The following is a 57,671-nucleotide window of genomic DNA, read 5'->3' on the forward strand; positions in this document are numbered from 1 at the left end:
CGACGAAACCCAGCCTCTTTCGACGCTGGGTTTCTGAATCAATGCCTGACGATGATTGCGCCGGGCTCCCGGGACTCTCCATGGGAAGCCCCTAGAACGACGAAACCCAGCCTCTTTCGAAGCTGGGTTTCTGAATAAGTGCCTGACGATGACCTACTCTCGCATGGGGAAGCCCCACACTACCATCGGCGCTGAGCGGTTTCACTGCTGAGTTCGGCAAGGGATCAGGTGGTTCCCACTCGCTATGGTCGTCAGGCGAAAACGGTTGGAATCATGCCGACGCTACGTCTCGTCGTATCCGTCAATGTCGCGCGCAATGCGCAGACCCCTTGGGGTTATATGGTCAAGCCTCACGGGCCATTAGTACCGGTTAGCTCAACGCCTTGCAGCGCTTCCACACCCGGCCTATCAACCAGCTGGTCTCGCTGGGCCCTTCAGGAGGCTCGAGGCCTCGGGGATGTCTCATCTTGAAGGGGGCTTCCCGCTTAGATGCTTTCAGCGGTTATCCCGTCCGCACATAGCTACCCGGCAATGCCACTGGCGTGACAACCGGAACACCAGAGGTGCGTCCACTCCGGTCCTCTCGTACTAGGAGCAGCTCTTCTCAAACATCCAACGCCCACGGCAGATAGGGACCGAACTGTCTCACGACGTTCTAAACCCAGCTCGCGTACCACTTTAAATGGCGAACAGCCATACCCTTGGGACCGACTTCAGCCCCAGGATGTGATGAGCCGACATCGAGGTGCCAAACACCGCCGTCGATGTGAACTCTTGGGCGGTATCAGCCTGTTATCCCCGGAGTACCTTTTATCCGTTGAGCGATGGCCCTTCCATACAGAACCACCGGATCACTAGAACCTACTTTCGTACCTGCTCGACGTGTCTGTCTCGCAGTTAAGCACCCTTATGCTCTTGCACTCATTGCACGATTTCCGACCGTGCTGAGGGTACCTTCGTGCTCCTCCGTTACGCTTTGGGAGGAGACCGCCCCAGTCAAACTACCCACCACACACTGTCCTCGATCCGGATCACGGACCTGAGTTAGAACGCCAATGATGCCAGGCTGGTATTTCAAGGTCGGCTCCACCCGAACTGGCGTCCGGGTTTCCAAGCCTCCCAGCTATCCTACACAGGCAACATCAGCGTCCAGTGTGAAGCTATAGTAAAGGTTCACGGGGTCTTTCCGTCTAGCCGCGGGTACACAGCATCTTCACTGCGATTTCAATTTCACTGAGTCTCGGGTGGAGACAGCGTGGCCATCATTACGCCATTCGTGCAGGTCGGAACTTACCCGACAAGGAATTTCGCTACCTTAGGACCGTTATAGTTACGGCCGCCGTTTACCGGGGCTTCGATCAGGAGCTTCGCCCGAGGGCTAACACCATCAATTAACCTTCCGGCACCGGGCAGGCGTCACACCCTATACGTCCGCTTACGCGTTTGCAGAGTGCTGTGTTTTTAATAAACAGTTGCAGCCACCTGGTATCTTCGACCGCCTTCCGCTCCGGCCGCGAGGGCCTTCACGTAGTGGCGGCGTGCCTTCTCCCGAAGTTACGGCACCATTTTGCCTAGTTCCTTCACCCGAGTTCTCTCAAGCGCCTGGGTATTCTCTACCTGACCACCTGTGTCGGTTTGGGGTACGGTCCCACTGTATCTGAAGCTTAGAGGCTTTTCCTGGAAGCGTGGCATCGATGACTTCCACCCGTGGGGTGTTCGTCTCGCTTCTCGGCCTTAGGGATCCGGATTTGCCTGAACCCCCAGCCTACAAGCTTTCACCAGGACAACCAACGCCTGGCTCACCTAGCCTTCTTCGTCCCCCATCGCAATACAGTGAGGTACGGGAATATTGACCCGTTTCCCATCGACTACGCCTTTCGGCCTCGCCTTAGGGGCCGACTCACTCTGCTCCGATTAGCGTCGAACAGAAACCCTTGGTCTTCCGGCGGGGGAGTTTTTCACTCCCCTTGTCGTTACTCATGTCAGCATTCGCACTCGTGATACCTCCAGCAAGCCTCTCGACTCACCTTCGTCGGCGTACACGACGCTCCTCTACCGCTTGCCATTCGGCAAGCCCGTAGCTTCGGTACCTGGTCTAGCCCCGTTACATCTTCCGCGCAGGCCGACTCGACTAGTGAGCTATTACGCTTTCTTTAAAGGATGGCTGCTTCTAAGCCAACCTCCTAGCTGTCTGAGCCTTCCCACATCGTTTCCCACTTAACCAGGATTTGGGGACCTTAGCTGACGGTCTGGGTTGTTTCCCTTTTCACAACGGACGTTAGCACCCGCTGTGTGTCTCCCACGCTGGCACTCACCGGTATTCGGAGTTTGCCTCGGGTTGGTAAGTCGGGATGACCCCCTAGCCGAAACAGTGCTCTACCCCCGGTGGTGATACGTGAGGCGCTACCTAAATAGCTTTCGAGGAGAACCAGCTATCTCCGGGCTTGATTAGCCTTTCACTCCGATCCACAAGTCATCCAAATCTTTTTCAACAGATCCTGGTTCGGTCCTCCAGTTGATGTTACTCAACCTTCAACCTGCTCATGGATAGATCGCCCGGTTTCGGGTCTATATCCAGCGACTGGTCGCCCAGTTAAGACTCGGTTTCCCTACGCCTCCCCTAATCGGTTAAGCTCGCCACTGAATATAAGTCGCTGACCCATTATACAAAAGGTACGCGGTCACACGACGAGCGTGCTCCCACTGCTTGTACGCATACGGTTTCAGGATCTATTTCACTCCCCTCGCCGGGGTTCTTTTCGCCTTTCCCTCACGGTACTGGTTCACTATCGGTCAGCCAGGAGTATTTAGCCTTGGAGGATGGTCCCCCCGTCTTCAGTCAAGGTTTCACGTGCCCCGACCTACTCGATTTCACTGGATCAGGCTTTCGGCTACGGGACTATCACCCGCTATGGTCGCGCTTCCCAGCGCGTTCGCCTAACCATTCACCAGCTTAAGGGCTGGTCCCCGTTCGCTCGCCGCTACTGGGGAATCTCGGTTGATTTCTTTTCCTCGGGGTACTTAGATGTTTCAGTTCCCCCGGTTCGCCTCCCAACACCTATGGATTCAGTGTGGGATACCCTGCTGATGCAGGGTGGGTTTCCCCATTCAGAGATGCCCGGGTCACAGGTTGTTTGCCACCTCGCCGAGCCTTATCGCAGGCTTCCACGTCTTTCATCGCCTCTGGCTGCCTAGGCATCCACCGTATGCGCTTAATCGCTTGACCATATAACCCGAAAGGGTCTGGTCGGCGATTACGTACGACAATTGCCGGATACGCTTGAGACGTATCTCATGTCCTTTCTTCTCAGAAAGGAACTTGTCAGCATGATTCACATTGTTAAAGAGCATTTAGAGCGGTAAGCCCTAAGCTGTAAGCTTTAAGTCAACACCTTGCAGTGTCGTCAAAGCTTATAGCTTAGCGCTAACGTTAGACTGTTTTGATGGGGTTTTCTTACAGCTTCAAGCTTACGGCTTAAGGCTGAGAAGATGGTGGAGCCAAGCGGGATCGAACCGCTGACCTCCTGCGTGCAAGGCAGGCGCTCTCCCAGCTGAGCTATGGCCCCGAAGGAAATTTGTGTGAGACAAGGCGCTTCGATGCGACGCATAGCCTGCTATGCGAGTATCGAAGCAACGCAGTATCACGCAAATTTGGTGGGTCTGGGCAGACTTGAACTGCCGACCTCACCCTTATCAGGGGTGCGCTCTAACCAACTGAGCTACAGACCCAAACAGTCTTTGCTCTGGCCGATCAGGTAATTCATTGTGAGCACTTGCCGCGAGGCGGCGATATGTCGTTTAAGGAGGTGATCCAGCCGCAGGTTCCCCTACGGCTACCTTGTTACGACTTCACCCCAGTCATGAACCACACCGTGGTGATCGCCCTCCGAAGTTAGGCTAACCACTTCTGGTGCAGTCCACTCCCATGGTGTGACGGGCGGTGTGTACAAGGCCCGGGAACGTATTCACCGTGACATTCTGATTCACGATTACTAGCGATTCCGACTTCACGGAGTCGAGTTGCAGACTCCGATCCGGACTGAGATCGGCTTTATGGGATTAGCGCACTCTCGCGAGTTGGCAACCCTTTGTACCGACCATTGTAGCACGTGTGTAGCCCTACCCGTAAGGGCCATGATGACTTGACGTCGTCCCCACCTTCCTCCGGTTTGTCACCGGCAGTCTCCCTAGAGTTCCCGACCGAATCGCTGGCAAATAGGGACAAGGGTTGCGCTCGTTACGGGACTTAACCCAACATTTCACAACACGAGCTGACGACAGCCATGCAGCACCTGTCTGAGAGTTCCCGAAGGCACGAATCCATCTCTGGAAACTTCTCTCGATGTCAAGGGTAGGTAAGGTTCTTCGCGTTGCATCGAATTAAACCACATGCTCCACCGCTTGTGCGGGCCCCCGTCAATTCATTTGAGTTTTAACCTTGCGGCCGTACTCCCCAGGCGGTCGACTTATCGCGTTAACTGCGCCACAAAGTCCGCGAAGGACCCAACGGCTAGTCGACATCGTTTACGGCGTGGACTACCAGGGTATCTAATCCTGTTTGCTACCCACGCTTTCGCACCTCAGTGTCAGTGTCAGTCCAGAAGGCCGCCTTCGCCACTGGTATTCCTCCCGATCTCTACGCATTTCACCGCTACACCGGGAATTCTACCTTCCTCTCCTGCACTCTAGCCTGACAGTTCCGGATGCCGTTCCCAGGTTGAGCCCGGGGCTTTCACAACCGGCTTATCAAGCCACCTACGCGCGCTTTACGCCCAGTAATTCCGATTAACGCTCGCACCCTCCGTATTACCGCGGCTGCTGGCACGGAGTTAGCCGGTGCTTCTTCTGTGGGTGATGTCCTTCTTCCGGGGTATTAACCCGAAAGCCTTCTTCCCCACTGAAAGTGCTTTACAACCCGAAAGCCTTCTTCACACACGCGGCATGGCTGGATCAGGGTTGCCCCCATTGTCCAATATTCCCCACTGCTGCCTCCCGTAGGAGTTCGGGCCGTGTCTCAGTCCCGATGTGGCTGATCATCCTCTCAGACCAGCTACGGATCGTCGCCTTGGTGAGCCATTACCTCACCAACTAGCTAATCCGACATAGGCTCATCCGATAGCGCAAGGTCCGAAGAGCCCCTGCTTTCTCCCGTAGGACGTATGCGGTATTAGCCTGAGTTTCCCCAGGTTATCCCCCACTACCGGGCAGATTCCTATGCATTACTCACCCGTCCGCCGCTCGACGCCCGGGAGCAAGCTCCCGTCGTTTCCGCTCGACTTGCATGTGTTAGGCCTGCCGCCAGCGTTCAATCTGAGCCATGATCAAACTCTTCAGTTTAAGATCATATAGTTCTTGCCCTCCCGAAGGAGGAAGCGAACCAAACTTGGCTCAAGGTTCAAACGTTCTCAAAAAGACCCGAAAGTCTTTGACGAGTCGCTTGCCTTGATAATGGTGTGACTTCTCACCACCTCATCGACAAGCGCCCACATGAATTACCTGATCGATTGTTAAAGAGCGGCTCCGAGCTCTCTAAGGAGCGGAGCGTCTCGCTTGCCGCCGTGACCGGTGCTTCCGGCCTCGCCAGCGCCCTGCGAGGAAGGCGTATTCTACTGAACCGGCCGAGTTTGTCAACTCTCTTCGCCGCCTCACTGCCGTGAGCGTGGCGCCGAAGCCCAGCGTTGCTGGTGGCCGCCCAGAGCCCCTGACGGGCCTCTGTATCGAGTGGAGCGCATTCTACCGAATCCGCCGCGGGCGTCAAGTCGGAATTTTGCGAAGCGATTCGAAAAACCCAAAGCGAGACAACCACTTACCACTCTTGTCACCGCCTGCAACGTTGCCCGTTGCCGGCAGCGGATGCGTACTTTACGGCTTTCCCGGACAACTGCAAGGGGCAGCCGTAAAAATATTTCAGGCGCATGGCCACGCCATGACGAGACGATGGCGCCGGGGATATCCACAGGCGCTCGCCGGCGACCCCCTGTGGATGCTTTTGCGCCCCGGGCAGAGACGACAGCGCCCGCACGAGGCGGGCGCTGTCGAAACTCCTGCCTTCACCCGCTCGCTGGGGGCTGCTTGAGCTTGCGCATCACGGCAAGCGTTGGCCCGGAAGCGACATAGGCACCGAACAGCAGCAGCAGCATCACCGAGGGCTGCATGGAGATCACCACGAAGCCCAGCACGATGGCCAGCAGCACCACGAAGGGCACCGGCCCTTTGAAGTCGATATCCTTGAAGCTGTAATAGCGGATATTGCTGACCATCAGCACGCCGGACACGGCCACCACCAGCAGCATCAGCAGCTTGAAGCCCATCGCATCGGCATCGAAGCTATGGAAGGTCCAGACGCTGGCCGCCACGAAGGCCGCCGCCGAAGGGCTCGGCAGCCCGATGAACCACTTCTTGTCGACGCTGCCGATCTGGACATTGAAGCGTGCCAGCCGCAGCGCGGCACAGGCCACGTACAGGAAGGCCACCACCCAGCCGGTCTTGCCGATGTCCTGAAGAATCCAGGTGAAGGCCACCAGCGCCGGCGCCACGCCGAAGGAGAGCATATCGGAGAGGCTGTCGTACTCGGCACCGAAGGCACTCTGGGTATTGGTCAGTCGGGCCACGCGGCCATCCAGGCCGTCGAGCACCATGGCAATGAAGATCGCCACCGCGGCCGCGGAAAAGTCACCGTTGATCCCCGCGACCACCGCAAAGAAGCCGGCAAACAGCGCCGAGGTGGTAAAGAGGTTGGGGAGCAGATAGATACCCTTGCGCCGCACCTTCTTGCCGCCCTCGATCGACTCCTCGATGACTTCCGTTTCCCGCACGAAAGCGGCAGCCAGGTCTTCATCGGTAGCCGATCGGGCGCCCGGCTCGACGCCTTCGGGCTCACCATCGCGACGCGCCGGTTCATGCTCGGTCTTGTGGGGGTCCTGACTCATGCGTCTCGTCCATTGCCATAATGAAGCCGCCCGCAGGCGTACCATCATTCTACACGGTGTCGCCAGGTCGAGACGAGCAGCCACCCACCCACAATGCGAGAAGGGCGCGGAAAACCGCGCCCTTCTCGACATGCGACCGATCGCAAGCCTTAGTTCTTGGACTTGTCGACCAGCTGGTTGGCAGCGATCCACGGCATCATGCCGCGCAGCTTGGCACCCACAGTCTCGATCTCATGCTCGGCGTTCAGGCGGCGACGCGCGGTCATCGACGGGTAGTTGGAGTTACCCTCGTTGATGAACATCTTGGCGTACTCGCCGGTCTGGATGCGCTTGAGAGCATTGCGCATGGCGGCGCGGGACTCGTCGTTGATCACCTCGGGACCGGTCACATACTCGCCATACTCCGCGTTGTTGGAGATGGAGTAGTTCATGTTGGCGATGCCGCCCTCGTACATCAGGTCGACGATCAGCTTGAGCTCGTGCAGACACTCGAAGTAGGCCATCTCCGGCGCGTAGCCCGCCTCGGTCAGCGTTTCGAAGCCGGCCTTGACCAGCTCGACCGCGCCGCCGCACAGCACGGCCTGCTCACCGAACAGGTCGGTCTCGGTCTCGTCCTTGAAGGTGGTCTCGATGATGCCGCTGCGCCCCCGCCGACGCCGGCCGCATAGGAGAGCGCCAGCTCCTTGGCCTTGCCCGAAGCATCCTGGTGGATGGCGATCAGGTCGGGGATGCCGCCGCCCTTGACGAACTCGGAGCGCACGGTGTGACCCGGCGCCTTGGGGGCGATCATGATCACGTCCAGATCCTTGCGCGGCTCGATCTGGTTGTAGTGAATGTTGAAGCCATGCGCGAAGGCCAGGGTGGCGCCCTGCTTCAGATTCGGCTCGACCTCATTCTCGTAGATCGCCTTCTGGTTCTCATCCGGCGCCAGGATCATCACCACGTCGGCGCTCTGGCACGCCTCAGGCACGGAAGCGACCTTGAGGCCGGCGGCCTCGGCCTTGGCGGCGGAGGAGGAGCCTTGGCGCAGGGCCACGGTGACATCGACACCGGACTCCTTGAGGTTGTTGGCATGGGCATGCCCCTGGGAGCCATAGCCCACAATGGTGACCTTCTTGCCCTGAATGAGGGAGAGATCGCAGTCCTTGTCGTAATACACGCGCATGATGTGCTCCTGAACGGAAGAGGTTGAAAGCGATGTCAGCGTTGATGGCCACCCGCGCCGTCTGTCGCGGCGCTGGGATCTCGTCGTCCGATGGCTCCACCTTACGCCAGGACACACATTGCGTAAAACGCTATATTTGCAATACAACATCCCAGAAGATGCAATATACCCCATGGATATTCGCCCGCTGCAGCAGTTCCTGGCCCTGGCCGACACCCTGCACTTCGGTCGCGCCAGCGAGCTCTGCCATGTCAGCCCCTCCACGCTCAGCCGCACCATTCGCCAGCTCGAGAACACCCTTGAGGTGACGCTGTTCGAACGCGACAACCGCCACGTAGCCTTGACCCACCATGGGCTCACGTTCCTGACCTTTGCCCGGGAAACCGTGGCTCAGTGGGAGCTGCTGCGGCAAACGTTGAGCGCGGACAACGACGGGCTCAGCGGGGAGATCAGCATCTACTGCTCGGTCACTGCCAGCTACAGCTTTCTCTACGACCTGCTCAGCGACTTTCGGCTGCGCCATCCCCGTATCGAGCTCAAGCTGCATACCGGGGACCCCGCCGAGGCCATGACGCGCGTCGTAGGCGGTGACGAGGACATGGCGATCACACCGCGCCCCCGCCGCCCACCGGGGTCGCTGGCCTTCAAGTCGCTGACCCGTTCGCCGCTGGTCTTCATCGCCCCCCAGGCCGCCGCCGGCTGGCTGCCCTCCACCCCCGAGGTTCCCGAGGCCGATGCCTGGGCCGCGGTGCCGATGATCCTCTCCGAGGCCGGCCTGTCGCGGGAATATGCCGATACCTGGTTCAAGGCGCTAGGCATCACCCCACGCATCTATGCCCAGGTTGCCGGCCATGAGGCGATCGTCAGCATGGTCAGCCTGGGCTTCGGGGTGGGGGTGGTGCCCAAGATCGTGCTCGACAACAGCCCGCTGGCCGAACGGGTGCGGGTCTTGCCGGTGAAACCCGAGCTGCCCCACTACGACGTCGGCCTGTGCGTGCTCAATCGGCGACTCAAGAGCCCGCTGATCCAGGCGCTGTGGGAGACCGTGGCCGAGCGGTAGGACCTCGCGGCGCGACTCCAGTGGCGAGACGACATTCGCAAACGTAGAGGCCGCCCCAAGGGGCGGCCTCTGCGTTCTGCGTCGTCGAGTGGCTACAGCGACAGCACCTTGTCCCCGCGGGCAATCCCCGACACCCCGGTGCGCGCCACCTCCAGGATGCCCACCGGCCCCATGGCCTGCAGGAAGGCGTCGAGCTTCGGCGCGTCGCCGGTGATCTGCACGGTGTAGAGGCTTGGCGTCACGTCGACGATCTGCGCACGGAAGATGTCCACCGTGCGCTTGACCTCGTCGCGGGCGGCGCCCAGCGCCTTGACCTTGACCAGCATGAGCTCCCGCTCGATGTGGTTGCCCTCGGTCAGGTCGACCAGCTTGACCACGTCGATCAGCTTGTTGAGGTGCTTGGTGATCTGCTCGATCACCCGGTCGTCACCCACCGTGGTCACGGTCAACCGCGAGAGGGTTTCGTCTTCGGTAGGCGCCACGTTCAGCGTTTCGATGTTGAAGTTGCGCTGCGAAAACAGCCCCACCACACGTGACAGGGCGCCCGGTTCGTTTTCCATCAGAATCGAGATGATATGGCGCATCAGGTCCGCTCCGTCTTGGAAAGCAGCATGTCACGCATGGAGCCCAGGGGCACCTGCATCGGATAGACGTGTTCCCGCGGATCGACGATGACGTCGAGGAACACCAGCTCGTGCTTGTCGGCGAAGGTCCGTTCCAGCGCCGGCGCGAGCTCCTCCATGGTTTCCACCCGCAGTGCGGTAAAGCCATAGGCCTCGATCAGCTTGGCGAAATCGGGCAGCGACTCCATGTAGGAGTGTGCATGGCGCGACTTGTAGTTCAGGTCCTGCCACTGGCGCACCATGCCCAGCGAGGCATTGTTCAGGTTGACGATCTTTACCCCGCCGCCAAACTGCTTACAGGTGGAGAGCTCCTGCATCATCATCTGGAAGCTGCCCTCGCCGGTCACGCAGACCACCTGCTCGTCGGGGAAGTTCTGCTTGATGCCCATGGCCGCCGGGAAGCCGAAGCCCATGGTGCCGAGCCCGCCCGAGGTGATGAAACGGTTGGGCTTGTCGAACTTGTAGTACTGGGCGGCAAACATCTGGTGCTGACCCACGTCGGTGGTGACGTAGGCCTCGCCGCGGGTCGCCTCGCACAGCGCCTCGATCACCTCCTGAGGCTTGAGCATCTCGCCCGCCTGGGAGGGCTCATAGAGCTTGCCATGACGCTCCTCACGCCAGCCCTCGATCTTGCCCCACCACTCGGCCAGCGCCTCCGGGTGGGCGACCTCCTTGCCCTGCACCAGGCTGATCATTTCGTTGATCACGCTGCCCGCCGGACCGACGATGGGCACATCGGCGCGCACCGTCTTGGAGACCGAGCTGGGGTCGATGTCCACGTGGATGATCTTGGCCGTGGGGCAGAACTTGGAGGTGTTATTGGTCACCCGGTCATCGAAGCGCGCGCCGATGGCGACGATCAGGTCGGCATGGTGCATGGCCATGTTGGACTCATAGGAGCCATGCATGCCCAGCCAGCCCAGGCACTGACGGTCGCTCTGGGGGTAGGCACCGATACCCATCAGGGTGGTGGTGATGGGGTAGCCCAGCCGCTTGACCAGGTCGGTCAGCCCCTCGCAGGCCCGCCCGGTGACCACGCCGCCACCGGTGTAGAACACCGGCCGCTTGGCCTTGAGCATCATCTCCACGGCCTTCTTGATCTGGCCGGTGTGGCCGCGAGCCACCGGATTGTACGAGCGCATCTTGACCTTTTTCGGATAGACGTACTCGTAGCGCTCGGTGGGGGCCGTCATGTCCTTGGGAATGTCCACTACCACGGGGCCGGGACGGCCGGTGGAGGCCAGGTAGTAAGCCTTCTTTAGGACTTCCGGAATCTCGGTGGGATGCTTGATCGAGAAGCTGTGCTTCACGATCGGGCGGGTCACCCCGATGATGTCGGTCTCCTGGAAGGCGTCATCGCCGATCAGGTGGCTCATCACCTGGCCGCACAGCACCACCATCGGAATCGAGTCCATGTAGGCGGTGGCGATGCCGGTGACCGCGTTGGTCGCGCCGGGACCGGAGGTGACCAGCACCGTGCCGGGCTTGCCCGAGGCCCGCGCGTAGCCGTCGGCGGCATGGGTGGCCGCCTGCTCGTGGCGTACCAGGATGTGCTTGACCTTGTCCTGGCGGAACAGGGCGTCGTAGATATGCAGCGCCGCGCCACCGGGATAGCCGTAAATGTATTCGACGCCCTCATCCTGCAGGAATCGGGCGATCATGTCCGCGCCGGAAAGCAGTTCCACTTGATGTATCTCCCCTGGAGGTCTCGAGTGCGATCCGTGCCTTTCAGCCAGGCACGGGGTCGAGTGCGGCGGTATGCCGCTGCCGGCCATGCCGGCACCTGATGCCAAACCCTGGCAATTGGCCCTGTTGGGGCCTGCACTCTCATCGGGAACGCCGATTTATCGCGATATAAACCAGCCGTTCCCTCTCGCGGCGGTTTACCGCGTCGGGGCGTTGGCCAGGACGGACGGTTGGTCCGCTCCCGGTAGTCCTTCGGCGGGTAGAGGCGACTCGGCCTACCCTTCGCGCGGGAAAGGGGGTTGCCCGCTGAGGTCCGCGCCCGCAAATCAGGAACGCTCAAGATTCCATTAGCGCTGCAACGGTGTCAACCGCCAGTCGGCGTTTCCCCTCGCCGGGCTGATTCCAGCCAGCCGAAGGCGACAGGCGCCGGACGAAAAAAAACCCGCCGACTTTGCAGCAGGCGGGCCAAGGGGGTTACAGGACGCAACCTGATTTTCAGTGTAGCCGCTCGCTCACCCTGTGCTCAGGCCGCTCGGTAACAGCTTGTGACCGAGCGGCCTGGCGTGGCGGGTTAGCGGCCGAATACCAACCGACCCTCTTCGGCATCCACCCGGATGACATCTCCCGGGGCGAACCGGCCGGCCAGCAGGTCCTGTGCCAGCGGGTTCTCGATGCGACTCTGGATGGCGCGCTTGAGCGGTCGCGCGCCGAACACCGGATCGAAGCCCACCTCGGCCAGCTGGGCCATGGCGGCCTCACTGACCTCGAGGGAGAGGTCGTGCTCGGCCAGGCGGCCGCGCAGGCGGTCGAGCTGGATGCTGGCGATGGCCTGAATCTGCGCCTGAACCAGCGCATGGAAGACCACCACCTCGTCGATACGGTTGATCAGCTCGGGGCGGAAGTGCATGCCCACCACCTCCATCACCGCGCTCTTCATCTGGGCATAGTCCGCCTCGTCGCCGCCCAGGCGCTGGATAATGTCCGAGCCCATATCAGAGGTCATCACGATCACTGTATTGCGGAAATCCACCGTGCGGCCTTGACCATCGGTCAGGCGGCCGTCCTCCAGCACCTGCAGCAGGATATTGAAGACATCCGCATGGGCCTTCTCCACCTCGTCAAGCAGCAGCACCGAGTAGGGTTTGCGGCGCACCGCCTCGGTCAGGTAGCCGCCCTCCTCGTAGCCCACGTAGCCGGGAGGCGCACCAATCAGCCGCGCCACGGAGTGCTTCTCCATGAACTCCGACATGTCGATGCGCACCATGGCCTCTTCGGTATCGAAGAGGAAATTGGCCAGCGCCTTGCACAGCTCGGTCTTGCCCACCCCGGTGGGGCCGAGGAACAGGAAGGAGCCATTGGGCCGGTTGGGATCGGCGAGACCGGCACGGGAGCGGCGCACGGCGTTGGCCACGGCGGTGACCGCCTCCTCCTGGCCGATCACGCGCTTGTGCAGCGCCTCCTCCATGCGCAGCAGCTTGTCGCGCTCGCCCTCGAGCATCTTGGCCACCGGGATACCGGTCCAGCGCGACACCACCTCGGCGATCTCCTCCTCGGTGACGTTGGAGCGCAATAGCGTGTGCTTGGCCGTGTCGGCCTCGGCCTCGCCGCTCTCGGCGATCTTCTTCTCCAGCTCGGGGATCACCCCGTACTGGATCTCGGACATCCGCGCCAGGTCCCCCTGGCGGCGGGCCTGCTCCAGGTCGACGCGGGCCCGGTCGAGCTCGTCCTTGAACTGGGCGGCGCCCTGGATGCTGGCCTTCTCGGCCTTCCAGATCTCGTCGAGATCGGCGTACTCGCGTTCCAGCTCGTCGATCTGCTCCTGCAGGTTCTCCAGGCGCTTCTTCGAGGCCTCGTCGGTCTCCTTCTTGAGATGCTCGCGCTCCATCTTCAGCTGGATCAGGCGCCGGTCGAGGCGGTCCATCTCCTCGGGCTTGGAGTCGAGCTCCATACGGATCCGTGAGGAGGCCTCGTCGATCAGGTCGATGGCCTTGTCGGGCAGCTGGCGGTCGGTGATATAGCGGGTCGACAGCTTGGCCGCGGCGATGATCGCCCCGTCGGTGATGTCGACGCCGTGGTGCACCTCGTAGCGCTCCTTGAGGCCGCGCAGGATGGCCACGGTGTCCTCTTCGCTGGGTTCATCGACCAGCACCTTCTGGAAGCGCCGCTCCAGGGCGGCATCCTTCTCGATGTACTTGCGATACTCGTCCAGGGTGGTGGCGCCCACGCAGTGCAGCTCGCCGCGAGCCAGCGCCGGCTTGAGCATGTTGCCGGCGTCCATGGCGCCCTCGGCCTTGCCGGCGCCGACCATGGTGTGCAGCTCGTCGATGAACAGGATCACCCGACCCTCCTCCTGGGCGAGCTCCTTGAGCACCGACTTCAGGCGCTCCTCGAACTCGCCGCGGAACTTGGCCCCGGCCAGCAGCGCGCCCATGTCCAGCGAGAGCACGCGCTTCTCCTTGAGCCCCTCCGGCACCTCGCCGTCGACGATGCGCTGAGCCAGCCCCTCGACGATGGCGGTCTTGCCCACCCCAGGCTCGCCGATCAGCACCGGGTTGTTCTTGGTGCGCCGCTGCAGTACCTGGATGGTGCGGCGGATCTCGTCGTCGCGGCCGATCACCGGGTCGAGCTTGCCGCTGGCCGCCCGCTCGTTGAGGTCCAGGGTGTACTTCTCCAGCGCCTCGCGCTGATCCTCGGCGTTGGGGTCGTCGACCGCCTCGCCGCCGCGCACGCTGCTGATGGCGGACTCCAGGGCCTTGCGGGTCACCCCGGCCTGGGCCAGCAGCTTGCTCACCACATGCCCCATCTCCAGGATCGCCAGCAGCACCAGCTCGCTGGCGATGTACTGATCGCCGCGCTTCTGGGCCTCACGATCGGTGAGGTTGAACAGCTTGATCAGGTCGCGGGAGGGCTGCACCTCGCCGTCGAACTGAGCGACCTTGGGCAGGTCGTCCAGATGGCCTACCAGGCCGTCCCGCAGCCGGGCGGCGTCACCGCCGGCCTTCTGCACCAGCGCCTTGACACCGGTATCCCGGGCCTCCAGCAGCGCCATCAGCAGGTGGCCCGGTTCCAGTTGATTGTGGCCGCGGCCCACGGCCAGCGACTGGGCATCGGCCACGGCGTTCTGCAGCTTGGCGGTGAACTTGTCGAATCGCATGAATCTTCCTCCATCGGGGTGGCGGCGCGTTCGGACGCACCGCTAAGCCCTGTCAAATCGTCTTGACACATTCAATGGAGTCAGATTGGCCGGCTTTCAAGTCAGGCGCCACAGGAAAGCCATGGCGAGTTGATGCGAGTCAAGGCCGTAAGCCGTAAGCCAGCTTGCCGGCACCGGTCTTGCGAAAAGGGGTTTCATACAGCTTGAAGCTTATAGCTTACAGCTCCCCGAAGGGGTCAGCGCAGCCAGATCACGCTGGCCATGCGGCCGGTATGGCCGTCGTCGCGACGATGGGAGTAGAAGCGCGGCTCGCAGGCGGTGCAGAAGTGGCCGCCGCTGATATGCGATACCCCCAGACGCTCCAACCGCAGCCGGGCGAGCTTGTAGAGATCGGCCATGTAGTGGCCCAGTCGATACGGGCTGGGGTCGAAGGCGCTCTCGGCCTCGGGGTGCACGCCGACGAAGGCCTGGTGCACCTCCGGCCCCACCTCGAACTGAGCGTTGGAGATGGCGGGCCCCAGCCAGGCCATGAGCTCCTCCGGCGGCACGCCGAGTGCCGCCACCGAGGCTTCCAGCACGCCCCCGCCAGGCCACGCCAGCCGGCATGTGCCACGCCCACTCGACTGCCCCGGCAGTCGCAGAAGAATACCGGCAGGCAGTCGGCGGTGAGCACCACGCAGGCGTGGCCGCGGTCGAAGGCCGCCGCGGCATCGGCCTCGGGCGGCGCCGCGGCATAGTGCTGCTGCACCCGTGCGCCGTGCACCTGATCCAGCCACAACAGCGGCCGCTCGTCGCCGATTTCCTTGCCCAGCAGGCGACGGCACAGCGCCACATGGTCGGGATTGTCGCCGACGTGCTCCGCCGGGTTGAAGGCGGCGAAGTCGTTCAGGCTGGGCCCGGTCTCGCGGGTGGTCACGAAGGCCCCCACGCGCTGCGGGGCCGGCCAGTCCGGCTCGATCAGGGTCGGGCGCAGGTCAGGGGCGTCGCTCATGGTGGGGTTCCTCAGCGCATGGTCGCGTGATCATCGCGCAGGTAGTCGATCAGCATCAGCATGTCATCGGGCAGGGCGGCACGGAATTCGACCCGCTCACCGCTGCCCGGGTGATCGAAGGCCAGCTTGCGGGCGTGCAGGGCCTGGCGGGGAAACTCGCGGAGAATCTCCTTGAGCGGCTCGACGGCCCCGGCCGGCAGCTTCAGCCGCCCACCATAGACCGGATCGCCCACCAGCGGAAAGCGCCGATGGGCCAGGTGCACACGGATCTGGTGAGTCCGTCCGGTCTCGAGCCGACAGCGCACATGAGTGTGACCGCGGTAGCGCTCCACTACCCGGTAGTGGGTCACCGCCGGCTTGCCATTGACGGTCACCGCCTGGCGCTTGCGATCCTTGGGATGGCGGCCAATCGGCGCATCCACGCTGCCGCCGGCGGTCATCACGCCGGTGACCACGGCATCGTATTCGCGCGACACCGTGCGCGCCTGGAGCTGCTCCACCAGGGCGGTCTGGGCCGCCAGCGTCCTGGCCACCACCATCAGCCCACTGGTGTCCTTATCCAGCCGATGCACGATCCCGGCCCGCGGCACCGCCACCAGCTCGGGCCAGTGGTGCAGCAGCGCATTGAGCAGGGTACCGTCCAGGATTGCCAGCCGCCGGGTGAACCACCAGCCCGGCCGGCTTGTCAATGACCAGCACCTGGTCGTCTTCGTGCACGACCGTCAAGGGAATCGCCTGAGGCGTGAAGCGGTCATCGTCCTCGAGCTCGGCCACCAGCCGCAATCGCTCACCGCCGGCCAGCCGGTCCTTGGGCTTGCCGGGGCGGCCGTCCACGGTCAGGGCCCCCTGCTTGATCCAGCCCTTGAGGCGCTCGCGGGAGTGGTCGGCGAAGAGTTCGGCGGCGGCCTGGTCGAGGCGAACGCCGGCCAAGGCATCAGGCACACGGTGCTGGGCTTCCAGAGTCTGGGGCATATCGAAGCTGTCGTTTGGGCGGCACCGGAGGACTGCGTTTTCACGCCAGGTGCTTTATAGTGAACGGGTTGTGGCCGATTCTACCATGGCCGACACGGGTTGTTGTTTGATACGAGGATCAGGATGCGCGTTTCCCCCACCGCTAAACGCCTTGTCGCCCTGCTGCTGGCCGCCGCTCTGGTCACCGGCTGCGCCGGCAGGTCTGGCACGGACCCGCAGGACGAATTCGCCGGCGTTGCCGAGCGCGAGCTCTACGAGGAGGCCCGCGACGCCCTCGAGGCCGGTCGCTACACCTCCGCTATCGAGCGCCTGGAGGCCATCGACACCCGCTTCCCCTTCGGCCAGCACGCCGAACAGGCCCAGCTCGAGCTGATCTACGCCTACTACGAGAGCCGCGACTGGGAGGCCACCCGGGCGGCGGCGAGTCGCTTCATCCGGCTGCACCCCACCCACCCGCGGGCCGACTATGCGCTCTACATGCGCGGCCTGGCCGCCTGGCAAGCGGGGCGCTTCAGCCTCGAGCGCCTGCGGCTGATCGACATCTCCAAGCGCGATCTGGGTGCCAGCCGCGACGCCTACACCGACTTCCGCGAACTGGTTAGCCGCTACCCGGACAGCGAGTACGCCCCGGACGCCGAGCAGCGCATCGTCTACCTGCGCAACCTGCTGGCCCGCCAGGAGCTCCACGTGGCCGATTTCTACCTGCGTAAGGGTGCCTATCTGGCCGCCGTGGAGCGCGGCCGCTGGGTGGTCGAGAACTACCCGCAGTCCGAGGCGACCCGCGACGCCCTGGCGATGATGGTGGAAGGCTACCTGGGCCTGGACATGCGCGACCGCGCCCGCGAGGTGCTGGCCGTGCTGATCGAGAACGACCCGGACCACGCCCAGCTGCGCGGGCGCACCTTCCGACCCAGGCACGTCAGCGCCGACTCGCTCTCGGCGTAAAGCGCCGAGCGCCGCAGACTGATGACTGATATCGGCTGACGTCAACCAAGAGCCCCCGCCAGCACAGACTGACGGGGGCTCTCAACATTCTGCCTCGGCACCTGACGCCCGTCACCAAGTCGCTGACCGAACGACGGGAGCCGCGCGGCTCGCACTCCCACTGAAAGGAAATTGAAAGCCGGCGCTGCCATTCATGACAGCGCTGGTTTTTCTTCAAGCTTACAGCTTCAGGCTTCCCGCGCTCATTCCCCGGCTGCCAGCCGTTGACGATGGGGTAGCGGCGGTCGCGGCCGAAGCCGCGGGGCGTCACCCTCACCCCGACCGGGGCCTGGCGTCGCTTGTACTCGCAGCGGTCGACCAGCTTGACCACCTTGTAGACGTCGTCGCGGTCGAAGCCGGCGGCGATAATCGCCTCGGCGCTCATATCGCCCTCGATATAGCGCACCAGGATGGCGTCGAGCACGTCGTAGTCGGGCAGCGAGTCACTGTCCTGCTGGTCCGGCGCCAGCTCGGCAGTGGGCGGACGCTCGATGACCCGCTCGGGGATCGCCGGCGACTGGGCGTTGCGCCAGCGCGCCAGGCGATAGACCCAGGTCTTGTAGACGTCCTTGATGGCGTTGTAGCCCCCACCATGTCGCCATAGAGCGTGGCGTAGCCCACCGCCATCTCGCTCTTGTTGCCGGTGGTCAGCACCATCAGTCCCTTCTTGTTGGAGATCGCCATCAGCAGCACGCCGCGGCAGCGCGACTGCAGGTTCTCCTCGGTGGTGTCGCGGGCGGTGCCGGCGAAGGTATCGGCCAGCGTCTCCATGAAGGCGTCGACCATCGGCTCGATGGGCAGCACCCGATAGCCGACGCCCAGCAGGCGGGCCTGCTCGGCGGCATCCTGCTTGGAGATGTCGGCGGTATAGCGGTAGGGCATCATCACCGCCTGCACCCGCTGCGGGCCCAGGGCATCCACGGCGATGGCCAGCGACAGCGCCGAGTCGATGCCGCCGGAAAGGCCCAGCACCACGCCCTCGAAGCCGCTCTTGTTGACGTAATCGCGCAGCCCGGTGACCAGCGCGCAGTAGAGGCTCTCCTCGGGCTCCGGCTGGGGTTCGATCTCCCCCTCCCGGGGCACCCAGCGGCCGCCCTCCTGCACGAACTGTACCGGCATCAGCCCGGCCGCCCAGTAGGGCGCCAGCACCCGCAGCTCACCCTGCGCATCCACACAGGCCGAGCCGCCGTCGAAGACCAGCTCGTCCTGACCGCCGATGGTATTCACGTAGACCACCGGCAGCGACACGTCGGCGGCCCGCTGTTCGAGCAGCCGCAGCCGCTCGGCGGGCTTGTCCTGATGGTAGGGCGAGGCGTTGAGGGCGATCAGGATCTCGGCACCGGCATCACGCGCCGCCTGCACCGGGCCTCCGTCCCAGAGATCCTCACAGATCAGCAGGCCGAGCTTGACCCCCTTGTGATCGAGCACCAGGCTGCGCTCGCCGGTGCTGAAGTAGCGCCGCTCATCGAACACCTGGTAGTTGGGCAGCGCCTGCTTGGCGTACTCATCGAGCCATTCACCGTTGTAGAGCAGGCCCGCCAGGTTGTAGCCCTTGGCCTCGCGACGACCAGGATAGCCGATGATCACCAGCACGTCGCGGGCCACCTTGGCGGCCATGCGCGCACGCGCCTCGCGCAGCCGCGTTTCCATCGAGGGGCGCAGCAGCAGATCCTCCGGGGGATAGCCGCTCAGAAACAGCTCCGGAAACACCACGATATCGGCGCCATGCTCGATGCGCGCCTCGCGCACGGCTTCGATAGCACGATCGGCATTGCCGGGAATGTCCCCGACCAGCGGGTCCAGCTGCGCCATCACCAGCGTCAAGTCTTGCATGGGCGTAGAAATCTCTCGAGAATCCAGGGTACCCACATTGTCCCGCAAGGGCGCCCGGCTGGCAAAACCGCTCGCCCACACCAGGGAGCCGATACCAGAATGAACCTGTTGCTGATACGTCTGATCATCTTCGCCGTGCTGTTCTTCGCCGGCCTGAAACTCTACCGCATGTACCGCGAGTGGAAGCTGGACCGCGAGGAGCTGCTCGAGGAACAGCCGGGCAGGAGGGCAGCTCCATGGTCCGCTGCAGCTGGTGCCAGGTCCACCTGCCGGAGTCCGATGCCCTGCGCGAACGGGGCGAGTGGTTCTGCTGCAGCGCCCACCGCGATCGCTACCTGGAAGAGAAGCAGTCCGAAGAGTAGGGGCGCCAGCGGCCGGATGACGCTTCCCACAGGGGCTGGCGCACGCTCCCTATCAGCGATGGCTTACAGAACGCTCACCGTGCCGACCTAGAGTGAAGAGACCCTCAGTGACAAGGGACTTCACTCCGGGAGAGCGCCATGCGAGCCGAAGATTCCAGCGGGCCCCTTCCCCGCCGACACCCCCTGTGGACCGCCAGCGGCCAGCGCGGCCTGACGCTGATCGAACTGCTGACCGCCATTGCCCTGATGGCGATCCTGCTGGGCTGGGCCGTTCCCGGCTTCCAGACCCTCAATGCCCGTCAGCAGGTGGCCACCGAGGTGATGCGCCTCAAGACGGCGCTGGCACTGGCGCGCAACACCGCCATCACCCGACGCGCGCCGGTGATGGTCTGCCCCGCCGCCGGCGACGCGAACCAGTGCAACGGCGACCTGAGCGACTGGACGCTACCGCTGCTAGTCGTGCTGAGCCCCAACACGCCAGAGGCCCAGGTGCTACGCCGGCTGCCGGCCAGCCGAGTGCCCTCGCTGAGCTATCGACAGGACCGGGCGGTTCGCTACACGGCCCTGGGGCGCGCCTCCGGCCATAACGGCACCTTTCGCATCTGCGGCCGGCACGACACCGGCTCACAGGTCATCGTCAGCAACTTCGGGCGTGTGCGCGTCAACGCCCAGCGGGACTGTTGAGCTCCCTCACTCTGCCTACTACCCCTTGGGCCCCAGCAGCAGCCAGACAATCAGGCCCACCAGCGGGAAGAACAGCAGGATCAGGATCCACAGCAGCTTGGCCACCGGCCCCGCCGGGCTCTTGGCCACCTTGACGATGGCCCAGATCACGATGATCAGCCAGATCAGGCCCAACAGGCCACTCACTTCGATACCCATGGCGCAGACTCCTTTGCTCGGTAATCCCGGGAAGGCGAGGCCACCATCGCCATGGACGTGACGGCCACTGGACTATACTGAGGGCAAATTCCACCGACCCCACATACCTAGCGGCGGCCGCCATTCACGTCTCATGCGCCTCGGCCTCAGGGGCCTTGTCTCACCACGCCGCCGCCGAGTCAAGATGGCGGGCACCCCATGGCGTCGCACACCTCCTCCTGCCGGCAAGCCCTCATGGCCCTCTGTACCCTGGCCATGACAATCGCCATCGGCGTTCCGCCAACGCCGGCAGACGACCGTGTCCTGCTCGACTGGGCGCTGGGCGTGGAAGAACTCAGGGTCATGGACCTGGAGGGTCATGACATGACCGAGCAGGTGCAGCCGCGTCAGGAGCAGGGGCGCATCAGCCTGGCCGTGCCCCCATCCCGCCCCCTCGTCCTCAAGCGCCAGGCGATCGACACCCTGCGCGTCTCCACGGATGAACGGATCACCTTGCCGGATGGCCTGCTCATCCCCTCACCCCTCCCCGACCCGGAAGACACGGAGCGCGCGCCCTCCCCGCCGCCCACCAGCTGGCTGCGCCTGACGCTGGCGGCAAGCCCGGTGCCGGTCACCTGGAACCCTCTGAGCGGCGCCTACCATACCGAGCTCAGCTTCGGGCTGCAGCCGTCGGATGAGCGTCTCAGCGCGGGGTTCGACCTGGAGCACCCGGTCGAGGTCCGCATCAGACTCAGGGGACTGACCCTGCAGGCCCCCCTGCCGCCCCTGCGCATCGACGCCCCGGGCCTGGCCAACGAGCAGACCCTGGGCTTGAGTTTCATGCCTTCCACGCCCAACCCCACGCTCGAGATCCGATCCACCATCTCCGATGTCGACCTGGAACTCGAGGTGCTCCCCCGCCTCGAGCTGCACCCGACTTCGCGCAGCGTGCTGGGGCTGGGCCTGGAGCGCGTGGCGGTTACTCTGGTGCGGGTGGCGCCTCACGGCATGCCGCTGCCCGCAGACCAGCTCACCGATATCGCCCTGACCCTCGACGGCGGCGGCCGTATCGAGTCCGGGCCCCTGCATTTCGAGCCGGGACAGGCCTCCACCTCCTTCAGCCTACGCTCATCAGGCCTCGCCCCGATCACCCTCAGCGCCTTTACCGGCAGCCTGAGCAGCGAAATCGAGATCCGCCAGCGCTTCCCCTGGGGGCCGCTGCTGGCCGCCCTGGTCGGCGGTGCCCTGGGCGGGTTCGGCCGACGCTTCATCAAGGGGGCACGCCGGGCACAGACCTCGCGGCGCCTCGTCGAAGGCCTGGTGGTCGCCAGCATCGCCTATGTTGCCGGCGTGCTCGGCGTCGGCTACCTCAGGCCTGCCGGGCGCCGTGGTAGCCACCGAGGCGGGGGCTTTTCTGACCGGCGCCCTGACGGGCTTCATCGGCGTCAACGTGCTCGAGACGCTCTCCGCCGCTGGCCGTCGCCACTGACGCCGACACCACGCCACGTTTCGGAAAGCGCCTATCCTGGCCCGCTTCTTGCTTGGCATAAAGCAAGTGCCCTCGGGTAGAATGCTCTCTCCCCCGCCAACTTGGAGGTGCCTTCATTGGCCAGCGGACTGCTGCTCAACGCGCTGATCTTTCTCGCCGCCGCGGTGCTCATCGTGCCGCTATTCAAGCGCCTGGGCCTCGGCGAGGTGCTGGGCTATCTGGCCGCCGGCGTGGTGATCGGTCCCTCAGTGCTGGCCCTGGTGCCGGATGCCGAGGGCGTGCTGCAGTTCGCCCAGGTGGGCATCGTCTTTTTGCTGTTCGTGATCGGCCTGGAGCTCAAGCCCTCGCGGCTGAAGGTGATGCGCAAGGCGGTCTTCGGCTTCGGCAGCCTGCAGGTCGCCGTCACCAGCAGCGTACTGGCCGTGGCCGCCTGGTGGCTGGGCCTGCCGCCGGCCGCGGCCCTGGTGGTGGGCTTCAGCCTGGGGCTCTGCTCCACGCCGCTGGTGCTGCACCTGCTCGGCGAGCGCAAGGAGCTGCAGACTCGCCACGGCCGTCACGCCTTCGCCCTGCTGCTGTTCCAGGACCTGGCGGCGATCCCGGTGCTGGCGATCATTCCGCTGCTCGCCGCCGACAGCCTGCTGGCCAACGGGGCGGCCCCGCTGCTGCGGGAGGTGGCCTTCGCCGCCGGCGCCTTCGCCGGGCTGATTATCGGCGGGCGCTACCTGCTGCGGCCGCTTTTCCACTACGCCGCCGCAACCGGTAGCCGCGAGGTGTTCGCCGGCACCGCCCTGATGGTGGTGATCGGCGCCGCCCTGCTGATGGAGCTGGCCGGGCTTTCCATGGCGCTGGGCGCCTTCATCGCCGGGGTGCTGCTCGCCGACTCCGAGTATCGCCACAGCATCGAGGCGGACATCGAGCCGTTTCGCGGCCTGCTGCTGGGGCTGTTCTTCATGGCCGTGGGGATGATGGCCGAGATCGGCCTGCTGGCGGAGATACCGCTGACCGTGATCGGCTTGACCCTGGGCCTGGTGCTGCTCAAGGGGCTCTCGGTGGCACTGGCCGCCCGCCTCTACCGCAGCGGCTGGAAGGAGACGGCCAACCTCGGGGTACTGCTCTCCCAGGGCGGCGAGTTCGGCTTCGTGCTGCTCTCCGCCGCCGCAGCCGCGGCACTGCTCGACCAGGACCTGGTCAGCCTGCTGATCCTGGTCATCTCGCTCTCCATGGCGACCACGCCGCTGCTCTTCCAGCTGCACGTGCACGGCCTGCGCCGGTTGTTCGTCACGGCGCGTCCGAAGCGTGCCTACGACCGCCCCGTTGACGAAGCGCCGCAGATCATCATCGCCGGCTTCGGGCGCTTCGGACAGATCATGGGGCGCGCCCTGCAGGGCTTGCAGATCCCCTACACCATTCTCGACATCAACGCCGATCAGGTGGAGTTCGTGCGCCGCTACGGCAACAAGGTCTATTTCGGTGACGCCTCACGCATCGACCTGCTCACCGCCGCCGGGGCCGACAAGGCCCGCGTCCTGGTGGTGGCGGTGGGCGACCCCGAGGCCTCGATGCGCATCGTCGAGCAGGTCAAGCGACGCTTCCCCCACCTCAAGCTCTACGCCCGGGCGCGCAACCGCTACCACGCCCACCTGCTGATGCGGGCCGGGGTCACGGAGATCGTCCGCGAGCTGCTGCCCGCCAGCCTGGAGCTGACCCGCGAGGCGCTCAGCGGCCTGGGCATTCCCCGCGAACAGGCCCAGCACACCGTCGACACCTTCCGTGATCACGATGAGCAGGCGCTGCTGCGCCAGCTCGCGGTGTTCGGCAACGAGAAGAAGCTGATTCAGACCATTCAGGAGGCCGCCCGGGAGCTGGAGGCGCTCTACGAGGCGGACGAAGATATCGCCACGCGGGTGGACGAGGTGCCGGAACGTCGACGCTGAGGTCGCTTCAGGGAATGCGCCACCAGTCGGGCAGCCCCGCCTGTACCTCGCGGCGGGCGAAACGGTCGTCCAGCAGCTGCACTACCCCCTATCCTCGGGCCCGCGAATCACCCGGCCGGCGGCCTGCACCACCTTGATCAGCCCGGGCACCCGGTAGGCGTAGTCGTCGCCGCGACCGAAGCGGGCCTCGAGCCGCGCCTTGAGCGCCTCGTTGAAGGGGTCGAAGGGCGGCAGCCCCAGGGTAGCCACGAAGGCGCCGATCAGCCGCTCGCCGGGCAGGTCGACGCCCTCGGCGAAGGCCCCGCCCAGCACCGCGAAGCCGATACCCACCCCGCCCGGGGCGAAGCGCGCCAGGAAGGCCTCGCGTTCGGGCTCGCTCATGCCGCGCCGCTGCGCCCAGACCGGAATGTCCGGCTGGGCCTCGCGGAAGCGGGCGAGCACGGCCTCCAGATAGGCGAAGCTGCTGAAGAAGGCCAGGTAGTGCCCCGGCCGACGACGATACTGCTCGGCCATGGCGGCGACGATAGGCGCCCTTGAGGCCTCGCGGTCGCGCAGCCGGGTGGAGATGTCGCCGCGCACCCGCACCTCGAGCTGCTCGGCGGCGAAGGGCGAGGCGACCTGCTGCCGGGCGGTCCCCGCGGGAAGGCCCAGCAGGTCCCGGTGGTACTCCCCGGGGTCAGGGTCGCCGAGAACAGGACCGCGCAGTGGGCCGCCGCGAAGCGCGGCGTCAGAAAGTCCGCCGGCACCAGGTTGCGCAGCCCCAGCACCGCCCGGCCGCGCCCATGACGACGGAGATCGCACAGCGAGTGGTCACCGAAGGACTCCGCCAGCCGGGTAAAGGCCAGCGCCTCGAACAGCCACTCCTGCAGCGTCGCATCCACCCCGCCGGGCGGCTCGGCCAGATAGTCGAGGACGGCGCGGCTGGCCTGCTGCAGCGCCGCAAGGAGCCCGTCGGGCAGCCCCTCGAGCAGCCGATAGTCGGCGTCCGGCGCCGACTCGAAGGTTTCCCGCACCAGCGCCTGCCAGTGGCGCGCCACGCGTCCCAGGGGCCGGGAGAGCGCTGGCGGCGCCCTGCGCCGCAGGCGATTGAGACGCTGCTGGTCGAGCTCGGCGCTGTACATGCCCCGCGCCCGAGCCACCAGGTTGTGGGCCTCGTCCACCAGCAGCCCACAGCGCCAGCCGTCGGCCTGGGCCAGGCCGTGGAGCAGCGCCGTGGCATCGAACCAGTGGTTGACGTCGCCCACGCTCAGGTCGCACCAGCGCGCCAGCTCCTGGCCCAGGTAGTAGGGGCAGACCGCGTGGGCCAGAGCCACCTCGCGCAGCGCGGCGCGGTCGAGCCAGCCCCGGTCGACCGCCGCCCGACGCGCCGCCGGCAGCCGGTCGTAGAAGCCTGCCGCCAGCGGGCAGGCCTCGCCGTGGCAGGCCCTGTCGGGGTGCTCGCAGGCCTTGTCCCGAGCGACGAGCTCCAGCACTCGCAGCGGCAGGCGCTCGGCGGTTTCGCCGGCCGCCGGGGCAGCGCCCAGGGCCGTCAGGGCGTCCAGCGCCAGCCGCCGCCCCGGGGTCTTCATGGTCAGGAAGGCGACGCGATCCAGCCCGTAGCGCGGCACGGCGGTAAGCAGGGGAAACAGGGTGCCCAGGGTCTTGCCGATGCCGGTCGGGGCCTGGCTCAGCAGGCAGCGGCCGGTGGCCGCGGCCTTGTAGACCCCTTCGGCCAGCTCACGCTGTCCGGGGCGAAATGCCCCATGTGGAAAGGCGAGCCGCCGCAGGGCGGCGTCGCGGTGCCGGCGGTGGGCGGCTTCCCGCTCGGCCCAGGCCAGGAAGCGCCGGCACTGGGCGACGAAGACCGCCTGCAGCTCGGCCGCCGAGGCCGTCTCGGTCAGGCGCGTCTCGCCGCCATCGGCAATGTCCAGATAGACCAGCGCCAGGGTCAGGGACTCGAGGCCCCGCTCGGCGCACAGCAGGGCCCCGTAGACGCGCAGCTGGGCCCAGTGCAGCGCCCGCTGGTTGGCGGGCATGCGCGCCAGGCTGCCGCGGTGGGTCTTGATCTCCTCGAGGCAGTTGCCCGCCGGGTCATAGCCGTCGGCCCGTCCGCTGACTACCAGCTCGCCGACGGCGCCCGAGAGCGGCAGCTCCGCCTGGTAGCCCGGGCCGCGCTCCTCGACCACCCGCGCATGGCCGGCGATGCCCTCCCGGGCGCTGGGCGAGGGAGTGAAGCGATGATCGAGATCCCCTGACGCGCGGTGAAGTCGCACAGCGCCCGGACCGTCACCCGATGGCCCACAGGCTCAGCCATGGCCGCCCCCCGGCGGCGCCTGCCAGCGCACATGGCACACCGCCGCCGGTATCCCTTGGGCATGGAAGAAGGCCAGCCAGCGGCGCTGGTTATCCTGCAGGCGGTCGCCGGGGCCCTTCACCTCGATCAGCCGGTAGCGTGGCTCCCCCGGCGGCGCCTCGGGCCGGAACTGAACCAGGTCGGGCAGCCCGGCGCGGTTGGCCCTGAGGTCGCCCAGCAGCCGCTCGCAGCAGGCGCGCAGGTGCTCGGGGGCAGGCAGGCCAGCGCCTGGTCGATCAGCGCCGCGTCGAGGCGCTCCCAGTGCACGAAGTGCGAGGCGATGCCGTGCTTCGCCCGCCAGGTGGCGCGGATCGCCTCCCGGTAGCGGCCGTCATCGAGTCGCGCCAGGCAGGTCGCAAAACGCTCCCGACGGCGGGCCACGAAATCCTCCCGATAGAGGTCCGCCGGCCCGCTGTGAAAGGGGTGGAAGAAGGCACCGGGCAGCGGCGCATAGAGCGCCTCCCAGCAGAGCAGCCCGAACAGGCCGGTGAGCAGAGCGTTCTCCACGTAGTGCACTGGGGCATCAGCGCGGTGTAGGTGATCGCACACGGCGAGCTCGACACCGCCCGCCCCAGGGGCGAGGCACAGCTCCCAGCGCTCGACCTCAGGGTCGGGAGGCGCCGCCGGCGGCACCAGACCCAGCCGGCGGCAGAGCCGCGGGCGCAGGCGGGCCAGCGCCTGGGCTTCGCTGTCGCCGATCGGCTGAGCGGCCAGCCGGTCGGCCAGGGTCAGGGCCCGCCGATGCTCGCCCAGGCGCTCGAGCAGGCGCAGGCCGCGGATCCGTACCTCCCCCTCCCCGCCCGGCCCCCAGCCGCCGGCGAGATAGAGCGACAGCGCTGCTTCGGTCTCGCCGTCGCGCTCGGCCTCCCGCCCCAGCCGATAGCGCAGCCGGTTGCGCCGCGTCACCAGCCAGGCGTTGTCCTCCGGCACCGCGGGCAGCGCCTCACACAGTGCCGCAGCGGACTCGCCTGCCTCCAGCCGCTCGCGCAGGCGGTGCAGGGCCAGATAGGCGTCGACCTCCTCGCGCCGCTGAAAGGCGCGGGAGTCGGCCGTGAAGGCGACCCGCTCGAAGCGCTGCAGGCCCAGCTCGGCGAGCACGAACTCGGCCCAGTCCTGGCGCAGATTGCCGAAGAACATCAGGCGCAGCCGGTCGCAGGTGGCCATCACGGTCAGGCGCACGATGCGCTCGCTGGCGGGGTGTTCGGGCCACCAGGCCGCGAGCCGGCGCGACTCGGGAAAGCGCGGCGCCAGGGCCTCTCGCAGCGCGGCCTTGGTGGCCCGGCCGAGGTCCGCCACCGCCACCTCGGCGGCGAAGGCCCGGCGCAGCTCGGCCAGCCGCAGCTGAGCAAACAGTGTCTCGAGGGACAGCTCGGGGTCGGGGTCGATGAAGCCCGCCTCGACCAGGGGTGCCAGGGCCGTGGCGGTGTCGCCGATCTCGGCATAGGCGAGCCGGGCGGTGCGAAAGTGCTCGCCCTTGCGCATCACCATGCGCACCAGCAGCGCCCGGGAAACCCAAGGCAGCTCGCGAAAGGCGGCGAGAAAGTCGTGCTCCTCATCGCTGAGCAGGTCGCCGTGACGCGCGGCGACCCAGTCCAGCACGAAGGCGAAGTTCGCCAGGTAGTAGAAGGGGTCGTCCAGGGAGGCGGCGACCGGCGCGCCGGCAGGCATACTGTTCATGTATCCATGATATCAGGCGCGCCCGACGCCCGTCAGGGCCTCAGTCCGGCGGCCAACTCGCGCACCACGTCCGCGGCCGAGACCTCGCGGCAGGCGCTGGCGTTCTGTCCCGCCCACAGCGGCGAGAAGTCGCCGCTGTCCCGCGCCTCGGCGGCGGCACGCAGTGGGCCGATGGCGGCGGTGGCCAGCGGAAAGGCGGGCGCCTCGGCGCTCAGCGGCCCCAGCTCGCGCATCAACCGGGTGACGATCCCGCGGGCCGGGCGGCCGCTATAGAGGTTGGTCAGGGCGGTATGGCGGGCCGCCTCGCTCATCAGCGCGCGGCGATGGATCGCCGAGGTACTGGCCTCCGGGCAGCACAGGAAGGCGGTTCCCACCTGCACGGCATCGGCGCCCAGCGCCAGCGCCGCGGCCACCCCGCGAGCATCGGCAATGCCCCCGGCGGCAATCACCGGCAGCCCCACCGCCGCCTTGACCTGGGGCACTAGCGCCAAGGTGCCGACCTGAGTGGTGAGATCCTCGGTCAGGAACATGCCGCGATGGCCACCGGCCTCCACCCCCTGGGCGATGATGGCATCGGCGCCATGGGCCTCGAGCCAGCGCGCCTCCTCCACCGTGGTGGCCGAGGAGAACACCCGCGCGCCCCAGGTCTTGACCCGCTCGAGCAGCGCCGGCGCCGGCAGCCCGAAGTGGAAGCTCACCACCTCGGGGCGGAAGGACTCGAGGGCATCGCAGGCGTCATGATCGAAGGGCCGGCGCCCGGCGCCGGCCGGCACGGCTTCGATATCCAGACCGAACTCGCCATAGTAGGGCGAGAGCGCCTGATGCCAGTGGGCCTGGCGAACGGCATCCGGGGTGGGCGGGGTATGGCAGAAAAAATTGACGTTGATCGGCCTGGTCGTACGGTCGCGAATGCCGGCCAACTCGGCGGCCAGCGCCTCGGGGCCGAGCATGGCACCGGGCAGCGCGCCAAGGCCCCCGGCCTCGGACACCGCCACGGCCAGATCTGCTCCCTGAGCGCCCGCCATGGGCGCCTGGAAGATGGGCAGCTCGATGCCCAGCTGGCGCATCGGGTTCATGTCACTCTCCTGGATCGGATGAATCGGAGGACGCGTCGCGGCGCCGCCAGGGGTGGCGACGCCCCAGGGTATCGGCCACCACGGCACCGCGCTCGCCCAGCGGTCGCGGCTCACCCACGGTGGTATCGCGACGGGTCTGGCGCTCCATTTCACCGTTGATTTCCGCCCCCAGCAAGACGACGAAGGCCGATAGCCAGAACCACAGCATCAGCACCACCACCGCGCCCAGGGAGCCGTAGAGCTCACTCATGTTGGCCACCTGGCCGACATACAGCGACAAACCGCCGGACCCCAGCAGCCACAGCAGGGTGGCGGTGACGGTGCCGACCCGCACCCACTCCCAGCGGGGCTGGCGACGATAGGGACCAAAACGGTAGAGCACGGCAATGACGCCCATCATCACCACCAGCAGCATGGGCCAGCGCAGCAGGCCGATCAGGGTGGCCAGCCGGCTGTCCAGGCCGAGCATGCCGATCACCAGCGGAAAGCCGGCCACGAAGACGATGGTCACCAGAGTCGATAGTATGAGGCCCAGGGTCAGCGCCGCCACCACCAGGGTGCGGCGCAGCAGGCCGCGCTGCTCACCCTCGCCATAGACCAGGTTGAGCGCCACCAGCAGCCCGCGCACCCCCTTGGAGGCCACGAACATCGCAACCGCCAGGCTCCCCAGCGCGGTCAGGCTGAGGCCGGTATCGGTATGGGCGCTGATCTCGTGGGCCTGCTCCTCGATCAGTCGCGCCGCATCGGCCGGCAGCACCCGGGATAGCTCGCCGATCTGGTAGGCCAGCTGCTGGGGGTCGAGGACCAGCGCCCACAGCGAGAGAATCGCCGCGATGGCAGGAAACAACGCCAGCAGCGCATAGAAGGCGATGCCGGCGGCCAGAATGCCGACGCGGTCGTCGGTCAGCTCCTGCTTGACGCGCCAGAGGATGTCGAACCAGCCGCCGGGGATATCTGACGCGGCCGCTCGGCGCGGCGGCCGCGCGCGTCATCGTCCATGGGCGCCTCTCGTCAACGGGTCTCGGCGGGACGCAGCACCATGCGGGCGTCGCGAATCTCGATATCGAAACGGTTGAGAAAGCTCATGCCCATCAGCGCCACGTCGCCCTCCAGGCCGGGGCTGATCGAGCCGCGTACGTCAGCCGCCGCGAAGCCGCCGAGGCTGACCTCATCGAGGCGGGTCAGATCGCCGCGTACCCGACCGTTGGCGGTATTGAACCAGGCCGAGCCGGTGCGCTCCAGCCCCAGCCGCTCGGCCATGGCGCTGGGTACGGCCACGTAGGTGGCCCCGGTGTCGAGCAAAAACTCCACCGGCTCGCCGTTGATGCGTCCGGTGGCCATGAAGTGCCCGGAACGGCTGCGCTCCAGCACGATGGGCTCCCCTTCGCCGCCCACGGCGTTGACCAGGTGGGCATTGGGATTGCGCTGGTCGTCGAGAAAGCCGTGGAACCACCAGGAGCCGGCGGCGATGAACAGCAGCCAGAACAGCAGCATCATGCCGAGCCCGGTTCGCCGCACCGCCCTGTCGTCATCGTGCATGAAGCCCTCCCGCCGCCATGGCATTGTCACATGCTGATTGAGCATTGACACATATTCGCGCCCTGTCTGTACTGAAGACCGTCTGCAAGCACAACCCTCACGTCGACAATAACAAGGATAGCCACATGCACGACATGCGCCTACGTTCGACCCCTCATGGACGTCATCATTCCCTGCCGAGCGGTGCCGCCCTCTGCCTGGGCGGCGCGCTGCTGCTGGGCGGCAGCGGCGCCCTGGCCGGAGACGACCTGGTGGAGAAGCAGGTCTTCGAGCTCGATGAATACACCACCCGCGGCGGCGAGACCATCGCCCCGGTGCGGGTAGGCTGGGAGGCCTACGGCACCCTCAACGAGGCGAAGGACAACGCCATCCTGATCACCCACTTCTTCTCCGGCACCAGCCAGGCGGCGGGGCGCTATGAGGAGGAGGGTCCCGCCGGCTACTGGGACGCCATCATCGGGCCGGGCAAGCCGCTGGACACCGACGACTACTACATCATCGCCTCGGATACCCTGGTCAATCTCAATGCCCACGACCCGAATGTCACCACCACCGGGCCGGCGACGCTCAACCCGGAGACGGGGGAGCCCTGGGGCCTGGAGTTCCCGGTGGTGACCATTGGCGACTTCGTCGACGTCCAGAAGGCGCTGCTGGAGAGCCAGGGCATCGAGCAGCTGCACGCGGTGATGGGCGCTTCCATGGGTGCACTGCAAGCCTTCGAGTGGGCCAGCCGCTACCCTGAGCGGGTCGAGCGGCTGATTCCGGTGATCGGCGCCGGCGAGGCCGACCCCTGGCTGCTGGCTACCCTGAGCGCCTGGGCGGCACCGATTCGCCTCGACGCCAACTGGAACGACGGCGACTACTATGCGGGCGAACCGCCCCTGGACGGCCTGCGCGAGGCGCTCAAGCTGGTCACCCTCAACGCCAACCACTGGCAGTGGGCCAACGAGGCCTTCGACCGCAGCTGGGCCGATGAGGACGCCGACCCGGCCCGGGATATCCACGCCCGCTACGCCATCGAGCAGACCCTCGACGACATCGCCGCCGCCCGGGCCGAAGTGGCCGATGCCAACCACCTGCTCTACCTGGTCCAGGCCAATCAGGCCTTCGTGGCCGGCCACGGCGAGAGCCTCGAAGCGGGGCTCGACGCCATCGACGCCCCCACCCTGATGCTCTACAGCGAGGATGACCTGGTCTTCGCCCCCCAGAGCGTGCGCCGCACCGCCGAACTGATCGCCGACGGCGGCGCCTCGGTGGAGCTAGTTCCGCTCACCGGCAACCGCGGCCACCTCGACGGCGTGGTCGCCATCGACCAGGCCGGGAGGCGCTCGCCCGCTTCCTGCGCGAGTGATCACCCCGCCGGGGGCGGCGGCTGCCGCTCCCGGAGAGGCGCCGGTAGCAGGTAGCACGCACCGGCGTCACGGCGCCGCTTCCGCCGGGCCACGGCGCGCCGCCCGGTCGCAGCGCTCCCACTCCTCTGCCGCCCGCTGCCCGCGGGCCTGATTCACGAACAGGCAGATCAGGATGGCGGCGATGAACAGCGCCGCGCAGAGCAGGATCGACGCCTGCAGACCCACCACCGACTGCAGCAGCCCCAGGCCAATGATGCCGAACACTCCGGCGAGCTTGTTGGCCAGCCCCCAGAAACCGAAGAACTCGGCGGCCTTGCGCGTCGGCGAGAAGAGCCCCACCAGGGCGCGGCTGGCCGACTGGCTGGAGCCGAGGCTGAGCCCGGCCAGGCAGCCGACGAACAGGAAGAGGTGCTGAGCCTCCCAGTCCAACCCCAGGCGGGCATTGAGGAAGGCGGTCACCTCCGGCGTGGCCCAGATGGCCAGGATCGCCACCACCCACAGCGTCAGGGTCAGCAGGTAGGTGATCTTGGTGCCGATGCGATCCTGGAGGAAGCCGAAACCCAGGGCGCCGGCCGCCGCGGTGATCTGCACGATGATGAACATGATATTGCGGATCGACTCGTCCCAGCCGATCACCTGGGCGCCGTAAATGAAGGCGAAGGCGATGATGATGTAGATCCCGGCCATGGAGAAGAGCAGCGAGACCAGGAAGATGCCGAGATCCCGGAAACGGCGCAGCTCATGGAAGGTCGTGGCGATCCTCTCCCAGGCGATGCGGTGGTAGGGCTTGCCGGGGGGCTGAGGGGTGCCGCGCTCCCTGACCCACAGAAAGGTGGGAATGGCGGTGACCAGGAAGAAGGCGGCCGCGAAGGGGCCCACCCAGCGGATGCGCTCGAAGTTCTCGGCAGTGGCCTCGCCCAGCACCAGCAGCGTGAAACCGGCGGCGAAGAGCCCGCCCACGTAGCCCAGCGCCCAGCCGAAGCCGGAGATCTTGCCCATGTCCTCGGGCGGCCCCAGGTCGGGCAGGAAGGCGGCGATGAAGGACTCCCCCAGGGAGTAGGCGTAGTTGGAGACCACGATCAGCAACAGGCCCAGCACCACATAGCCCGGCGCCACGAAGTAGAGCATGGCGGTGGTTGCCACGGTGGCCAGGTAGCTGGCGAACAGGAAGCGCTTCTTGGACGCCTGGTAGTCCATCACCGCCCCGTAGAGCGGCGCGGTCAGCACCACCAGCAGGTAGCTCACCGCCAGCGCCAGGCTCCACAGCAGGTTGGCCAGCCGATAGCCGTCGTCACGGTCGCCGACGATCACCGTGGTGAACAGCTCGCCAAACACCACCGTAATGATCAGCAGCGTATAGGCCTGGTTGGCGAAGTCGAACATCGCCCAGCCGACGACCTCCTTCTTGGAGGCTCGCTGCCGCCGCGGCGTCGCGTCGCTCATCACGCTCATGATCGCATCCCTGTGGTCATCGGTGTGGCCAGCCTAGCAGGTCCCCGCGATACCGCACCATCGAGGTACGCCGCTCAGACCAGATCCCGGGGAATCGTCTCGTCCCAGGTGCGGGCGAAGATCCGGGTCTCGCCCTCCCAGGCGTCCAGGGTAGCGCGAATCCGGAACTGCTCGGCGTCGCTGGTCAGCAGCGTACGGGTCAGGGTGTGTACCGCCCAGTCCCCGCGCTGGAAGCTGCGCTCCCACTCGGTCCAGCCGCTCACGCTATCGTAGCTGCCGTAGGCATAGCGGTAGCGCTCGGTGACCTTGGCGGCAATGGTCAGGTCGATGTCATCGAGCCGGTAGCACCCCTCGTCGTGGATCACTTCCAGGGTGGTCTCGTCGTTGGCCAGGTCGCGGATCACCCGCCAGGCCTCCTGGGTGGGCTGCAGCAGCGTCTTGGCCAGCGGCGGCGCCCCTTCCGGCTCGGCAAAGCAAGGCAGCGCCGCTTCTTCTGCCGGCCGCGGCTCGCGCAGCGGCAGCTGCAGCCGGCTCTCGGCCGGCCACACCGTCAGCCGAACCGGCTGCGGGGCCGGCCAGGCCAGCGGCCAGTAGCTGGTGGAGAGCGCCAGGCGAATGGCATGGCCGGCGGGGAACTGCTGGGCGATATGCTTGAGCCTGACCCGCACCCGATAGCGCTGGCCCGGCGCCAACGGCTGGGGAAACTCGTCGCTGTCGCGATGGGTCAGGTTGAGCAGTCCATAGGAGACCCGCGTGGCCTTGTCGTCGGCGGCGATATCGGAGAGGCGCACGGCGACCATGGCCACCGGCTGGTCGGCGGCAAGCTCGAGCTCGACTTCCGGCGCGCCGCAGATCTCCAGCGGCGCCTCGAGACGAGCGGTCTGGAAGATCAGCGCGCCGCCATCCTCGTCGCGCTGGTCATGGGGCAGGTCCGGTGGCGCATTGTAGGAGCACCACTTGCCGGCATAGAGGCCCACCGAGAGCGGCGAGCGGATATCCAGGCTTGCCGCCTCGTCGCCTTCCCTCTCGCCTCGAGGCTCATGCTCGGGCACAAGGTCATGGCCCACCGTAAGCCGCAGTGAGGCTGGCACAATGTTGGGCGAGGGCCAGGTGGGCTCGGCCACCCAGCGCCCGGGCCGCTCCTCATAGCGCGCCGAAGGCGGCACCGATGCCTGCATCCACAGGCGCAGCATCGGCTCGTCCATGATCCCGGTCTCCACGCCCTTGAGCCATCGATCCCACCAGCGAAGCGCCTCCTGCAGGAAACCGATGGCCGGCCCCGGCTCGCCCAGGTGGGGATACTTGTGCGCCCAGGGGCCGACCAGCCCCTTGCGCGGCACCTCGAGGCCCGCCAGCAGCCGGAACACCGCGTTGCAGTAGCCGTCGGCCCAGCCGCTGACCGCATAGACCGGACACTGGATCCGCGCATAGTCCTCGCACACCGAGCCGTGCTTCCAGTAGTCGTCCCGGCGCTGGTGGGCGAGCCAGGTGGTAAGCCACAGACCGCTACCGTCGAGGCGCTCGAGCCACATCTCGCGCCAGCGCTCCCCCACCAGTTCGGGGTCCGGCGGGCAGGCGTTGCCGTCGAACATGGTCGAGGCCCAGGAGAGGTTGTCGGCCAGCAGGCAGCCGCCCATATGGTGAATGTCGTCGGCGTAGCGGTCGTCGGTGAAGCAGAGAGCGATCACCGCCTTGAGCTGGGGCGGGCGCAGGGCCGCCACCTGCAGGCCGTTGAAGCCTCCCCAGGAGATGCCCACCATGCCCACCTCGCCGCTGCACCAGGGCTGCGCCTCCAGCCAGTCGAGGATCGCCAGGGCGTCCTCGAGCTCCTGGGGCAGGTACTCATCGATGAGCACCCCGTCGGACTCACCGGTGCCGCGAATGTCGACCCGCACCCCGGCATAGCCGTGCCCCGCCCAGTAGGGGTGCATCTGGACATCGCGCTCGGCGGTGAGGTCGCGCTTGCGATAGGGCAGGTATTCGAGAATCGCCGGCACGGGATGCAGCTCGGCGTCCACCGGGCGCCAGATGCGCGCCGCCAGTCGGGCGCCGTCGGGCAGGGGGATCCAGGTCTCCTCTTCCATGACCCGCCGCGGAAACTGCTCGATGATGCGCATACGGCCCTCCTGATCCCTGTCCCTATCCCTCGATGTCATCGAACTCGAAGAACAGCCGTACGGCCAGGCTGTCATAGCGCGCGTGAAGCTGCTCCACATCGTCGGCGCCCAGCCACACATGGGCCAGGGCAAAGCTGTAGCTGTCCTGCTCAGGCAGGCTCGACAGCCGCTGCCCCACGGCCACCTGCAGCTCGATGGCACAGCCCGGGAATTCGGCCTCCAGGGCGGCGATCTCCTCGGCCGTGGGCACCCGGGTCACTCGGGCATCGCGGAAGAACACCCGATAGAAGAACTTGGCGGCCATTGCGAAGTCGCCCTGGCGCGAGGGCATGTCAGGGCGACGGCCCAAGGCCAGGTCGACGGTGACCTGCTGATGGCTGACGCCGTCGACCTTTTCGAAGAGGTCGCAGTGGGACTGGGAGATGCGGGTGTTGATCTCCAGCAGCCAGATGCGCTCCTGTACCTCATCCCAGAAGTATTCGATGTTGAAGGCGGCATTGTCGTAGCCGATATGGGTCATGACGGCCTGCGTCAGCTCACGCATCTTGGCCTGCACGTAGTCGGGCAGCCCGGAGGGGTAGCGGTAGTGGAAGAAGCTCAGCACCCCGGGGTAGCGCAGCGAATCGACGATGCCGTAGCTGACCACTTCGCCCTCGAAGACATAGCCTTCTAGCGTGCACTGCCAGCCGCCGATGATCGCCTCGGCCAGACAGAAGCCGCCATCCACCCCGGCCACGCTCGGGGCAGGCGCGCCTGCTCCAGCACCGTGTTGAAGGGGTCGGCGATCAGGCCGATCTGCTCGCGCAGCTGCTCGATGGCCTGGTAGAAGGTCTCGGGGCTGTCGATGAGAAACCCCAGCCGCGAGCCGGAGGACTTGATCGGCTTGATGAAGAAGGGGATGTAGAGGCCCGCCTCGCCAATCTGCGTCAGCGCCTGGTCATCGAAGGGGTCGAAGGCAGTGAAGGCCGGAATGAAGTCGGGGATCACCTCCCGCTGGACCCGCCGGCTCCAGAACTTGTGCTCGCACTTGAGCAGGCTCTCCAGCGAGGGGGTGCGTGTGCCGAAACGCTCACAGAGAATCGGCAGCATGGTCGAGACGGGGAAGTCCATGTAACCGACGATGGCATCGATGGTGCCCTCGAAGGCCTCGAGTTGGTCCGTGGCCTCCTCGAGCATGGCGGCGATATCGAACACTTCGGTGTCATAGACCCGCTCGGGGTCGATCACCCCATGGAAGCAGAGCCCCTCGGCCCCGCGCAGCCGGGCGAGCCGCTCCCGATTGACGTCGTTGAGCCCCACCACGAAGACATTACCGGAAATCGCCATGGCCGCTCCCCTCCGACGGGGTAACAAGGGGCTCGAGGCCCAACTCTAGCAGCATAGCCCAGCCCATCGGCGGTGCGCGGGAATTCTCAGTCAGTCCGCCCGGGCGCGAGCGTTGGCGGCCGGTGGATGACAGCCTGCAAGGCATCGGCTAATTTGTAAGCACTTGGTTGCCGGCATGCGATTCGGTTGCCAATCGGTATGGATGAAGGGGCCAGGATCGGGCATGAAAAAATCGCTTCTGCTTGCTGTCTGCTGCCTGCTGCCCGCTCCGACCCTGGCGGACCTGCAGGCACTGACCTTCATCACCGAAGAGTACCCGCCTTACAACTTCCAGCGTAACGAGCGCCTGGAAGGCATCTCCATCGAAATACTCGAGCAGATCTTCGCGCATACCGAGACCCCGCTGACCCGGGATGATGTTCGCTACTTGCCGTGGGCGCGCGGCTACGATACCGCGCTGAACGAACCGGAGACGGTGCTGTTTTCCACCACCCGCACCGCCAAGCGCGAAGCGCTCTTCCAATGGGTTGGCCCCATCGCTACCGACCGGGTGTCCTTGATCGCGCGGCGCGACAGCGGCATTCAGCTGGCGAATACTGAGGCGCTGCTGGACAGCGACTACCGCATCGCCGTGATTCGTGAGGACATCGGTGCCCAGCGCCTGCAGGAAGCCGGCGTACCCGCCGAGCGCCTGCGCCCGGCGATCAACAACCTCAGCGCCCTGCGCATGCTGGATCGCGGCCGGGTCGACCTGTGGGCGTACAGCGAGGACGTGGCCTACTGGCTGATGGAGGAGAACGGCCTGCAGATCACCGATTTCATGCCGGTACTCAACCTCAGCGAGTCCGACCTCTACTATGCCCTGCACCAGGACACCGACCCGGCGCTGGTCGAACGCATGCAGTCGGCGCTGGATACCCTGCGCCGGCAGGGGAAGCTGCGCAAGCTCCTGGGTGGCACCATGGTGTTCAACACCGAGGCGTACCCTCCCTTCAATTTCCTGAACGCCGCCGGCGAGGTCGATGGACGCTCGACGCAGCTGCTCCGCAAGGCCCTGGAGGATGCTGGGTTGTCGGCCACCTTCCGCCTGCTCCCCTGGGCCCGCGCCTACACCGAGGCCCGGCTGCGCGACAACCACTGTGTCTACTCCACCACCCGCACCGAAGAGCGTGAGCCCCACTTCACCTGGATCGGGCCGCTGGCAACCAGTCACTGGTCGGCCTTCACACTGACCGAAAGCGACCTGGAACTGGACGCGCTGGACGCCCTCGAGAACCTGCGGGTGGGCAGTTTCCGCGAGGACGCCGTGGGGCAGTTCGTGGCCCAGCAAGGCATCCCGGTGGTAATGGCCAGCGCCGAGCACGAGAACATCGCGCGGCTCGAGGCGGGGCTGATCGATGTCTGGGTGACCGGTGAAGAGACCGCCCGCCACCTTGCCGACGACGCCGAGATCGCCCTGCACCGCCAGTTCCGGTTCCGCGAGGTGGACCTCTACCTCGCCTGCCACCCGTCGGTCCCCGACAGCTTCGTTACCCGCCTGCAAGCCGCCCTGGCATCCCGGCTCGACGACGGGCCGGCCGCTGCGCAGCCCCCCGGCGACGCCCCTTCCTCGGAAGCGCCCGCCTCATGAGCAAGCAGCCACCCCGACAAGCCAGCCGGCGACGGCGCAGCCTGACCGCCAAGCAGGCGGCACTGACCCTGGTGATCGCTCTGGTGCTGAGCATCATTGCCGGAGGGGTCGAGCTCGCCTCGGATGCCCGCACCATGCGCCAGGAGGTCCAGAGTCAGACACGCTACCTGATGGACCTGGTGCAGGGGACCGCCGCAGAAGCCGCCTTCCAGCTCAACCCGGAGCTGGCCGCCCAGGTGGCCGACGGCCTATTGGATGGCGAACACGTCGCCCGGGTGGAGATACGCGACGACTTCGATCGCACCATGGCGGTCCGGGAACGACCCGAGCAGAGCAGCGCCGGCCGGCTCACCCAGGCCCTGTTCGGCGACAGCCTGCACTACCAGCGCACCCTGACCTACGAGCTGGAGAGCGAGGGCCCTGCCGAGAACGTGGGCGAGATCGAGCTGACGCTCTCCCTGGGCAGCCTGGGCCAGGCCTTCGCCGACCGCAGCCTGCTGATCGTCACGTTGGGTGTGCTCAAGGCGCTGGCCATTGCCGCCCTGGTGGTCGCCATCTTCCACCGGGTCATTACCCGCCCGCTGCTGCAGGTGCATGCCGCCATTGCGGCCAGCGACCCGCAGCGGCCGGGCCAGTGGCCCAAGCCCCGACTCAAGGGCCACAGCAATGACGAGCTGGGCCACCTGGTGGAGAGCCTGGACGACCTGCTCAAGGCCTTCCAGCACGGCCTGGATCAGCGCGACCGCTTCCACCAGATATCGACGGTGGATGGTCTCACCGGCATCGCCAATCGGCGCCGGTTCGACAGCTTCCTGATCGACTCTTGGCAGCGAGCCAGGCGCACTCGCACGCCGCTGTCGGTGATTTTCATCGACATCGACAACTTCAAGGACTTCAACGACCGCTACGGACACGTAAGCGGCGACGACACCCTGCGCGCCGTGGCCAACGCCCTGAGCGAAACGGTCAATCGCAGCACCGACCTGGTTGCCCGCTACGGCGGGGAGGAGTTCGTCTGCGTGCTGCCGGAAACCGATCTGGAGGGGGCCCGGCGAGTCGCCCGGCGCATTCGCGAGGCCATTCTGGCCCTGGCCATTCCCCACGCCGGGTCACCGGGCAACGATCGGGTCACCGCCAGCCTGGGGGTCGCCAGCGCAGTGCCCGACGAGGCCGGCATGACCTGCGAGGCGCTGCTGGAGCAGGCCGACCGGCAGCTCTATCGCGCGAAGCACCGGGGTCGCGACCAGATCGCCTCCAAGGCCTGACGCCACAGCGCCCCATCGCGGCGGCAAGCAAGGTGCCAGGGAGCCTCCGAGTGGTCAGTCTCAGCGCCGGTCGCCGCGTCCCTCGGACGCCTTACCCCCACCGCCCGGCGTCTCTTCCGGCTGCACGTCACTGCCCCGCTGCAGGCGCTCGATCGCCTCGCCGCCCTCCCGGGCCAGGGCCCCCAGGCGGCTGATCTGGTCATCCAGCCGGGGCAGCGCCTCCTGGCGGTAGCGGGAGAGATCGTCGATGGCCGCCATGACATCGCCGAAGGCCTCCTCCAGCGACTGCATGTCGAGCAGCGCCGAGGAGGCACGGGTCTGAATCTCCACCCCCTGGTGGCGCAGCGCCTTGGCGGTGCCGGCGATCATCTCCGAGGTGGTGGCGTTGAGCGACTCCACCCGGTCGAGCACCAGCCGCTGGTTGGCCAGCGCCAGGGCCACGGCGATGGCCACGGTCAGGGCCGAGACGGTCACGTGGATGGCCCGATCCACGCCGCGCATCAGCTCGCGGTTGTTGCGGATAATCACCTCCAGCGCCAGCACCCCCTGCTGGCTGACCGCCACCTGCTGCTGCAGGTCGACGATGCGCTGACGCAGCGGGAAGAGCAGCTCCTCCTCGATGAAGCGGCGCCGGTCGCTGTCCTCGTCGAGCCCTGCGGCGACCTGCTGCAGCCGGCGGTCGATCAGGCGCCCCAGGGCGATCTGGCGCTGCAGCCTGGCGAGAATCTCGCGCAGCGCCTCCTGATCATCCCCCAGGGTCAGGTTGTCGCGATGCAGCATGTCCCGCCCGGCCTCCAGGTCGGCGATGATCGCGTCCAGCGCCTGCTGGGCATTCTCGAACTTGCGGAAGTAGCGCTGCAGACGGCTGCCGGCGCCGGGGATCCTGGCCAACACCCGGTCGAGCCGCCCCGTCGACAGCCGGTGCTGGCGCGGGTCCAGCGCCTGCATCTTGCCGCGCAGGTCGACCAGCGCCTGGGCCACCGGCCCGCCGTCGTCGCCGTGGTGCGCCAGCTTGCGCAGCGGCGTCTGCAGCATGGCGCTCTGGTGGGCCGCCTGCTGCTGGAGCTCGAGCCCCATTTCGTCGACCGCGCGGCGCTGCTGCGCCAGGGTGTCGGCATCCTCGGCCCCGGCCAGCACCTCCTCGGCGAAGGCCTCGGCCATGGCCGCAAGCTCCGGGTCGTCGCTGACCGGCTCGTCGTCCTCGGGGGGCGTCTCGACCAGCTCGCGGGCAATCTCCTCCACCGGCGGCAGCGACAGCCGGGAGCCGTTCTCGGAGTGCTGGTTCATAAGTCTCTCATCCCCCTGGGTCCTACCTGAAAGCTAGCAGCCCGAGGCAGCTAGATACCATCGCTCGTCGACGTTTCAGACATAGCCTAACGCTGGCCACTGCGGCCATAGCGCTCGGCGCGGCCGATGAAGCGGCGCAGCTCCTCGAGCGCCTGGTCGGTGGCCACCGACGCCTGCGGCCGCCCGGTCTCGATTCGCGCCATGGCGACCGCCGTGTCGTCGAGCAGGGTCAGGGCCGACTCGTTGCGGGCGGCGAGATGGCGCAGGCGACGCTCGGTGCCTTCAATCAGCTCCAGGCGCCGCTTCAGGGCAATGCGCTCCTCGACGGTGAGCCGTTCGCCCTCACGCTCCAGCCGGCGCCGCACGAAGTCGCCGTCAAGTCCCACCACGCCGCGGGCCTGGGAAGCCATGGAGGTGAGGTTGTCCACCGCCCCGAGACACACCTCGGTGACCAGGGTGCGTGAACGCTCGAAGGCCAGCTCGCTGCGGTCGAAGCGCCCTTCCAACACTTCCATGACATGGCCGTAGCGGCTATAGAGGCGGTCGGCCTGGATCGCCAGATCGGGACGGCGCACGTCGAGCAGCGCCTGCTTGGCCCGGCACAGGGCCAGCACCAGGTCATCGGCCTCTACCGGCGGGTTGGCCGGATCGAGCACCGCTACCCCAGTTTCGCGCGCTTCGCGCTCCTGCGCGGCGCGGCGGCGCCTCGCCTCCTCCTCGAGCCGTGCCTCGAGCCGCCGGCGATGCCGCCACTCCCGCCAGCGATACCAGCGCCGCTCCACGGGCAGGGCCACGGCGATCGCCACCAGACCCGCCAGCCACCCCGCCAGGCTGGGGCCGAAGCCACCCCACAGCGAAGTCAGCCACAGCAGCATGCTGAGAAAGGGGATCGCCAGGCAGTAGCGGAAGATCACCTGCAGGCGGCCGGGACGCTCGGTGGGCACCGCCAGCCGCGGATTCGCCAGCCCCAGCAGGCACCAGGGCACGCAGGTCAGAAAGAGTCCATAGGCAAATCCCTGCAGGAATCCCAGCATAGGCCTCGCTATCCGTTACCATTCGATGAGCCGCTCACAGCAGCAGGCTCAACGCCAGCGCCAGCGCTCCCACCAGCAGCGCGGTGATGACGGCCACATCCACCGCGCGGTCGAGCCAGCGGTCGAAATCTCCTTTGGCGGGACGCCGCGACTTGCGCCGTCGCGTTGCGCCGCGGCGCAGGCCGCGTCTCGAGCCGATGAGCCCCATGGTGGAAGTCCGATTTCACCGTTTCCCCTGAGCTTACGACGTGCGGCCCCCGCTGACTACCATTGCCGCAGGGGCGGGCCCAGGCCACGACAGGACGCGGGAATACCGCCGCGGGGATTGCATCCCGACAGCATTGGCCCGATGCTATGGAAACCCAGCAGGCTAATCATTTTTCCCGACCGGACGCCACCATGCTTCCACGCCTCGACAGGCCCCTCACCGCGCCGCCGCTGTCGGCACCCCGCCGCAGCGACCGGGCCGCCCACGCTCCGGCTGCCCGCCTTATTGCCCGGCGGGCGTGGCCATCATGACGCGGCCCGCTTGCGGGGCTCAGCTGGATCTGGCCGGGACCCTGCTCGGCATTCGCCGCATGGCGCCGCTGAGCCTGTTCGTGATCGTGTTCGGATTGGCCTTCGGCGTGGCCGCCCTGTCCCGGGGCCTCTCCGGCCTGGAGGCGGTACTGATGAGCGCCCTGGTGTTCGCCGGCGCCTCGCAGTTCGCCGCGCTGGAGCTGTGGGGACCACAGATCCCGCTGCTGCCGCTGATCGCCATCACCTTCGCCATCAACGCCCGCCACCTGCTGATGGGCGCGGCCATCCAACCCTGGCTGGCCCATCTGCCCAGCGGCCAGCGCTACGCCAGCGTGGCGGTGATGAGCGACTCCAACTGGGCCATGGCCGCCGCCGACTACCGCAACGGCGCCACCAATGTCGGCATGCTGGTGGGCGGCGGCCTCGCCCTGTGGCTGGCCTGGGTGCTGGGCACCCTGCTGGGCGTGGCGTTCGGCAGCGGCATCGAGGATCCCGAACGCTTCGGGCTCGACGTGATCATGGGCTGCTTCCTGCTGGCCATGCTGGTGGGCGGACAGCGCGACCTCGGCATGCTGCTGCCCTGGGCGGCAGCGGCACTCGCTGCCCTGGCGGCCATGGCCTGGCTGCCGCCACATGCGCATGTGATCGTCGGCGCACTGGCCGGCGGGCTGGTGGGCCTGCTGCTGCCGGGAGACCGGGAGAGGCAACCATGAGCCTGCCGGCAACGCTTACCGGCTCCCTAGCCGCCCTGATGATCATGGCCCTGGTCACCTACCTGACCCGCAGCGGCGGCGTCTTCATCATGTCGCGCCTGCCCATCGGCCCGAGGATCGAGCGCTTCATCAACGCCATGGCCGGGTCGGTGCTGGTGGCGGTGATCACGCCCATGGCGGTGCAGGGCGACTGGGGCGCCCGCCTGGCGCTGGCGGCTACCCTCGGCGTGATGCTGGCTACCCGCAAACCGCTGCCGGCCATCCTCACCGGCATCCTTACCGCAGCGCTATGGCGGCTATGGTAGCCTGACGACGACTGGAACATTTCCGTCGCAGCGCCCTCCAAGGGCCAGCCATTCGTTAGGCCACCCCGGCCCAGGCGCACCCTTCTCTCGCTGGAGACGTCCATGACCGACCCCCATGACCCCCGCCGCAATCCCGCCTGGCACGCCGCCCAGCAGTGGCGGGAGCGCGCCCGCCAGACACACCCCTCCGGCGGCCTCGGCGGACTGAAACTGGTCCTGACCTGGCTGCTGTTCGGCATCATGTTGATCATCGGCACCGTGCTGGGGCTGTTCTTCCTGCTGCTCGGCTGGGCGATGCTGCCCATCGTCCGCTATCGCATGAAAAAGCGCCTCGAACGGCTGCGCGCCGAGCAGGCCGAGGACGTCGGTGGCGGGGTTCACTATCGGGAGGCCCGTTCCAGGGAGGCCCGTCATAGTCAAGGCGAGTTTCGCGACCAGCAGGTGCTGGAGGGCGACTACGAGGTGAAATCCGACGACCCGGCAAAAAAATGACCCGCCAGGGCGGCGGGCCAACAAGAGATAGTGTCATGCTTTCGCCCCGCCCTTGAATCCCCGGGCAGCCGGCTCAGGATGCCGGTTCGAGCAGCCGCTGCCAAAGGGCGGTGACGGCCTCTCGGTGGGCGCCGACCTCCGACGCTCGGCCGTTGGCCGGCTCGCGGGTCAGCGAACCGCGGTGAACGGCGCTGCGATAGGCCAGGTAGGCGTCGCGCAGGCGCCGACGATCCTCCCTGGCAGCCGGCCGGTCGCTTCCAGCGTCTCCAGGATACGCATGTTGTCGCTGTAGGCGAGCAGGTCGGGCGCGTCATGGCCCATGGAGAGCACCGCAAACTGGCAGAGAAACTCGATGTCGACCATGCCGCCGGCGTCCTGCTTGAGGTCGAACTCGGCCGCCGCCCCCTTGCTGCCCAGGTGGTCGCGCATCTTGTGGCGCATCGCCACCACTTCCTGGCGTAGCGCCTCGACGTCGCGCCGGCGGCCGAGGATCTCCCGGCGCACGGCGTCGAAGCCCTCGGCCAGGCGGGGATGCCCGGCCACGACCCGGGCCCGCACCAGCGCCTGGTGCTCCCAGGTCCAGGCCTGGTGGCGCTGGTAGTCGGCAAAGGCCTCCAGCGACGTGACCAGCAGGCCCGAGTTGCCCGAAGGGCGCAGCCGCATGTCCACCTCGTAGAGGGTCCCCGCCGGCGTGACCGCGGTGAGCAGGTGAATGATGCGCTGCCCCAGGCGGGTGAAGAAGACCGGTGCATCGAGGGGGCGTGCGCCGTCGGTAGCGGCCCGGGAGTCGGCGTCGTGGATGAACACCAGGTCGAGGTCGGAGCCGTAGCCCAGCTCGATGCCCCCCAGCTTGCCATAGCCGACGATCAGAAACTCCGGCTCACCGCCGGCGCGGTAGCCGTCGCGGCGAAGCGGATGGCCGTGCTTGCGCACCAGATGGCGCCAGGCCATGGCCAACACCGCCTCCAGCAGCACCTCGGCGATATAGGTCAGGTAGTCGCTGACCTTCATCAGGTGGCGAGTGCCGGCCACGTCCGAGGCCGCCACCCTGAGCACGTGCGCATGCTTGAACACCCGCAGCGCCTCGAGCTGGGCCTCCTCGTCATCTTCGGGAATGCGACCCAGTGCCTGGCGCAGCTCATCGGCCAGGTTCGCCTTGTCGGCCGGCGTATAGAGGGTCTCGGGGGTGAGCAGTTCGTCGAGCAGCTGGGGATGGCGCGCCAGCTGCTCGGCGATCCAGGGGCTGGCACCGCACAGGTGCATTAGGTGCCCCAGCGCCTCGGGATTCTCGCGCAGCAGCGCCAGGTAGGCGGTGCGGCGCAGCACCGACTCGACCAGCGGCAGCACCCGCTCCAGCGCGGTATCCGGGGCCTCACTGCGTGACGCCGCATCGAGCAGCAGCGGCATCAGCGCCTCGAGCCGCTCGAAGCCGATCCGCTGCATGGCCTGCACCTGGCGGGAATGGCGCAGCGTGGCCAGCCGCCGCCGCGCCGTATCGGCGTCGGAAAACCCCGTACCCTCGAGCAGCACGCCGGCCTCGTCATCTTCGAGTTCACCGCACCACAGCGAGCGCCACTCCTCCAGAGAGACGCCCTCTTCGTGGGGCGTATCGTCGGCCTCCTCGACCTCCGCCTCCGGGTCGGCGATCACCGCATCGAAGTGCTGGCGCACCCGCTCGCGCACCTCGTCTAGCCGTGCCATGACCGCCGGCCAGTCGGCCATTTCCAGCGCCAGGGCCAGTCGCTCGCGGTCGAGATCATCGCCGGGCAGGCTCTGGGTCTGACGATCCTCCAGCGCCTGCAGGGCGTGCTCCAGGTCGCGCAGGAAGACATAGTCGGGGAGCAGTTCCTCGATCACCTCCCGGGGCAGCAGCCCGAGGTCGGGAAGCCGCTCCATTGCCGTCTTGAGGGACGTGACCTGCAGCTCGGTATCGCGCCCGCCGCGGATCAGTTGGAAGGCCTGAACCACGAACTCCACCTCGCGGATACCGCCCGGCCCCAGCTTGATATTGGCCTGCATGCCGCGTCGCTTGACCTCGCGGTTGATCAGCGCCTTCATCTCGCGCAGCGATTCAATGGCGCCAAAATCCAGGTACTTGCGGTAGACGAAGGGACGCAGGTTGGCAAGCAGCTCGTCGCCCGCCTCTCGGTCGCCGGCCACCGGCCGCGCCTTGAGCATGGCATAGCGCTCCCATTCGCGGCCCTGGTCCTGGTAGTAGCCGGCCAGCGAGGCGAAGCTGCCCACCAGCGGCCCGCCGTCACCCAGCGGGCGCAGGCGCATATCGACCCGGAAGGCGAAGCCGTCGGCGGTAACCGCATCCAGGGCGGTGATCAGCCGCTGCCCCAGCTTGGTGAAGTACTCCTGGTGGGTGAGCGACTTGCGCCCGCCTTCGGTCTCGCCCTTCTCGGGGAAGGCGAAGATCAGGTCGATATCCGAGGAGAGGTTGAGCTCGCCGGCACCGAGCTTGCCCATGCCCAGCACCACCAGGCGCTGCTCGCTGCCGTCACCGCGGGGCGCGGGCCGACCCCAGCGCGGCGCCAGGTGCGCCTCCAGCCAGCCGAGCGCCGCCTCCAGGCAAGTCTCGGCCAGCCGCGACACCGCCGCGGCGGTGGCCCACATGTCGGTGCCGGGCGGACGAGTCAGGTCGCGCCAGACGATGCCCAGCATGCGGGCGCGCCGAAAGCGGCGGATGGCGGCGTGCAGAGCGGCCTCGTCTTCGGCCGCCTCCAGGCGCTCCTCCAGCCAGTCGCGCAGGGTACCGGCCTCGGGGGAGCATCCAGCTCGCCGCTGGCATCCAGATGGAGCAGCCAGTCAGGGTGGCGAACCAAGGTTTCAAGCGCAAAATCGGAGATCGCCAGCACCCGGGCCAGCTGCTCACGCCGGGACTCGGCCAGCGCCTGCCAGCTCTCCGAGGGTGGCTCCTGGTCGGTCATCTCGGCGACATTGTCGGCCTGCGCCAGGCTGTCGTGCAGGCGCTGCCAGGCTTGGGCCAGGGCTCCCTTGAGTGGCGCGGGGAGGTCACCGGTGGGTAGAAAGTCTTCGCTAAGGGCCATGGGCATCTCGTCTCGTCGCCGCTCGAATGCCCCCAGCATAGCGAAGGCGAAGCGCCGGCGGCACCCCGGCCCGACGCCACCCGTCAGCCGAGCAGCTTCTGAGCCGCGAGCAGAGTCCAGGTCAGCCCGGCCAGCGCCAGTGCCAGCATCACTGCCGCGGAGCTGATGTCCTTGGCCCGCCCGGAGAGCTCGTGATGCTCGGTGCCGATTCGGTCCACCACGCTCTCGATGGCGCTGTTGAGCAGCTCCACAATCAGCACCAGCAGCCCGCTGCCCACCAGCAGGATCCACTCGACCGGGCCCTCGCCGATCCACCAGGCCAGCGGCAGCAGGATCGCGAACAGCGCGAGTTCCTGGCGAAAGGCCGCCTCATGGCGGAAGGCGGCCTGCAGCCCCTTGAGGGAATAGCCGGTGGAGTGAACCAGATGCCGCCATCCCGTCTGTCCATGCTTCATGATCGCCTCTCCCTTTGCCGACGCCGTCAGTGGGCCTCGATCATACCAGTGAGGTCCTCGGCCAGCGGGTCGAGAACCTGGGCCCAGTTAAGCCAGGGCGTGGTGGCGGTGCCGTTGACCATCACGCTGAACACCCCCCAGCGGCCGGAGCGGGTGCGGAAGTAACCGCTCGCCGCGCGCACCGCCACCGGCTGGTTGAGGGTTCCGGTCTTGAGCATCACGTGGTGCTGGAAGGTCGGCGAGCCGCGCCGGATGAACCGCATTACCCCGTTACCCGGCGACTGGAAGCTGGCCACGAAGCTGGGAAACAGCGCCGGGCGATGGAACATGCTGGCCAGCAGCGCATTGGCCCCGCTGGCTGAAATGCGATTCTCCGGGGTCAGGCCGCTGCCGCTGCGCAGGCTGAGCGGCCCGTGGTCGGGAATCCCGGCCACGAAGTGCTCGATGGCCGCCGCGCCCTGCTCCAGATCGGCACGCGGCGTCTCCACCAGGTTGAGGGCCAGCACGTCGGCCATGAAGTTGTTGGAGTAGTTCATGGTGCGCAGCAGCAGCTCCTGCAACGGCTTGCCATCCACCGCCGCCAGGGTACGGACCCCGGCGGACGGCGGTTCGATACTCACCGCATAGCCGCCCACCCGGATACCGCTCTGCTCGAGCATGGCCTGGAGCGTTCGGGCGGTCTGGCGTGCCGGGTCGCTGCTAGCGCGATAGACCTCCCGCGGCGCGGCGTTGAGCGAGATCTGGCCGCGCAGCGCCATGACATCCTCACCGTCGCGGGTGATGCGCTCGGCATCGAGCTCGGTGCCGCTGTTGGGCGGACGGGTCTCGACCCGGTTGTCGATCTCGACGATCGGCGACTGGCTGTCACAGCTGGTGATGCTTGCCGGCTCCCCCGCCGCCGCGCCCGGCGCCACGCTGACGCACCAGCTGCCGAAATTGACCCCGGCCGAGGAGAGCAGCGCACTGTAGGCGTTGGCCACCCGAGTCTGGGCCTGGCAGCGGTCGGTGGTGATGCAGGCCACGGGGCCATAGCGCCACTGGCTGACCACCAGCCGGCCTTCGATCTCACGCACCCCGCGCTGGTGCAGCCGCTGCGCCAGGCGCCACAGCTCCTCGGTGGTCAGCGCCGGATCGCCGCCGCCGTCGAGCAGCAGATCGCCGCGCAGGACACCGGCCTCGAGCTCGGCATCGCTGACCAGCCGCGTGGTGAAGCGGTGCTGAGGCCCCCAGCGGTCCAGGGCCGCCGCCGCCGCATAGGCCTTGGTGACCGAGGCCGGCGACAGCTGCCGGTCGGGCTCGATGGCGCCAAGCACCTCGTGGGAGTCCAGCAGGCGCGCTTCGGCGCCGATCAGAAAGCCTCGCTCGGCCAGACGAGCGAGCTCAGAGAACCCCGACGCCGCCGCCGTGATCGGCAGCAGCATCAGCGCACATAGCACAGCGAAACGGCGCAACATCTTATCTCCACTTAGCAGTCATCGACGCGCGGGGCGCCTGGCAAGGACGCAGCCAGTCTTTGGAAGAAGCCTAGTGCGCGCCAAAACGGGAAAACAGCTGGATCACCACCACCCCGGCAACGATCATCGCCATGCCCAGCACCGCCGGCAGGTCGGGGCGCTGGCCGTACACCACCAGCCCCACCAGGGCGACCAGCACGATCCCCAGGCCGGCCCAGATGGCGTAGGCAACGCCCACCGGAATGCTGCGCAGCACCAGCGACAGCAGATAGAACGCCAGTGCATAGCCCACCGCGACGGTGACGCTGGGCCACAGCCGGGTAAAGCCATCCGAGGCCTTCAGGGCGCTGGTGGCGACCACCTCGGCCACGATAGCCAGGGCCAAGTAGACAAAGGCCATGGGCGACTCCTTGGGGCTTGCGAAAGTCACGCCATTCTAGCCATCTGCGGCCCCGGCGTCAGGCCGAGGGCACCAGGGAGGGCGAATGGGGCAGAGTGGCCACCAGCCGCCACAAGGACTGACCGCTGGCGTGATACTTTTGTTCGAAGGGGGTGAGGCAGGATGCCGGCATATGGGGGGCCACCCCGGCCTGCACGCCCGTTGCCCGAGCCAGCGCCAGGGCGAACTCCTCCACGTAGAGGCACCAGTTGGAACGCAGCTCGAGCCGCCCGCCCAGCGCCAGCAGCGTCGGGAACACCGGATGACCGTGCCAGCGCATCTTGAGGTGCGCCGCCTTGGGGTAAGGGTTGGGGTAGAGCAGGTAGTGGCGCTGCGGCCGCCAGTCGGCCGCCAGCGCCAGGCGCCAGAAATCCACCAGATCGGCTCGCACCAGCAGCGCATTGGCCGGCACCGGGCCATGGTCGCGGCTAAGCCGGTCGGCGCTGCGATCCACGCCAATGACGGCATGCTCGGGAAAGCGCTCCGCCAGGCGTCGGGTGGACACCCCCACGCCGCAGCCGGCATCCAGGATCAGCGGCGCCCCGCGTCGTTCGAGCCAGGCCTCGGCCCGGATGAAGGCCTCGCGGGTGTGCCCGGCCAGCGGTTTGCGCAGCGGATGAGCCAGCGCTCGTTCGACGCGCCGGACCAAGTCGTCATGGGGGCCCGACTGATTGGTGGTGATGGTGCGGGAAGAGGCGTGCATGGACGGTCACTGTGGCCAGGCTGCAGGGCCGGGTAGTCTACCAGCCGGAGGGCGAAAAAAATGGCGCACCCCCGAAAGAATGCGCCCAGATACCCACTCGTATGACTCAAACAGCCACTTCATGATAGCCGGCCCTCCGGCAGTTTTCAAACGTTTGTTTTATTGCAGTCGCAGAAAACCGCCCAGAGCGCCCCATGACGGGGTCCCGAGGCGGGTGCTATGATCGGTTTTCTCATACTAATAACTCTGACTCGCACCAACAGCACAGTGAGGAAAGCGGCTTGTCTCATTTACCGGTGATCGTCGGCATGGGCGGCGTCAATGCCGCCGGACGCACGTCTGGCCATCAAGCATTTCGTCGCACCGTGATCGATGCCCTGACCGAAGACGACCAGCAGGCGCTGCTGCTGGGTCTGGCCTCCCTGATGGGGCTGGGCAGCCACCGGGACGGCGCCTGGCACACTGCCGACGGCGAGCCCGTCGACGCCGCCGAGCTGGCCGAGCGGTGTCGCGCCCAGATCATGGATCACACCCTGATCCGGCGCATCGAGGATCCGCGTTTCAACGAGGCAGGACTGCCCGCCAACCGCCGGGCCAGCCTCGGCCTGGAGGCTCCCCTCACCTTTCGCGTGCGCCGCCGCCAGCTGCCCGATCAGGTGCCGCCCACCTGGCAGGTCCGCGAGATCGATCGCCAAACCCTGGAGGTGACGGTGCCCGCCGGCCCTCTCGATGTGCTGCTGCCGGAGACCCGCCCCGCCCAGGTGCGCGCCGCCGGCCAGCTGCCCAGCGGTTTCGACCCCAGCCGCCACTACCGCAGCGTGCACCATCCCCGCGGCCTCTCCATGGCGATCTTCGCCGCCAGCGACTGTTTGGGCGACAGCGGACTCTCCTGGGACGCATTGCGCGACCGCCTCGACCCGGACCAGGTCGCGGTCTATGCCGGCAACTCCATCGGCCAGCTCGACGAGGAGGGCTGGGGCGGCCTGCTCAAGAGCTTCGTCTCCGGCAACCGCGCCACCTCCAAGCAGATGCCGCTGGGCTACGGCCAGATGCCCGCCGATTTCCTCAACGCCTATGTGCTGGGCAGCGTGGGCGGCACCGGCGCCGCCCTGGGGGCCTGTGCCAGCTTCCTCTACAACCTGCGCCTGGGCATCGAGGACATCCGCAGCGGCCAGCGCCGCGCGGTCATGGTGGGCACCGCCGATGCGCCGGTGACCCCGGAGATCATCGAGGGGTTCCGCGCCATGGGCGCACTGGCCGATGACGACAGCCTCAAGGCGCTGGACGCCCTGGAGCTGCTGACCGACGCCGACTACCAGCGCGCCTGCCGCCCCTTCGCGCGCAACTGCGGCTTCACCATCGCCGAGTCCAGCCAGTTCGTCCTGCTGATGGACGACAGCCTGGCCCTGGAGGTGGGCGCCGAGATACTCGGCTGCGTACCGGCCGTCTATGTCAACGCCGACGGCTGGAAGCGCTCCATCTCGGCACCGGGCATCGGCAACTACGTCACCCTGGGCAAGGCCGCGGCCCTCGTTCACGACATGCTCGGCGGCGAGGCACTGCGCCAGCGCAGCTTCCTGCATGCCCACGGCACCAGCACGCCCAAGAACCGCGTGACCGAATCCCATGTCTTCGACCTGGTGGCCCGCGCCCACGGCATCGAGTCCTGGCCGGTGGCGGCGGTCAAGGCCTTCGTCGGCCACTCCCAGGGGGGCGCCGCCGGCGATCAGCTGGCCAGCGCCCTGGGCAGCTTCGCCTATGGCCTGCTGCCGGGCATTCCCACCCTCGACGCCGTGGCCGAGGACGTCCACGCCGAGCGCCTCGCCTTCTCGCGCACGCCGCGCGCCTTCCAGGCCGATGCCGCCCTGATCAACGCCAAGGGCTTTGGCGGCAACAATGCCACCGGGGTGGTGCTGTCGCCGTCGGTCACCGAGCGGCTGCTGGCACGTCGGCACGGGGAAGCGACGTTAGCCGCCTGGCGCGAGCGCCGCGAGGCGACCCGCGAGGCGCGCCAGGCCTATCTGGCGCGCGCCGATCACGGCCACTATCTCGCCCGCTATCGCTTCGGCGAGGGCGTGCTCGAGGGGCCGGAGCTGGAGGTCAACGCCGATCATATCCGGATTCCCGGCTATGCCCGCCCCGTTTCCCTGGCGCCGGACAACCCCTTCGGCCGCCTGGACGACTAAGCGCCGGCGGCGGCCGATATCGTCGGCCGAACCGCCGGCGGTTACCCTGACCTACCCAGCCAGCCGTTCCAGCGAGCAGTGTACGAATGAACATCGCGGTCTATCCCGGCACCTTCGACCCCATCACCTATGGCCACTTCGACCTGATCGAGCGCGCCTCGCGGCTCTTCGACCGGGTGGTGGTGGCGATCTCGGCGAGCCCCGGCAAGGGCCCGGCCCTGGCGCTGGAGACCCGCATCGCCCTGGCCGAGGAGGTGGTCGAGGAGCTTACCAACGTCGAGGTGATCGGCTTTTCGGGCCTGCTCACCGACCTGCTGGCCGAGCAGCAGGCGCGCATCATCCTGCGCGGCCTGCGTGCGGTCTCCGACTTCGAGTACGAGCTTCAGCTAGCCAACATGTATCGCGCCCAGGTCCCGGAGCTGGAAAGCGTCTTCCTGACCCCGGCGGTGGAGAACTCCTATATTTCCTCCACCATCGTGCGCGAGATCGCCAAGCTTGGCGGCGACATCTCCCGCCTGGTGCATCCCAGGGTCGCCGAGACGCTGCGCAGCCATTACAATACCTGACTGAAACACTCGGCAATACGCCACCAACCGCAATATCCTCGGGCCGGGCGCGACTGCCCATAGGCCCACTCGTGAGGTAGCCCATGGCCCTGCTGATCACCGACGAGTGCATCAACTGCGACGTCTGCGAACCCGAATGCCCCAACGGCGCCATCTCGCCGGGGAGGAGATCTACGTCATCGACCCGACCTCTGCACCGAGTGCGTCGGCCACTACGACGAGCCCCAGTGTCAGCAGGTCTGCCCGGTGGACTGCATCCCCCTGGACCCGGAGCGCCGCGAGACCCACGACGAGCTGATGGCCAAGTATCGCCTGATCACCGCCGCCTGAGCAGCGCTCGACCGACTCACCGCCCCCCTCGACAGCCCAGCGCCCTGCTCGCAAGCGGGGCGCTGGGCGTTTATCGCGGCACCGGCCCTACATCTCGTCGGCGCGGCGGCTCACCGTACACCCCAGGCAGCGCCGGAAGGTCGCCTCGGCAGGGGTCTTGATCAGCGTGTCGGCGGCGGGCCCCACGTTGCCACCCAGCGCGGTAAAGGGCAGCGACACCAGAAACACCGCCGTGCCCCCCACGGTCGCCACCGCCAGCAGCGGACGCGCCACCAGCGCATCCACCACCATGGCGCCGCCGCTCGGCTGGGCTTCGAGGTGCTGCTGCTGGGCCAGCGCCGGCAGGCTGCCCGCCAGCGTCACGGCCATCACTGCCGCCGCCATCAGCATCTTGCGTATCCTGTTCATCCCCTGCCCCCTATCGCTCGCTGACCGAGGCATGACCCACGTCACACCTTGGCATGAATTCCAGTTAACTTTTCTCCCCAACGGGGCTACAGTCTGTCACACGAACTCACCCCAGGGGTAGCCGCGTTCACCGTCGCCCCGTCACGGGGCCCGCCCCCCATGCAATGGAGCGCATGATGCCACGTCTGATCGCCACCGCCGTCCTGGCTACCCTGGTCGCCGCCCCCGCCTACGCCCAAAGTTATCAGTACAACCCCCATCAGGGGCCCTATATTGGTGCGGGCTTCGGCCACGCCAAGACCGGAGCCGACCTTGATCTGGCTGATGGGCTCCGCAGCGAGGGCTTTACCGTAATTTCAACCAACACCGATGATAACGATGTCGGCTACAAGGTATTTGCTGGCTATCAGTTCAATCCAAACTTTGCCGTTGAAGCGAGCTACGTAAACTTCGGCGAATTTAGCACGAATGCACAAACTGTGATCGGAGGGACACCCGCCTCAATTAAGGGTGATATCAGCGTTGATGGGTTTGGCTTTGCACTTGTAGGCAAGCTACCAATCCAGAACGGATTCAGCGTCTACGGGAAGCTGGGCCTGATTGCCTGGGATGCTGACATTGATACGAGAACTGACACCCTGATCGGCGATGTATCATTCTCCGATGGTGAGGATGGTATCGATCCGTTCTATGGTATCGGCGCCGAGTATGAGGTAGACCAGCTCATCCTCCGCTTCGAGGTCGAGCGATACGACCTGAGCGACAGCGGCGAGGACTTCGAGATCGACCTGATCTCCGCCAGCATCGGCTATCGCTTCTAAGGCACCGCCACTGGCCTGCCGCCGCCCCGCCGCCGTGCGGGGCGGTTGCGTTCCTGACAGGGGGGCGAGAAGATAGCCGGTTTGACCGCCCGCAGGCTTGCCGTGACTTCAGCCACCTCTCCCCCGAGGCCTCACCCGCCGACGCCTCTCGCCGACGCATCTGGACCCTGGCCTGGCCGATTATCCTCTCCAATATCACCGTGCCTCTGCTGGGGCTGGTGGATACCGCCGTGGTCGGCCACCTGCCGGACTCCCGCTACCTGGCCGGAGTCACCCTGGGCGCCACCCTGTTCAGCTTCCTCTACTGGGGCTTCGGCTTTCTGCGCATGGGCACCACCGGCCTGACCTCCCAGGCGGTGGGGCGCGAGAGCGACAGCGAGGTGCGCAACCTGCTGGGCCAGTCGCTGCTGCTGGCGGCAGGCATCGGGCTGCTGCTGATTCTGTTCTCCCAGCCGCTGATCGCGCTGGGCCTGTGGCTACTCGACGGCAGCGAGGTGGCCACCGCCGTCGCCGCGGAGTATGCCCAGATCCGCATCCTCTCGGCGCCCGCGGTGCTGGCCAACTACGCCATTCTCGGCTGGTTCCTCGGCCAGCAGAACTCCCGGGTGACGCTGGCCATCCTGATGCTGACCAACGGCGTCAATATCGCCCTGGACCTGCTGTTCGTGGTGGGGCTCGGCATGACCAGCGACGGTGTGGCCTGGGCCTCGGTGATCGCCGACTACACGGCGCTGGCCTTCGGGCTCTGGCTGGTCTCGCGCCAGCTGCGCCTGCTGGAAGGCCGCTTCCTGCGCGAACGACTGATGCGGCTGGCCGCCTACGCCGAGCTGTTCCGGGTCAACGCCAACCTCTTCGTGCGCACCCTGGGGCTGCTGTTCGCCATGGCCTTCTTCACCTCCCGCGGCGCCGTGCAGGGCGATACCGTGCTGGCCGCCAACGCCGTGCTGCTGCAGTTTATTATGCTGACCAGCTACGCCCTGGACGGCTTCGCCCACGCCGCCGAGGCGATCACCGGCCGCGCCGTAGGCCGCCGCCGCTGGGACGAGTTCGGCCAGGCGGTGAAAAGTGCCGCCTGGTTCTCACTGATCACCGCCGGCGCCGCCTCCCTGGCCTTCGCCCTGGGCGGCCACCAGCTCATCGCCCTGCTCACTGGCCTGCCGGAGGTGCGCACCACCGCCGCCCTCTACCTGCCCTGGATGGTGGCCATGCCACTGATCGCGGTCTGGAGCTACCTGTTCGACGGCGTCTTCATCGGCGCCACGGCGATCCGCGAGATGCGCAACAGCATCTTCGCCGGCCTGGCCGTCTATCTACCGGTGTGGTGGCTCAGCCAGGGCCTGGGCAACCACGGTCTGTGGCTGGCCTTTCTGACCTTCGGGCTGGTGCGCTCCGCGGTGCTGGCCGGGTACTACCTGCGCTATCGGCGCACACGCTGGCGCTACCGCCCCTTTGACAGCGACTCGCCGGGCGGGCAACGTTGACCGGGCAAACCGTGCAAGCTTCTGAGACTGCGCTATTTTTTCTCAGACGACCCGTAGGAACACCGTTTACAACAGAGAAGAAGCGAAACCGCCATGCTCAAGCTCCTTTCCCGACCGGCCGTGCGGCTGGTCGAACGCTACCTGCCCGATCCCTACATCTTCGTACTGCTGCTGACCGTGATCGCCGCCGCCGCCGCCATTGCCGTGGAGCGCCAGACGCCGCTGGCGGTGATGCGCTTCTGGGGCGACGGTTTCTGGAACCTGCTGACCTTCTCGATGCAGATGCTGCTGGTGCTGGTGACCGGCTTCATGCTGGCCAGCTCACCGCCGGTCAAGCGCCTGCTGCAACGCCTCGCCGCCCTGGCCAAGAACGCCGGCGGTGCCATCGTACTGGTGACCCTGGTCTCGCTGGCGGCCAGCTGGATCAACTGGGGCTTCGGCCTGGTGGTGGGGGCGCTGTTCGCCAAGGAACTGGCGCGGCTGGTGCGCGTCGATTACCGGCTGCTGGTGGCCAGCGCCTACTCCGGCTTCGTGGTCTGGCACGGCGGCCTGGCCGGCTCCATTCCGCTGACCATCGCCACCGACGGCCATTTCACCGCCGACCAGATCGGCGTGATCGGCACGGGCTCGACCATCTTCTCGTTCTTCAACCTGGCCATCGTGGTCTGCCTGTTCATCAGCATCCCGCTGGTCAACCGGCTGATGCTGCCCGATGAAAAGGATAGCGTCTACGTGGACCCCAAGCTGCTGGGGGAGCCCCCCGAGGCCAAGGTGCGCATCACCCGTCCGGCCGAGCGCCTCGAGAACAGCGTCACCCTGGCCTGGCTGGTGGGCATCCCCGGGTGATCTTCCTGCTCGACCATTTCCTGCTGCGTGGCGGCGGACTGAACCTCAACATCGTCAACTTCATGTTCCTGTTCCTGGCCATCGTGCTGCACCGCACACCGCGCAGCCTGCTCGAGAGCCTGCACGAGGCGATCAAGGGCGGCGCCGGCATCGTCATCCAGTTCCCCTTCTACGCCGGCATCATGGCGATCATGGTGCAGTCGGGGCTGGCGGAAACCATGTCGGAGTCGCTGATCGGGTTCGCCACCGAGACGTCGCTGCCGTTCTGGTCCTTCATCAGCGCCGGCATCGTCAACCTCTTCGTGCCTTCCGGCGGCGGCCAGTGGGCGGTGCAGGCGCCGGTCATGCTGCCGGCCGCCGAGGCGCTGGGCGTGGATGTCTCTCGGGTGGCCATGGCGGTGGCCTGGGGCGACGCCTGGACCAATCTGCTGCAGCCGTTCTGGGCGCTGCCGGTGCTCGCCATCGCCGGGCTGAAGGCCAAGGACATCATGGGCTTCTGTCTGATCCAGCTGTTTATCACCGGCGCCATCATCGCCGTGGGGCTCACCTGGTTCTAACCCCATGCAGGCGGCGGTTAGCGCCTCGTCCCCAGGCGGCGGGACGAGGCGCTATGCTCTGAAAAACACTCGCGAGGAATACCGCAGATGGAAGCCTACGACCTGCCCGGCCAGCATGAACTCTCGATGACCGTGCTAATGACACCCGACATGGCCAACTTCAGTGGCAAGGTGCACGGCGGCGCTATCCTCAAGAAGCTCGACGAGGTGGCC

The 57,671-nt window shown here is 66.8% G+C and carries 38 protein-coding genes, 2 tRNA genes, 3 rRNA genes and 9 pseudogenes (1 of these 52 running past the window's edge); 19 read left to right on the forward strand and 33 right to left on the reverse strand.

Going from position 1 to position 57,671, the window contains the following annotated elements; all coding sequences use genetic code 11:
- Window positions 1-140: 140 nt before the first annotated feature.
- The 7 genes and pseudogenes from rrf to ilvC form a co-directional block, all read right to left on the reverse strand.
- Window positions 141-256 (reverse strand): 5S ribosomal RNA (gene rrf / locus ACSJDS_RS00005).
- An 83-nt stretch (window positions 257-339) separates the two neighbouring features.
- A 23S ribosomal RNA gene (locus ACSJDS_RS00010) occupies window positions 340-3,226 on the reverse strand.
- A gap of 264 nt (window positions 3,227-3,490) precedes the next feature.
- Window positions 3,491-3,566 (reverse strand) — tRNA-Ala (locus ACSJDS_RS00015).
- A gap of 86 nt (window positions 3,567-3,652) precedes the next feature.
- Window positions 3,653-3,729, reverse strand: a tRNA-Ile gene (locus ACSJDS_RS00020).
- Window positions 3,730-3,799: 70 nt separating this feature from the next.
- Window positions 3,800-5,337: ribosomal RNA gene (locus ACSJDS_RS00025) — 16S ribosomal RNA — on the reverse strand.
- The 16S, 23S and 5S rRNA genes sit together here with 2 tRNA genes alongside, the layout of an rRNA operon.
- 713 nt (window positions 5,338-6,050) lie before the next feature.
- Window positions 6,051-6,929: a CDP-diacylglycerol--serine O-phosphatidyltransferase gene (gene pssA / locus ACSJDS_RS00030; protein WP_473031600.1), complete on the reverse strand. Its 879-nt coding sequence runs from the start codon at window positions 6,927-6,929 to the stop codon at window positions 6,051-6,053.
- Window positions 6,930-7,078: 149 nt separating this feature from the next.
- Window positions 7,079-8,094, reverse strand: a pseudogene (ilvC, locus tag ACSJDS_RS00035) (ketol-acid reductoisomerase).
- Between the two features lie 172 nt (window positions 8,095-8,266).
- On the opposite strand from ilvC, the gene ilvY reads away from it, so the two are divergent.
- The gene (gene ilvY / locus ACSJDS_RS00040; RefSeq protein ID WP_473031601.1) at window positions 8,267-9,154 is read left to right on the forward strand and encodes an HTH-type transcriptional activator IlvY; all 888 of its coding nucleotides are present in this window, start codon (window positions 8,267-8,269) and stop codon (window positions 9,152-9,154) included.
- Between the two features lie 92 nt (window positions 9,155-9,246).
- Here the strand turns inward: ilvY and ilvN are convergent, their stop codons facing one another.
- The 5 genes and pseudogenes from ilvN to rluD form a co-directional block, all read right to left on the reverse strand.
- Complete coding sequence (gene ilvN, locus ACSJDS_RS00045) at window positions 9,247-9,738, reverse strand: acetolactate synthase small subunit (protein WP_473031602.1); 492 nt, start codon at window positions 9,736-9,738, stop codon at window positions 9,247-9,249.
- On the reverse strand, window positions 9,738-11,462 hold the full coding sequence (locus ACSJDS_RS00050) for an acetolactate synthase 3 large subunit (protein WP_473031603.1): 1,725 nt from the start codon (window positions 11,460-11,462) through the stop codon (window positions 9,738-9,740). Before ACSJDS_RS00050 ends, ilvN begins: the two co-directional genes overlap by 1 nt.
- Window positions 11,463-12,034: 572 nt before the next feature.
- Window positions 12,035-14,617: an ATP-dependent chaperone ClpB gene (gene clpB, locus ACSJDS_RS00055; protein ID WP_473031604.1), complete on the reverse strand. Its 2,583-nt coding sequence runs from the start codon at window positions 14,615-14,617 to the stop codon at window positions 12,035-12,037.
- Between the two features lie 236 nt (window positions 14,618-14,853).
- Window positions 14,854-15,608: pseudogene (pgeF, locus tag ACSJDS_RS00060) on the reverse strand (peptidoglycan editing factor PgeF).
- Window positions 15,609-15,619: 11 nt separating this feature from the next.
- Window positions 15,620-16,580: pseudogene (gene rluD, locus ACSJDS_RS00065) on the reverse strand (23S rRNA pseudouridine(1911/1915/1917) synthase RluD).
- Window positions 16,581-16,703: 123 nt separating this feature from the next.
- On the opposite strand from rluD, the gene ACSJDS_RS00070 reads away from it, so the two are divergent.
- On the forward strand, window positions 16,704-17,525 hold the full coding sequence (locus tag ACSJDS_RS00070) for an outer membrane protein assembly factor BamD (protein WP_473031605.1): 822 nt from the start codon (window positions 16,704-16,706) through the stop codon (window positions 17,523-17,525).
- Here the strand turns inward: ACSJDS_RS00070 and ACSJDS_RS00075 are convergent.
- Window positions 17,500-19,397, reverse strand: a pseudogene (locus ACSJDS_RS00075) (NAD+ synthase). The gene ACSJDS_RS00070 and the pseudogene ACSJDS_RS00075 overlap by 26 nt on opposite strands.
- 99 nt (window positions 19,398-19,496) lie before the next feature.
- On the opposite strand from ACSJDS_RS00075, the pseudogene ACSJDS_RS00080 reads away from it, so the two are divergent.
- Both ACSJDS_RS00080 and ACSJDS_RS00085 read left to right on the forward strand, forming a co-directional pair.
- Window positions 19,497-19,759, forward strand: a pseudogene (locus ACSJDS_RS00080) (PP0621 family protein).
- Window positions 19,760-19,897: 138 nt separating this feature from the next.
- Window positions 19,898-20,443 (forward strand): GspH/FimT family pseudopilin, encoded by a 546-nt coding sequence (locus ACSJDS_RS00085; RefSeq protein WP_473031606.1) that lies wholly within the window; start codon window positions 19,898-19,900, stop codon window positions 20,441-20,443.
- An 18-nt stretch (window positions 20,444-20,461) separates the two neighbouring features.
- Here ACSJDS_RS00085 and ACSJDS_RS00090 read toward each other — a convergent pair whose 3' ends face one another.
- Window positions 20,462-20,641, reverse strand: a complete 180-nt coding sequence (locus tag ACSJDS_RS00090; RefSeq protein WP_473031607.1) for a PLDc N-terminal domain-containing protein — start codon at window positions 20,639-20,641, stop codon at window positions 20,462-20,464.
- Between the two features lie 234 nt (window positions 20,642-20,875).
- Here ACSJDS_RS00090 and ACSJDS_RS00095 point away from each other — a divergent pair, with 234 nt between their 5' ends.
- The gene (locus ACSJDS_RS00095; protein WP_473031608.1) at window positions 20,876-22,189 is read left to right on the forward strand and encodes a hypothetical protein; all 1,314 of its coding nucleotides are present in this window, start codon (window positions 20,876-20,878) and stop codon (window positions 22,187-22,189) included.
- A gap of 36 nt (window positions 22,190-22,225) precedes the next feature.
- A complete protein-coding gene (locus ACSJDS_RS00100) occupies window positions 22,226-24,043 on the forward strand; it encodes a monovalent cation:proton antiporter-2 (CPA2) family protein (protein WP_473031609.1) in 1,818 nt (605 codons plus the stop codon).
- A 7-nt stretch (window positions 24,044-24,050) separates the two neighbouring features.
- On the opposite strand, the pseudogene ACSJDS_RS00105 reads toward ACSJDS_RS00100, so the two are convergent.
- From ACSJDS_RS00105 to ACSJDS_RS00130, 6 genes and pseudogenes are all read right to left on the reverse strand, one after another.
- A pseudogene (locus tag ACSJDS_RS00105) lies at window positions 24,051-26,336 on the reverse strand (ATP-dependent DNA helicase).
- Window positions 26,329-26,577: a VRR-NUC domain-containing protein gene (locus ACSJDS_RS00110; protein ID WP_473034935.1), complete on the reverse strand. Its 249-nt coding sequence runs from the start codon at window positions 26,575-26,577 to the stop codon at window positions 26,329-26,331. Before ACSJDS_RS00110 ends, ACSJDS_RS00105 begins: the two are co-directional and overlap by 8 nt.
- Window positions 26,463-28,052 carry a PDDEXK family nuclease gene (locus ACSJDS_RS00115; RefSeq protein WP_473031610.1) on the reverse strand — a complete coding sequence of 530 codons (1,590 nt, stop codon included), beginning with the start codon at window positions 28,050-28,052 and terminating at the stop codon, window positions 26,463-26,465. The genes ACSJDS_RS00110 and ACSJDS_RS00115 overlap by 115 nt, the downstream gene beginning before the upstream one ends.
- Window positions 28,053-28,084: 32 nt before the next feature.
- Entirely contained in the window at window positions 28,085-29,128 is a 1,044-nt protein-coding gene (locus ACSJDS_RS00120; RefSeq protein WP_473031611.1) for an NAD(P)H-dependent flavin oxidoreductase, read from the reverse strand.
- Window position 29,129: 1 nt separating this feature from the next.
- Complete coding sequence (locus tag ACSJDS_RS00125) at window positions 29,130-30,080, reverse strand: YihY/virulence factor BrkB family protein (RefSeq protein WP_473034936.1); 951 nt, start codon at window positions 30,078-30,080, stop codon at window positions 29,130-29,132.
- Between the two features lie 59 nt (window positions 30,081-30,139).
- Entirely contained in the window at window positions 30,140-30,667 is a 528-nt protein-coding gene (locus ACSJDS_RS00130) for a retropepsin-like aspartic protease family protein (protein WP_473031612.1), read from the reverse strand.
- 125 nt (window positions 30,668-30,792) lie between these two features.
- On the opposite strand from ACSJDS_RS00130, the gene ACSJDS_RS00135 reads away from it, so the two are divergent.
- Window positions 30,793-32,073, forward strand: a complete 1,281-nt coding sequence (locus ACSJDS_RS00135) for an E22 family MetX-like putative esterase (RefSeq protein WP_473031613.1) — start codon at window positions 30,793-30,795, stop codon at window positions 32,071-32,073.
- 12 nt (window positions 32,074-32,085) lie between these two features.
- Here the strand turns inward: ACSJDS_RS00135 and ACSJDS_RS00140 are convergent, their stop codons facing one another.
- From ACSJDS_RS00140 to ACSJDS_RS00155, 4 genes are all read right to left on the reverse strand, one after another.
- Entirely contained in the window at window positions 32,086-33,462 is a 1,377-nt protein-coding gene (locus ACSJDS_RS00140; protein WP_473034937.1) for an MFS transporter, read from the reverse strand.
- Window positions 33,463-33,545: 83 nt separating this feature from the next.
- Window positions 33,546-35,588, reverse strand: coding sequence for a CocE/NonD family hydrolase (locus tag ACSJDS_RS00145; protein WP_473031614.1), 2,043 nt, complete (start codon window positions 35,586-35,588; stop codon window positions 33,546-33,548).
- Window positions 35,589-35,610: 22 nt separating this feature from the next.
- Entirely contained in the window at window positions 35,611-36,324 is a 714-nt protein-coding gene (locus ACSJDS_RS00150) for an ATP-grasp domain-containing protein (protein WP_473031615.1), read from the reverse strand.
- The gene (locus ACSJDS_RS00155; RefSeq protein WP_473031616.1) at window positions 36,258-36,914 is read right to left on the reverse strand and encodes an ATP-grasp domain-containing protein; all 657 of its coding nucleotides are present in this window, start codon (window positions 36,912-36,914) and stop codon (window positions 36,258-36,260) included. The genes ACSJDS_RS00150 and ACSJDS_RS00155 overlap by 67 nt, the downstream gene beginning before the upstream one ends.
- Before the next feature lie 223 nt (window positions 36,915-37,137).
- Between ACSJDS_RS00155 and ACSJDS_RS00160 the strand changes: the two genes are divergently transcribed.
- On the forward strand, window positions 37,138-38,544 hold the full coding sequence (locus tag ACSJDS_RS00160; protein ID WP_473031617.1) for a substrate-binding periplasmic protein: 1,407 nt from the start codon (window positions 37,138-37,140) through the stop codon (window positions 38,542-38,544).
- Window positions 38,541-39,809 carry a GGDEF domain-containing protein gene (locus ACSJDS_RS00165; RefSeq protein ID WP_473031618.1) on the forward strand — a complete coding sequence of 423 codons (1,269 nt, stop codon included), beginning with the start codon at window positions 38,541-38,543 and terminating at the stop codon, window positions 39,807-39,809. Before ACSJDS_RS00160 ends, ACSJDS_RS00165 begins: the two co-directional genes overlap by 4 nt.
- Before the next feature lie 60 nt (window positions 39,810-39,869).
- Here ACSJDS_RS00165 and ACSJDS_RS00170 read toward each other — a convergent pair whose 3' ends face one another.
- From ACSJDS_RS00170 to ACSJDS_RS00180, 3 genes are all read right to left on the reverse strand, one after another.
- Window positions 39,870-41,096 (reverse strand): toxic anion resistance protein, encoded by a 1,227-nt coding sequence (locus tag ACSJDS_RS00170; protein ID WP_473031619.1) that lies wholly within the window; start codon window positions 41,094-41,096, stop codon window positions 39,870-39,872.
- 86 nt (window positions 41,097-41,182) lie between these two features.
- Window positions 41,183-42,130, reverse strand: a complete 948-nt coding sequence (locus tag ACSJDS_RS00175; protein ID WP_473031620.1) for a cobyrinic acid a,c-diamide synthase — start codon at window positions 42,128-42,130, stop codon at window positions 41,183-41,185.
- 34 nt (window positions 42,131-42,164) lie between these two features.
- Entirely contained in the window at window positions 42,165-42,338 is a 174-nt protein-coding gene (locus tag ACSJDS_RS00180) for a hypothetical protein (protein WP_473031621.1), read from the reverse strand.
- Between the two features lie 307 nt (window positions 42,339-42,645).
- On the opposite strand from ACSJDS_RS00180, the gene ACSJDS_RS00185 reads away from it, so the two are divergent.
- The 3 genes from ACSJDS_RS00185 to ACSJDS_RS00195 all read left to right on the forward strand — a co-directional run bounded on the left by ACSJDS_RS00185 (window position 42,646) and on the right by ACSJDS_RS00195 (window position 44,159).
- Window positions 42,646-43,362 carry an AzlC family ABC transporter permease gene (locus ACSJDS_RS00185; protein WP_473031622.1) on the forward strand — a complete coding sequence of 239 codons (717 nt, stop codon included), beginning with the start codon at window positions 42,646-42,648 and terminating at the stop codon, window positions 43,360-43,362.
- A complete protein-coding gene (locus tag ACSJDS_RS00190) occupies window positions 43,359-43,667 on the forward strand; it encodes an AzlD family protein (protein ID WP_473031623.1) in 309 nt (102 codons plus the stop codon). The genes ACSJDS_RS00185 and ACSJDS_RS00190 overlap by 4 nt, the downstream gene beginning before the upstream one ends.
- A 102-nt stretch (window positions 43,668-43,769) precedes the next feature.
- On the forward strand, window positions 43,770-44,159 hold the full coding sequence (locus ACSJDS_RS00195; protein WP_473031624.1) for a hypothetical protein: 390 nt from the start codon (window positions 43,770-43,772) through the stop codon (window positions 44,157-44,159).
- Window positions 44,160-44,232: 73 nt separating this feature from the next.
- Here ACSJDS_RS00195 and glnE read toward each other — a convergent pair.
- From glnE to trmB, 5 genes and pseudogenes are all read right to left on the reverse strand, one after another.
- Window positions 44,233-47,212, reverse strand: a pseudogene (glnE, locus tag ACSJDS_RS00200) (bifunctional [glutamate--ammonia ligase]-adenylyl-L-tyrosine phosphorylase/[glutamate--ammonia-ligase] adenylyltransferase).
- An 83-nt stretch (window positions 47,213-47,295) separates the two neighbouring features.
- Entirely contained in the window at window positions 47,296-47,667 is a 372-nt protein-coding gene (locus ACSJDS_RS00205) for a diacylglycerol kinase (RefSeq protein ID WP_473031625.1), read from the reverse strand.
- Window positions 47,668-47,693: 26 nt separating this feature from the next.
- Window positions 47,694-49,121: a D-alanyl-D-alanine carboxypeptidase/D-alanyl-D-alanine endopeptidase gene (gene dacB, locus ACSJDS_RS00210; RefSeq protein ID WP_473031626.1), complete on the reverse strand. Its 1,428-nt coding sequence runs from the start codon at window positions 49,119-49,121 to the stop codon at window positions 47,694-47,696.
- Window positions 49,122-49,191: 70 nt separating this feature from the next.
- Window positions 49,192-49,521, reverse strand: a complete 330-nt coding sequence (locus tag ACSJDS_RS00215; RefSeq protein WP_473031627.1) for a DMT family transporter — start codon at window positions 49,519-49,521, stop codon at window positions 49,192-49,194.
- A gap of 58 nt (window positions 49,522-49,579) precedes the next feature.
- Complete coding sequence (gene trmB, locus ACSJDS_RS00220; RefSeq protein WP_473031628.1) at window positions 49,580-50,263, reverse strand: tRNA (guanine(46)-N(7))-methyltransferase TrmB; 684 nt, start codon at window positions 50,261-50,263, stop codon at window positions 49,580-49,582.
- Between the two features lie 308 nt (window positions 50,264-50,571).
- Between trmB and ACSJDS_RS00225 the strand changes: the two genes are divergently transcribed.
- The 3 genes and pseudogenes from ACSJDS_RS00225 to ACSJDS_RS00235 all read left to right on the forward strand — a co-directional run bounded on the left by ACSJDS_RS00225 (window position 50,572) and on the right by ACSJDS_RS00235 (window position 53,345).
- Window positions 50,572-52,449 (forward strand): beta-ketoacyl synthase, encoded by a 1,878-nt coding sequence (locus tag ACSJDS_RS00225; RefSeq protein WP_473034938.1) that lies wholly within the window; start codon window positions 50,572-50,574, stop codon window positions 52,447-52,449.
- An 86-nt stretch (window positions 52,450-52,535) separates the two neighbouring features.
- Window positions 52,536-53,015 (forward strand): pantetheine-phosphate adenylyltransferase, encoded by a 480-nt coding sequence (gene coaD, locus ACSJDS_RS00230; protein WP_473031629.1) that lies wholly within the window; start codon window positions 52,536-52,538, stop codon window positions 53,013-53,015.
- Window positions 53,016-53,098: 83 nt separating this feature from the next.
- Window positions 53,099-53,345 (forward strand): annotated as a pseudogene (locus tag ACSJDS_RS00235) (YfhL family 4Fe-4S dicluster ferredoxin).
- A gap of 87 nt (window positions 53,346-53,432) precedes the next feature.
- On the opposite strand, the gene ACSJDS_RS00240 reads toward ACSJDS_RS00235, so the two are convergent.
- Window positions 53,433-53,753, reverse strand: coding sequence for a hypothetical protein (locus tag ACSJDS_RS00240; RefSeq protein WP_473031630.1), 321 nt, complete (start codon window positions 53,751-53,753; stop codon window positions 53,433-53,435).
- Window positions 53,754-53,929: 176 nt separating this feature from the next.
- On the opposite strand from ACSJDS_RS00240, the gene ACSJDS_RS00245 reads away from it, so the two are divergent.
- From ACSJDS_RS00245 to ACSJDS_RS00260, 4 genes and pseudogenes are all read left to right on the forward strand, one after another.
- Window positions 53,930-54,574 (forward strand): porin family protein, encoded by a 645-nt coding sequence (locus ACSJDS_RS00245; RefSeq protein WP_473031631.1) that lies wholly within the window; start codon window positions 53,930-53,932, stop codon window positions 54,572-54,574.
- A 158-nt stretch (window positions 54,575-54,732) separates the two neighbouring features.
- On the forward strand, window positions 54,733-56,055 hold the full coding sequence (locus tag ACSJDS_RS00250) for an MATE family efflux transporter (RefSeq protein WP_473034939.1): 1,323 nt from the start codon (window positions 54,733-54,735) through the stop codon (window positions 56,053-56,055).
- Between the two features lie 93 nt (window positions 56,056-56,148).
- Window positions 56,149-57,458 (forward strand): annotated as a pseudogene (locus tag ACSJDS_RS00255) (short-chain fatty acid transporter).
- An 87-nt stretch (window positions 57,459-57,545) separates the two neighbouring features.
- Window positions 57,546-57,671 carry the 5' end (the start) of an acyl-CoA thioesterase gene (locus ACSJDS_RS00260; RefSeq protein WP_473031632.1) on the forward strand. It continues 378 nt past the right edge of the window, so only the first 126 of its 504 coding nucleotides appear in the window; the start codon lies at window positions 57,546-57,548; the stop codon falls past the right edge of the window.

The organism is Halomonas sp. SL18_1 (assembly GCF_055755715.1).

Bases quoted from the DNA above. Each gene is read 5' to 3' on its own strand.
- pssA (WP_473031600.1), bottom strand. From the start codon at position 6,929: ATGAGTCAGGACCCCCACAAGACCGAGCATGAACCGGCGCGTCGCGAT.
- ilvY (WP_473031601.1), top strand. From the start codon at position 8,267: ATGGATATTCGCCCGCTGCAGCAGTTCCTGGCCCTGGCCGACACCCTG.
- ilvN (WP_473031602.1), bottom strand. From the start codon at position 9,738: ATGCGCCATATCATCTCGATTCTGATGGAAAACGAACCGGGCGCCCTG.
- clpB (WP_473031604.1), bottom strand. From the start codon at position 14,617: ATGCGATTCGACAAGTTCACCGCCAAGCTGCAGAACGCCGTGGCCGAT.
- ACSJDS_RS00070 (WP_473031605.1), top strand. From the start codon at position 16,704: ATGCGCGTTTCCCCCACCGCTAAACGCCTTGTCGCCCTGCTGCTGGCC.
- ACSJDS_RS00085 (WP_473031606.1), top strand. From the start codon at position 19,898: ATGCGAGCCGAAGATTCCAGCGGGCCCCTTCCCCGCCGACACCCCCTG.
- ACSJDS_RS00090 (WP_473031607.1), bottom strand. From the start codon at position 20,641: ATGGGTATCGAAGTGAGTGGCCTGTTGGGCCTGATCTGGCTGATCATC.
- ACSJDS_RS00095 (WP_473031608.1), top strand. From the start codon at position 20,876: ATGGCCCTCTGTACCCTGGCCATGACAATCGCCATCGGCGTTCCGCCA.
- ACSJDS_RS00115 (WP_473031610.1), bottom strand. From the start codon at position 28,052: ATGAACAGTATGCCTGCCGGCGCGCCGGTCGCCGCCTCCCTGGACGAC.
- ACSJDS_RS00120 (WP_473031611.1), bottom strand. From the start codon at position 29,128: ATGAACCCGATGCGCCAGCTGGGCATCGAGCTGCCCATCTTCCAGGCG.
- ACSJDS_RS00130 (WP_473031612.1), bottom strand. From the start codon at position 30,667: ATGCACGATGACGACAGGGCGGTGCGGCGAACCGGGCTCGGCATGATG.
- ACSJDS_RS00135 (WP_473031613.1), top strand. From the start codon at position 30,793: ATGCACGACATGCGCCTACGTTCGACCCCTCATGGACGTCATCATTCC.
- ACSJDS_RS00140 (WP_473034937.1), bottom strand. From the start codon at position 33,462: ATGAGCGACGCGACGCCGCGGCGGCAGCGAGCCTCCAAGAAGGAGGTC.
- ACSJDS_RS00145 (WP_473031614.1), bottom strand. From the start codon at position 35,588: ATGCGCATCATCGAGCAGTTTCCGCGGCGGGTCATGGAAGAGGAGACC.
- ACSJDS_RS00155 (WP_473031616.1), bottom strand. From the start codon at position 36,914: ATGGCGATTTCCGGTAATGTCTTCGTGGTGGGGCTCAACGACGTCAAT.
- ACSJDS_RS00160 (WP_473031617.1), top strand. From the start codon at position 37,138: ATGAAAAAATCGCTTCTGCTTGCTGTCTGCTGCCTGCTGCCCGCTCCG.
- ACSJDS_RS00165 (WP_473031618.1), top strand. From the start codon at position 38,541: ATGAGCAAGCAGCCACCCCGACAAGCCAGCCGGCGACGGCGCAGCCTG.
- ACSJDS_RS00170 (WP_473031619.1), bottom strand. From the start codon at position 41,096: ATGAACCAGCACTCCGAGAACGGCTCCCGGCTGTCGCTGCCGCCGGTG.
- ACSJDS_RS00175 (WP_473031620.1), bottom strand. From the start codon at position 42,130: ATGCTGGGATTCCTGCAGGGATTTGCCTATGGACTCTTTCTGACCTGC.
- ACSJDS_RS00180 (WP_473031621.1), bottom strand. From the start codon at position 42,338: ATGGGGCTCATCGGCTCGAGACGCGGCCTGCGCCGCGGCGCAACGCGA.
- ACSJDS_RS00185 (WP_473031622.1), top strand. From the start codon at position 42,646: ATGACGCGGCCCGCTTGCGGGGCTCAGCTGGATCTGGCCGGGACCCTG.
- ACSJDS_RS00190 (WP_473031623.1), top strand. From the start codon at position 43,359: ATGAGCCTGCCGGCAACGCTTACCGGCTCCCTAGCCGCCCTGATGATC.
- ACSJDS_RS00195 (WP_473031624.1), top strand. From the start codon at position 43,770: ATGACCGACCCCCATGACCCCCGCCGCAATCCCGCCTGGCACGCCGCC.
- ACSJDS_RS00205 (WP_473031625.1), bottom strand. From the start codon at position 47,667: ATGAAGCATGGACAGACGGGATGGCGGCATCTGGTTCACTCCACCGGC.
- dacB (WP_473031626.1), bottom strand. From the start codon at position 49,121: ATGTTGCGCCGTTTCGCTGTGCTATGTGCGCTGATGCTGCTGCCGATC.
- ACSJDS_RS00215 (WP_473031627.1), bottom strand. From the start codon at position 49,521: ATGGCCTTTGTCTACTTGGCCCTGGCTATCGTGGCCGAGGTGGTCGCC.
- trmB (WP_473031628.1), bottom strand. From the start codon at position 50,263: ATGCACGCCTCTTCCCGCACCATCACCACCAATCAGTCGGGCCCCCAT.
- ACSJDS_RS00225 (WP_473034938.1), top strand. From the start codon at position 50,572: ATGGGCGGCGTCAATGCCGCCGGACGCACGTCTGGCCATCAAGCATTT.
- coaD (WP_473031629.1), top strand. From the start codon at position 52,536: ATGAACATCGCGGTCTATCCCGGCACCTTCGACCCCATCACCTATGGC.
- ACSJDS_RS00240 (WP_473031630.1), bottom strand. From the start codon at position 53,753: ATGAACAGGATACGCAAGATGCTGATGGCGGCGGCAGTGATGGCCGTG.
- ACSJDS_RS00245 (WP_473031631.1), top strand. From the start codon at position 53,930: ATGCCACGTCTGATCGCCACCGCCGTCCTGGCTACCCTGGTCGCCGCC.